Raw genomic sequence first — 56,871 nt, forward strand, 5'->3', positions numbered from 1 at the left:
CGGGCGTGGACGATGTGGGGTTGGTGCCGCACAAGACGACCACGACGGTGGCGATGGACTTCGGCCGGGTGTCGCTGGACCGGGATTTGATTTTGTATCTGTTCGGTACGCCGGGTCAGCATCGGTTCTGGTTCATGTGGGATGACCTGGTGCGGGGGGCGATCGGTGCGGTGGTGCTGGTCGACACCCGGCGGCTGGCCGACAGTTTCCCGGCGGTGGACTACTTCGAGGAGGCGCGCCTGCCTTTCGTCGTCGGCGTCAACGGCTTCGACGGGCAGTACACCCACGGGGAGGACGAACTGCGTGAGGCCCTGACGTTGTCGCCCCGAGTCCCGATCGTCCGCACCGACGCCCGCGACCGTGAATCGGTCAAGAGCACTCTGATCACCCTCGTCGAACACGCGCTGGCGTCCCACCTGGGCGCGGTCCGTTGAGACCCGGGAACGGACCGGACCGGCGATCTCGCCCCGGCGGCACGGGCGTGAAGGGCGTGCGGGCGGATAGTCTGGGGAGACTGATGATTCACCGACCCGTCCACTCGCTTCGAGGCTGGCCAAACACGTGTTCGAGACGCTTTCCGACCGGCTGACTTCGGTCTTCTCCTCCCTTCGGTCCAAAGGCAGGCTTTCCGACGCCGACATCGACGCGACCTGCCGCGAGATCCGCATCGCGCTGCTCGAGGCGGACGTCGCGCTGCCGGTCGTGAAGGACTTCGTGGCCCGGGTCAAGGAGCGGGCCCGCGGCGCCGAGGTCTCCCAGGCGCTCAATCCCGCGCAGCAGGTCGTGAAGATCGTCAACGACGAGCTCATCGAGGTGCTGGGCGGCGAGACGCGGCGGCTGCGCTACGCCAAGACCCCGCCGACCGTGATCATGCTGGCCGGTCTCCAGGGCTCCGGTAAGACGACCCTGGCCGGCAAGCTCGCCAAGTGGTTGCGCGAGCAGGGGCACGCCCCGCTGCTCGTCGCCTGCGACCTGCAGCGGCCCAACGCGGTGCAACAGCTCGCCGTCATGGCTGAGCGGGCCGGGGTGGCGGTCTACGCCCCGGAGCCGGGCAACGGCGTGGGCGACCCGGTCGCGGTGGCCCGGCAGTCGGTGGACCACGCGCGGCGCCAGCAGCACGACGTGGTCATCGTCGACACCGCCGGCCGCCTCGGCATCGACCAGGAGCTGATGAAGCAGGCTGCCGACATCCGCGACGCGGTCACCCCCGACGAGGTCCTGTTCGTGCTCGACGCCATGATCGGCCAGGACGCGGTGAGCACGGCTCGCGCGTTCATGGACGGCGTCGGCTTCGACGGCGTGGTGCTGACCAAGCTCGACGGCGACGCCCGGGGCGGCGCCGCCCTGTCGGTGCGCCACGTCACCGGCCGTCCGATCATGTTCGCCAGCACCGGTGAGAAGCTCGAGGACTTCGACGCCTTCCACCCCGACCGCATGGCGGGCCGGATCCTCGACATGGGTGACATCCTCACCCTGATCGAGCAGGCGCAGAAGACGTTCGACGAGCAGGAGGCCGCCAAGATGGCGGGCAAGCTCGTCTCCGGGGACGGCTTCACGCTGGAGGACTTCCTCGAGCAGATGATGATGGTGCGCCGCATGGGGCCCATCAAGAACCTGCTCGGCATGATGCCGGGCATGGGGCAGATGCGCGAGCAGCTCAACCAGGTCGACGACCGCGACCTGGACCGCATCGCGGCGATCATCCGCTCCATGACGCCCGGCGAGCGCCAGGACCCGAAGATCATCAACGGCTCGCGCCGGGCGCGCATCGCCAAGGGGTCGGGTGTCACGGTCACCGAGGTGAACAACCTGGTGGTCCGCTTCTTCGAGGCGCAGAAGATGATGAAGCGGATGACCCAGGGCATGGGCATCCCGGGCATGCCCGGCGGGCGCAAGCAGAAGGCGCAGAAGCCCAAGAAGGGCCGCCGGGTCAGCGGTGACCCGCGCAAGGCCGCCCTCGGCAAGGCCGGCGCGAACGCGTCGTCCACGGATGGCCCGAAGCTGCCCAAGGGCCTGCTCGGCAACGTCGGCGGCGGCCAGTTGCCCCCCGGCCTGGAGCTGCCGCCCGGCTTCGACCCGTCGAAGCTGAAGCTGCCCGGCCAGAACTGACGCACCGGACCGCCCGCCCGCCGGTTCCCGGCGGGCGGCTGGGTCTCAGGCTCGCCCTGTGTTGTCAGAGGCTCGCGCCTGGGGCCATCGGCCTGGCGTCGATCCTGCCGTCGTCGCACACCGTCGCGCTGAACGGGACCTCCAGGTGCGCCACCTCGTCCGGCGGAATGATCATCAGTCGCGCCGCGGTGGGGCACCGCGTCTCGTGCCCGCTCGGCACCACGGTCCAGTGGAGCCGGGCGTGGGCGCTCGCCCCGGGGCGTAGCGTGACCCGGTGCGGAGTGACGCTCTCGCGGCGGGTGCGCGTACGCAGCACGTCGCCCCGGCCGTCGATGAGGACGAGCCCGACGAAGCCGTACACCCAGCAGGTCTTCGCCGACATGTTGGTCAGCACGAGCGGGGCGTAGCGGTTGCCCGCCCCCGCGTCCTGCCGTCCCACGCGGGCCCGCAACCCGGTCGTACGGCACCGCTCGGGGGCGGCGCCCGTGCTTCGCGTGGCCGTGGTTCGCGCCGCGGCGCCGTACCGGAAGGACGCCGTGCCCGCCGCGACGGCCCGTCCCGTGTCCGCGGCGGGCGGGGTCGTCGTGTGCGGGGTCGTCGCCCTGGCCGGGAGAGCGGAGGCCGCGGAGGGCGCGGTGGTGGAGGGCATGGTGGTGGAGGGCATGGTGCTCGTGCCGCAGCCTGCGGCCAGCAGGGCGAGGGCCGCCGCTCCTGCTGTGAGGGTCCTGTTCGTAACTCGCATATCTGGTTGGACGGCCCACCCGCGCGATCAGTTCGCATGCCCGTTCCGGGGTCATGGGAGCATCTGTGCCGAAATCAGGGCGGCGGCGGAACCGTCCTTTGCGGAGCATGGGGAATCATCTGGCAGAATGTCAGGCTGGAACATCGTGACCAGGCGGGTGCCCTCTCACCCCCGCCGGTCGCGCCTGTCCCTCGGGCGGGCTCCCGTCGTGCCCCACTCGATGAGACACCGCTCACCCACGCTCTAATGCAGGAGAGACCACACCCGTGGCAGTCAAGATCAAGCTCAAGCGGCTCGGTATGATCCGCAACCCGCAGTACCGCATCGTCGTCGCCGACGCCCGGAGCAAGCGGGACGGCCGTGCCATCGAGGAGATCGGCCTGTACCACCCGAAGGAGAACCCCTCGCGCATCGAGGTGAACTCCGAGCGGGTGCAGTACTGGCTGGGCGTCGGCGCGCAGCCGACCGACCCGGTCCTGAAGATCTTCAAGCTGACCGGCGACTGGCAGCAGTTCAAGGGCGAGCCCGCCCCCGCCACGCCGCTCCAGGTCGCCGAGCCCAAGCCCGACCGGCACGCGGCGTACGAGGCCGCCGCCAAGGAGTCGCTGTCGGGTGACACCGGCGCCGCCGCCACCACGCCCAAGAAGGCCAAGAAGACCGTGAAGGCCGAAGAGACCGCCGAGGCCCCGGCCGCGGAGGAGAAGCCGGAAGGCGAGGCCTGAGGTGCTCGAGGAGGCCCTCGAGCACCTGGTCAAGGGCATCGTCGAGCATCCGGACGACGTCCGGGTCCGCGCGCGGCGCATCCGCACCGGGCGCGTTCTCGAGGTCCGGGTGCACCCCGACGACCTCGGCAAGGTCATCGGCCGCGGCGGCCGTACGGCGAAGGCGTTGCGTACCGTCGTCAACGCGTTGTCGAACGGTAAGTACGTGCGGATCGACCTGGTCGACCTGGAAGAGGCGCGCTGAGCCGAACGACGTGTCCGGGGGACCCCGCACCGGGGTCCCCCGGCGTGTTTTCGGCTTCGGACGGGTCTCTTCCGGGCGGCTTGCGGTGACAGTCCGGTTCGGGCGGTGACGTTCGAACCGTCGCGTTGAAGTCGCGTAGAGAAGTCGCGTTGAAGCGGTAGCGGAGGTAGGCGACAAGTGCAGCTAGTCGTGGGCAGGATCGGCCGCCCGCACGGCGTGCGGGGCGAGGTCACGGTCGAGGTGCGCACCGACGAGCCCGATCTGCGCTTCGCTCCGGGTGCGACGCTGGCCACCGACCCGGCGCCGGCCGGTCCGCTGACGGTGGAGCGGGCCCGGTGGCACAAGGGGATCCTGTTGCTGACGCTGGCCGGGGTGGAGGGCAGGGACGCCGCGGAGGCGCTGCGCGGCACGCTGCTCGTCGTGGACTCGGCGGACCTGCCGCCGATCGACGACCCCGACGAGTTCCACGACCACGAACTGATCGGCCTGACGGTGGTCACCACCGAGGGGGAGCGGGTCGGCGAGGTCAGCGACGTCCTCCACCACGGACAGGACCTGCTCGTGGTGGCCCGTCCCTCCCGTGACGAGGCGTACGTCCCGTTCGTCAAGGCGCTCGTGCCCGAGATCGACCTCGGCAAGGGCATCCTCGTCGTCGACGCCCCGCCCGGACTGCTCGACGCCCCAGAGGCGGAGTAGGGGCCGCAGATGCGCGTCGACATCATCTCGATCTTCCCCGAGTACTTCGCCCCGCTCGACGTCTCTCTCATGGGCAAGGCCCGCGAGCGCGGCATCCTCGACATCCACCTCCACCAGCTCCGCGACTGGACGCACGACGTCCACAAGAGCGTGGACGACACGCCGTACGGCGGGGGCCCCGGCATGGTGATGAAGCCGGAGGTCTGGGGCGAGGCCGTCGACGCGGTGATCGAGGACGGGCGCGCCGTCTTCGGGAAGGACGCGCTGCCCCGGCTGATCGTCCCCACGCCGAGCGGCCGGCCGTTCACCCAGAAAGTGGCGCTGGAGTACGCCGAGGAGCCGTGGCTGCTGTTCGCCCCGGCGCGCTACGAGGGCATCGACTCCCGCGTCGTCGCCGAGTACGGCGAACGTCTGCGCGCCGACGAGGTGAGCATCGGCGACTACGTCTTAGCCGGGGGAGAGGCGGCCGTCCTGGTGATGGTCGAGGCCGTGGGGAGGCTGCTGCCGGGGGTTCTCGGCAACGCGCGCTCCGTCGCCGACGACTCCTTCGCGCCGGGGGCCATGGCCAACCTGCTGGAAGGCCCCGTCTACACCAAGCCGCCCGTGTGGCGGGGGCACGAGGTGCCGGAGGTCCTGCTGTCGGGCCATCACGGCAGGATCGCCCGCTGGCGGCGCGACGAGGCGCTGCGCCGTACGCTGGCCAGGAGGCCGGAACTGGTCGCCCGGCTCGACCGGGACGGCCTCGACAAGCACGACCGGCGCGTCATCGAGGAGTTCGGGGAGCGCCGTGAGGAACGGCCTGAGGAACGCGCCGGGGAGCGTCCCGAAGAGCGCCGTTCCGCCGCCGCGTCTCGCACCTCGTTTCGCGCAGCGCCGGAAGATATGGCAGACTGAATCGCTGCTGCCTACTTCGGCATGGCCGGGTGCGCCCGGCCTGGATGTGGCAGACAAGACGTATCAAGCCAAGCACGCGTGTCCCCCTCGTCGCCGAGCCTCCGGGCCGGCCGGGTGGACCTCCGTGTGCCCATGTCAATGAGGAACCGCCGCCATGCACACGCAGATTCGAGAGATCGAGAAGGCTGCCCTTCGCAGCGACGTACCGGCTTTCCGCCCGGGTGACACGCTGGAGGTCCACGTCCGCGTCGTCGAGGGCAACCGGTCCCGCATCCAGGTGTTCAAGGGCTTCGTCCTGCGCCGCCAGGGCGGTGGCATCCGTGAGACGTTCACGGTCCGCAAGGTCAGCTACGGCGTCGGCGTCGAGCGCACCTTCCCGGTTCACAGCCCCGTGATCGAGAAGATCAACGTGGTGACCCGCGGCGACGTCCGCCGGGCCAAGCTGTACTACATGCGTGACCTGCGCGGAAAGGCCGCCCGCATCCGCGAGAAGCGCGAGGCGCAGCCGGCCGGCAAGTAAGGCTTTGGGATCGTGGTCCGTGCCTCAGGCGCGGGCCACTTTCTTTTTGCCGGTGATGCGGTGTCCCCGGCGCTCGCCGTCGTGGACATCATCTAGGCTCAGCAGCGATGGCTAGCGAGGGACAGGGGCCGGGCACGCGCCGCCCAGCCGAGGACGGGGTGGACGTGGTCGCCGAAGACGTCAAGCAGAACGCCGAGGACGGGAAGAAGAAAGGCTCGTTCTGGCGGGAGTTGCCCGTCCTGATCGTGGTCGCCCTCGCCCTGGCTCTGCTGATCAAGACCTTCGTGGTCCAGGCGTTCTACATCCCGTCCGCGTCGATGGAGAACACGCTCCTCATCAACGACCGGGTCCTGGTGAACAAGCTCGTTTACCACGTCCGCGACATCGAGCGCGGCGACATCGTCGTGTTTTCCGGCGTGGACTCCTGGGACTCCGAGGTGCAGTTCGAGGAGCCGTCCAACCCCGTCGCCGCGGGGCTGCGCTGGATCGGCACCGCGTTCGGGATGGTGCCGGGGGAGAAGGACTACATCAAGCGGGTCATCGGCGTGCCGGGCGACAAAGTCAAATGCTGCGACGCGCAGGGCCGGGTCACAGTGAACGGCGTGCCGCTGGACGAGAAGTCGTATCTGTACCCGGGGAACGCGCCGTCGGACCGGCCGTTCGAGGTTACGGTCCCGCCGAACCGTCTGTGGGTGATGGGCGACCACCGCTCGCTGTCCTGGGACTCTCGCCTCCACATGGGTGACCCGGGCGGCGGCACCATTCCCGCCGACAAGGTGATCGGCCGCGCGTTCGTCATCGTCTGGCCGTTCAACCGGGCCAAGATCCTGCCGATTCCGGAGACGTTCGCGCAGCCGGCGCTCCAGGCCGCCCTCGGGGCCGCGCCGTTCGTCGCGGGCTTCGCGGGGGCCGTGCCGCTGGTGGCCCTGCGTCGGCGGCTGGTGAGGCGACGATAGGACGTGACAGAGCCGGAGGAGGCAGCCGTGGGAGAGTCCGACGAGAGTCGCTTAGGCACCGCCGGGCCGGTCGGGTCCGCGGACGGCGTTCCGCAGGAACCGGCGGAGTCGCCGGCCGCGGGCGAGGATGAGCCGACCGGCGACGGGAAGGAGGACCGGCCCGCGAAGAAGAAGGGCTCCGGCCTGCTGGAGACCCTCATGTACGTGCTCGGTGGGGTCGTCGTCGCCCTGCTGGTCCACACCTTCCTGTTGCAGTCGTTCTACATCCCGTCCGAGTCGATGCAGAACACGCTCCTGGTCAACGACTACGTAGTGGTCAACAAGCTCGCGTACAAGCTCGGGCCGGTGGAGCGCGGCGACATCGTGGTCTTCAAGGGCTGGGACGGTGAGGACACGATCAAGCGGGTGATCGGCGTCGGCGGCGACCACGTGAAGTGCTGCGACGCCAAGCGCCGCATCACCGTGAACGGCACGCCGCTGGACGAGGAGGGCGAGTACCTCTACCCGGGGGCCAAGCCCTCCGACCGTGAGTTCGATGTGAAGGTCCCCAAGGGGCGGCTGTGGCTGATGGGCGACCACCGGAACGACTCGGCGGACTCGCGCTACAACATCAACGACGGACACGAGGGCACGGTTTCGGAGGACGACGTCATCGGGCGGGCGTTCCTGCGCTACTGGCCGCTGAACCGGATCTCGCTCCTGTCCCGGCCGAAGACTTTCTCCGCTGTCCAATGATCTCACCTGCGGCTTTGCCCTCGGCGGCGGTTCGGGTCGTATCGCCATGCCCGAATGAGGCGTAATCTACTTGTCGTCATGACAGCTGCCTACCGCCCGCGCCCGAGTGTCGTCCGACGGGACTCCGGACTCTACGGCTACGAGCGGGCCCTGGCCCGCCGGGGGTTCACGCCGGTCGCCGGGGTGGACGAGGCCGGTCGGGGCGCCTGTGCGGGGCCGCTGGTCGTCGCCGCGGTGGTGCTGGGGCGGGACATCGACGGGCTGAGCGATTCCAAGCTCCTGACCGAGGCCGTGCGCGAGCGCCTCTACGAGCGGATCATGGCGACCGCCCGGGCCGTGAGCGTGGTCGTGATCCCTCCTGAGGAGATCGACTCGCGCGGCCTGCACAAGTGCAACGTCGCGGGGATGCGGCGGGCCGTCGCCGGGCTGGGGCTCGTCCCCGCTTACGTCCTCGTGGACGGCTTCCCGGTGGCCGGGCTGCCCGCGCCGTCGCTGGCCGTGTGGAAGGGCGACCAGGTCGCCGCGTGCGTGGCGGCGGCCTCGATCGTGGCGAAGGTGACGAGGGACCGGCTGATGCACGGCCTCGACGAGGCCTACCCGCAGTACGGCTTCGCCCTGCACAAGGGCTACGTGACCCCTGGCCATCGGCGGGCCCTGGCCCGGCACGGGCCGAGCCCCCACCATCGGTTCTCGTTCGTGACGGTGGCCAGGGTGACTCGTGGGACAAGGATCCCGGCCGGGGGCCTGTGGACGGGGCAGGATGAGGACATGCGCGAGAATGAGGTTGGGACCGGTGTCGTCTGAACGGGTCGGCCTCGACAGTGGGATCCCGACGGGGAGCGGAAGAGGAGGACCGGGATGAGCGCGGAAGATCTCGAAAAGTACGAGACCGAGATGGAGCTGCAGCTCTACCGGGAGTACCGCGACGTGGTCGGCCTGTTCACCTACGTGGTCGAGACCGAGCGGCGCTTCTATCTCACCAATTCCGTCGATCTCGACGTCCGCACCGCCGAGAACGGCGATGTCTTCTTCGACGTGAAGATGCAGGACGCCTGGGTCTGGGACATGTATCGCCCGGCCCGCTTCGTGAAGAACGTGCGGGTCGTGACCTTCAAGGACGTCAACGTCGAGGAACTGGCCAAGCCCGACCTCGAGATGCCCAAGGAGGGCTTCTCGAGCTGATCGCTCCACAGCGGTCGAGGTTGTCCACAGAACGCGGTTCGGACGCGAGGTGACCGGTGTGACCGGTGCATCGTCGGGTCATGCGTCTCGCCGCGTACGTACTCATTCTCGTCGTGCTGGCCGTCGTCACATCGACGGCCGCAGCCTCGACCGATCTGTCTTCGGCCACCACGCGCCAGGCCGCCGGGCCGGTCAAGCTGCCTGCCGGGGAACGGAAGAGTGACGGCGGGAATTTCCGGGGCCGCCGGCCGGCGTGGGGCTGGCCGCTCGCCGAGCGGTCCCGGCCGCTCAGGCGATTCGATCCGCCGGCCCAGCGCTGGCTGGCTGGCCATCGCGGGGTGGACCTGGCCGTCTCGGCGGGCGAGGAGGTCCTGGCGGTGGGGCAGGGAACAGTCAGCCTGGCGGGCCGGGTGGCCGACCGGGATGTGGTCGTGATTGATCATTCGAACGGCCTGCGCACCACATACCTTCCGGTGCTTCCGCTGGTCCGGCCGGGTGAGTCCGTGACGGCCGGGCAGGTAATCGGGACGATCGAGGAAGCAGGTGCGCACTGCCGGGTCCCCTGCCTGCACTGGGGTCTGCTTCGCGGGAACTTCTATCTCGACCCGCTTCTTCTGTTCGGCCATGGTGAGGTCCGTCTCCTCCCTATGTGGTCGGAGCGCCGGCGGTTGATCCTTTACGGGATGGGCGAGGTGGAGGCGTACAAGCAGGTCGATATCGGCCGCAAGTCCGGATATCGCTGGCGGGCGGAGAACGGCGGACTCCCACCGGCGCGCTTGGCAGAATCGGCACACTCGGATCGCTATCCACTGGGGCGCCGGCACATCTCCACCTTGCGGGGACAGGGCCTGGGCGTGCGCGCGTCCGCTCGGCCGGGTGCGTGTCGCCGCTGGTGGCCAAGTTGATGTCCCCGTGCTGTCGAAGTTGGCTATTTCTTGGTGATGCATCCGCCTGTCTGGGTTCGTGCCTGTTTCATGCGGAAGGACTCACCTTCGGTGACCACAACGATGCTGTGGTGCAGGAGCCGGTCCAGCAGGCTGACGGCGGTGGTGTGCTCAGGTAGGAAGCGCCCCCACTGGTCGAAGGGCCAGCGCGAGGCGATGCCGAGCGCGCGGCGTTCGTAGGCTGCGGCCACGAACCGGAACAGCAGCTGGGCGCCGGTGTCGTCGAGCGAGGCGAAGCCTACCTCGTCGGTGATGACCAGGTCGGCGCGTAGCAGGTTGTCGATGACGCGGCCGACGGAGTTGTCGGCCAGACCGCGATAGAGCGTCTCGACGAGTTCCGCGGCGGTGGAGTAGCGCACCTTGTAGCCGGCGCTGATGGCGGCGACGCCGAGGGCGATGAGGCTGTGGCTCTTGCCGGTGCCGGCCGGGCCGACCGCGCAGTAGTTCTCCGGCGCGGATCCATTCCAGCGAGGCCAGGTAGTCGAACGTCGCCCGCGGGATGGCAGAGGCCATGAGGTCGAACTCCTCGATCGTTTGATTACGGGGAGGGCTGCGGCCTTCATCCGGGTGCGGGCGTTGGATTCATCGCGGGCGGCCAGTTCGGCGTCGATGAGGGTCCGCAGGAACTCTTCGGGATTCCACCGCTGGGTGCGTGCGGTGACCAGCAGCTCGGGAGACAGACGGCATATCGCGGCGAGCTTGAGGCGGCGCAGGGCGGCATCGAGGTCGGCGGGCAACGGCGGAGCGGCGGGCGCGGTCATGACACCTGCCCGATCGTGTCGCTGAGTTTGCCGAGGGTGTACGGGGCGCGGGGCGGGGGCCGCGGTAATGCTCGAACCGGAAACGGGACCAAGCCAGTACTGCGCAGAACACATGCAGCCCTCCATCCGCGTCGCCCCAGTCGATGACCAGCGTCTGGCCCGGGGTCCACACCGCCGGGTGCCGCCCGCGCCTGGGCGACCAGGCGGCGGAAGTTCCGCGCCGACCCCGCATGCCCGGCAGCCTGGGCCAGCGGCAGCAGCCGCTTGGCCGAGATCTTCCCGTGCGTCGCGCGGACCTTCTCGGCCACCAGGCCGGCGACCTGGTCGTAGTTGTGCTCGCGCTGCTTGCGGCCCGGCGCCTTGTCCCCGCACCCTCCCCACGACACGCGAACACGCACGAAGACGAGTGGGGACTTCAAACTGGCCACCAGCGGTGACCTCAACCCGGCCACCTGCGGCTACTTCTACACAGCCACGGACAGTCGCCCGGCTTCCAGGACTCTGGGCACCAACTTCTAAGACCCCCGATCAACCTGAGTGCGAGCACTCACGTCCGCCGGTTCGAAGTCCTGGGCTACCGCGCCATCCTTGAGTCCCGTCGCTGATCAATACCTGCGTTCTGACCCCGACCGGCCATCACCGGCCGGGTTCGCTCCCACCTGCCTGCGCATCGCTCGGTGTTAAAAGCGCCCACGCATATCCGATTTTCGGATTAGTCGTAATCGGCCGGGGGTTCGCTCCTGGCTGCCTGTGCACCGTCCAATTTCCGGATTATGGCCTTCGCTTGTCCAAATAAAGGAGGGCAATTCGGACTAAATGGTACGAATCTTCATGAGAGTAATCATTTGACTACTAGATTGGACTTGTGTGATAAGTAAGAGTCAGTGCTAGATTAAATAACGCTCGAAGATCTTCAGCACAAAGGTACCTGTTCGCCGACCTCCCGTTTCCCTGATAAGGAGCTCACGTATGCGTAGAATCGCCGCCTTCGCTGCAGCGGTCTTGGGTGCCGCCGCTATCGCCGTCACTTCCACGCCCGCCAACGCAGTCACCTGGATTGGCATCGACCGTGTCGGCTCATACGGCTGCACCACCTGGCTGGGCACCTCGGGCAACTATAGGCAGCTTCACGTGTCGTGCTCTGGTAAGTCCGTCGCCGTAAGGGTGAGGTGTGCTGGAGGCGCCCTGCACGAGACGGGGTTCCGCTCCGGGTACAACCACGCTGATTGCAACCTCGTCACCGAAGGTGGAGTCGACGCCGGGTGGTTCGCCGTGCAGTAGAAGTGCCACTAGACAGCGCTGACAGAGAAGGAGCTCACGTATGCGTAGAATCGCAGCCCTCGCTGTAGCAGTGTTGGGTGCCGCCGCTATCGCCGTCACTTCCACGCCCGCCAACGCAGCCACTGGCTGGATTGACTTCGGCGATGCCGGCTCATACGGCTGCACCACCTGGCTGGGCCGCTCGGGCAACTATAGTCAGCTTCACGTGTCGTGCTCTGGTAAGTCCGTCGCCGTTAGGGTGAGGTGTACTGGAGGTGCCCTGCATGAGACGGGGTACCGCTCCGGGTACAACCACGCTGATTGCTACATCCCCAGCGAGGGTGGAGTCGACTCAGGCTGGTTCAGCCTGAAGTAGAAGTGCCACTAGACAGCGCTGACAGATGAGGAAGCGCCAGAGCGGCAGCCTCGTCACTCGACACGAGGCTGCCGCTCTGCCTCGCTTTGCACAACGAGACATCTCGTAAAACCTAACGAGTTTGATGCGTGATGTCGGGTGCATGGGTGGCGAATTGGGCGAGTGTTAGGCGGTAAGGCCAGGCAATCGTCGAGAATGTCAGGGCCACGTTATAGAACCCCAGAGCGTGTTTGAGAAGTGGTGATACGGGATGTCAGCGGTCGGTCTGTCGTTCGGGTCGCGCAGCGTGAAGATCGTCAGCATGGTCCGCTGCCACGCGAACGTCGCTACCCCTTGAGCTGACCGACGTGCAGTGGGCGCTGATCGAGCCACTACTCTCCCGCGCCGAACACCGGCGGGCGGCCGGAGAAGCATCAACGCCGGGACATTGTCGATGCGTCGTCTACGTGGTGGGTACCGGCCGCGTGGGGGGGCAACTGCTGTTTCGACCTCCCGCCCTGGCAGACCATGTACCGGTACTTCCTCCGCAGGGGAGAAGACAAGGTCAACGAGCAGGTGTTCGCCGTACTGCGGGAGCCTTCGAGCAGTGCAGGGGGCGGGCCGCAGAATCAACAGCGAAGACTGCCCTGCTCAGCATGTACCCGGTCACGCCGGTTCGGGGTGTGTCGGCGACGTCGGCGCCGGCTTCGTCGGATGCTGGTGGGCTGGACACGGCGCGTCCTGACCACTGTGCGGCGCATCGTCTGGAGGTCCGCGCCGGATGGGGCTCACCGTGATCGAACCATGGTGGGGCAGCCCTTCGCAGGCACGCTTTCGCATCCAACTAATTTCCGCCCCCGGCATATTATGCACCCTGTATGGTGGAAGTCTGAATGTGACACCGAGTGTAGCCGATTAGCTCTTTTTATTAGATTGCCTTATGAATAAGGTTATAGTAACTCGGGAAGTGTCACGGACAACGCGGCAACGCCTGGCATGGCTTGACGCTCTACGCGGCATCGCTGCCTTGGCAGTAGTGTTTGAGCACGCACTCAAGCCGCTTTTGTCCGAAGCGCGGTCGCCGATCAAGGCGATCTTTGAACCCGGTTCATACGGGGTGATGCTCTTCTTCCTGGTCAGCGGCTATATTGTACCCGCCTCATTGGAGCATCGAGGTAGCTTGCGCGCCTTTTGGGTATCCCGAGTTTTTCGGCTTTATCCGCTGTTTGGAGTTGGTGCGGTTGGCATGGTCGGTCTCGTGGCGCTGGGCTGGGATGCTCCTCATATTTGGTGGAGTACACGGCAAGCCTCCCTGGTGCTAGGTCATCTGACGATGCTGCAGAACCTGCTCTGTATGCCTAACCTGATCAACGTCCTGTGGACACTTTCATACGAGATGGCGTTCTATTTGCTCCTCACCGCGCTATTCACTTTCGGCATGAACCGAGCAAGCACCACGATCGCGCTTGGCTTCACTTCTTTGTCGATGCTGGGTGCGAGTATTCTGCCGGTCGGGTTGCTCTCGGTGGGGGGATCGGGACGCATGCTCACAGTCGCTCTGCTGGTGACCGCGTTGGTGGCGGTAGGTCTGATCTCCGTACTCGTCGGAAGTGGCACGGTCCGCAGGGCAGGGGCGGTCGTTGTCGGAGTCACTGTGTTGGCGCTCTTGGCGGTCAACCAAAGCTATCCCGGCCCGTGGCAGGGCATGCTGATCATGGCCACCATGTTTTCAGGAACAGTGCTGAATCGAGTCGACCGGGGCGAAATATCCTGGAAGCGAGCCGGATGGGCTGCTGTGGTTCCGTTGGCTGGGATATGGCTGGCACGGGATGAGTTTGGTTTTCAAGTGGCGATAGCCGCTGCTTGGATCACCTTCGGCCTAGGAATGGCATTGAGAAACCGTAGAATGCCACGAGTCCTCGTCTGGCTAGGGTTGGTAAGTTACTCAATTTACATTCTTCACCCACTTCTTCTGGAAACCGTTGAATGGTTCTGGCCTGAGCCGTCGGCCGTACCGCTAAGCCTGCGATTACTGGCTCTGGTGTTGGTGATTGGACTACTACTCGGGCTAAGTATGCTCACATGGCGTCTTGTGGAGGCTCCGTCGCAACAACTCGGCAAGCGGCTGGTATCAACTCGCAGTTGGATCCGGAAGGATTGCTCAGAGATTGTATAGAGTTCCAGATTGGAGCTCATTCCTGCTTGGATTTTATGGTTTCGTGCGCATGGTTTTGAGGGCGTCGAGTTCTCCCGTCGGAGGAACAAGAACCGTCGGCCTGGCAGCGGAGTGGGTCGCCGGCCGCGGGATCGTCACGATCAACCATCAAGCGCGCCAGGCGCCAGGATGGTTACGGTCAGGCCCGGGGATGGGCCTGGCGGTAGGCGGCCCGGAGCCGCTCGATGGACACGTGCGTGTAGATCTGTGTGGTGGCCAGGGAGGCGTGCCCGAGCATCTCCTGCACGGATCGCAGGTCGGCCCCGCCTTCGAGCAGATGGGTGGCGGCGGTATGGCGCAGCCCGTGCGGGCCCATGTCGGGGGTTCCCTCGACCTGCGCCAGACGGGCGTGCACGACACGCCGGACGGTGCCCTGGTCGATCCGGCCTCCTCGGACGCCGAGGAAGAGCGCGGGGCCGCTTCCCTCGCGAATCCACAGAGGCCTGCCCCGCACACACCACGCGTCCAGGGCGTGCAGGGCGGGCAGCCCGAAGGGAACCGTCCGCTCCTTGCGTCCCTTGCCCAGCACGCGGACCGTCCGGCGCTCCCGGTCCACGTCGTCCACGTCGAGGCCGCACAACTCGCTCACCCGCATGCCGGTGGCGTACAGCAGCTCCAGCATCGCCCGATCACGCAGGTCCCTGACGTCGCCCGGCCCCTGCGTGGACAGGACGGCCTCGGCCTCGATCTGGTCGAGCACCTTCGGCAACCGGCGTTCGGCCTTCGCCGTGCCGAGGAGCAACCCGGGGTCACTCGCCAGCCATCCCCGCCGGTGGCAGAAGGCGGTGAAGACCCGGGCGCAGGCGGAACGGCGGGCCAGCGTCGCCCTCGACCGTCCGGCCTGATGCTGGCCCCCCAGCCAGTCGCGCAGAACGGTGACGTCAAGAGCGGACACGTCGTCGTGCCCGGCGGCCCTCATATGCGCGAACAGCGAGGAGATATCACCGAGATACGCCCTCAGCGTGTGCGGTGACAGGTCCCGTTCAAGACGCAGATGCCGCTCGAACTGCTCCAGGACGGCGTCGAACTCCCCGAGTCCCTGCCCTTCGCCCGCTGCCACGACCTCGTCCTTCCCATCGCTTCGGGCTCGATGCGGTGCGACCCGCACCGCCCTCCGGGCGAGCCGCAGCCCGGGAATCTTCTAGCCGCAGTCACACGACGACGCGGTCCGGTTGTTGTGTCCCATCGCGCCGTGTCACTGCCCCTTCGACGGCGTCCGATGCGCGCTGAGCGCGTCCGCCCCGGCGAGCCCGAAAGGGGGAGGGGGAAGGAGACACGACCACGATCCGCATGCTATCCACCGGTCTCATTCCAGGACGCCGACCGCGCCGGCGAGTGCGGCGCCCGCGCAACGGCGCGCGCCCGCGTTCACCGGCGCGCGGCAGGGCGCACCCGCCACCCTCGGTCCACGTTCTCGACGAACCCCGCGGCGGCCAGAGCGCCCAGGCAGGCGAGGGCTGTCCCGATGTCCACACCGGCGGCGACCGCGATCGCGGCGGGACCCGCGGCGCCGCGTGCGGGGATCGCTTCGAGCACACGCCTGGTCTCGTCGTTCAGCCCGTCACGAGGCCGCACGGGCCCGCGTTGCTCCGGTGCGAGGTCGTCACCAATGGAGCCGACCAACTCGATGATCTCCTCCGCCGAAGTAACGCAGACGGCCTTGCCCTGACGAATCAGGACATGGCAGCCCGTGGAGACGTCCGTGGTGATGGGACCGGGCACGGCCATCAACTGCCGGTTCAAGCCCCAGGCATGAGTGGCCGTGTTGAGCGCACCGCTGCGCGCGGCCGCCTGCACGACGACGGTTCCCCGGGACAGGGCGGCGATCACCCGGTTGCGGATGAGGAACCGCAGCCGGGTGGGGTGCGCGCTCGGCGGCCACTCACTGATCACCGCGCCCTGTTGCCGCACGGCACGGAACAGGTCCTCGTGCGCGCTGGGATAACAGACGTCCGTCCCACAGGCGAGCACGACGACCGTCGGCGTCCCGGAGGCCAGCGCGCCCCGGTGGGCGGCCCCGTCGATCCCGTAGGCGCCGCCACTGATCACCGTCCACCCGCGCCCGCCGAGACTCATGGCGAACTCGGCCGCCACGGTCGTGCCGTACGCGGTCGCGGCCCTGGCTCCGACGACGGAGACCGAGCGCAGGCAGGAGAACCGCAGGTTCGCCCGTCCGTCCACCCACAGCCCGAACGGCCGTGCGTCTCCGAGGTCGTCGAGCTGGGTGGGCCATTCGACGTCACCCGGAACGACGAGCCGCGCCCCGCGCTGCATGCCTTGCGCCAGGTCGCCTGCCGGGTCCGTGTAGCGGGCCGCCCAGGCGGCCGCATGCCGGCCGACATCCAGGTGGCGCCTGGAAGCCTCGGCGCGGTCCTTCTCATCACGCGCGAAGCCAGGGTCGAGCACGCCGCGTTTCGCCTGCTGCATGGCGCCCACCGGACCATAACGGGCGATCAACCGGCCCATGACCGCGTCGCCCGCCTCGGCCATCCGCATGATCGCCACGCGGGCCAGCCGTTCCACCCGTCCCTGACCGGCCGCGCCGCCGGCGTCCCCGGCAGGGCCGGAGGCGCCCGCTGCCTGTGGGATGACATCACCGGCCGGCGCGTCACCGGCTGTGGAGAACTCCATCGCATCCATCAATCCACTCCGAGCCACAGTGCGAGGGCCGCCGACGTCTCGGTCTGGCCCGGACGGTCCTTGCCCGCGAGATCCGCGAGCGTCCAAGAGACGCGAAGCACGCGATCCAGGCCGCGTGCGCTGAGCGTGCCCACGTCGAGGCCCCGATGAAGCGGGGCCATCGCGGCGTCGGGCAGGCGGAAGTCACGGTGCAACGCGGATGAGGACACCTCCGCGTTGGTACGCCAGGGGGTGCCGGCCAACCGCCTGGCGGCCCGCTCGCGCGCCAGCCTCACCCGCTCGGCCACGGTCGCGCTGGTCTCCACGAAGTGCCGGTCCGCGAGCAACTCGGCGCGCGTGGCCCGGCCGATCTTCACCTTCACGTCGACGCGGTCCAGCAGCGGCCCGGAGAGCCGGTCGAGATAGCGGCGCCGGCCCGTGGGGGTGCACCTGCAGGGGTGTCCGACCGTTCCCTGCAGGCCGCACGGACACGGATTGGCCGCCAGGACCAGCATGAACCGGGCGGGGAACGTGACCGCGCCGACAGCCCGTGCGATGGTGACCGTTCCCGACTCGAGGGGTTGCCGCAGGGAGTCGAGCACGGTCGTCGCGAATTCCGGTGCCTCGTCGAGGAAGAGCACGCCTCGGTGCGCGAGCGACACCGCTCCGGGCCGCACGACGCCTCCGCTCCCACCGCCCACGACGGCCGCCACCGTGGCGCTGTGATGCGGAGCCATGAAGGGCGGTCTGGTGAGTAGCGGACGCCCCGGCGGCAGCGTTCCCGCCACCGAGTGGATGGCCGACACCTCCAGGGCCTTCTCCTGGTCGAGCGGCGGCAGGAGGGTCGGCAGGCGCTCGGCGAGCATGGTCTTGCCGCTCCCCGGCGGGCCCAGCATCCAGAGGTTGTGCCCGCCGGCCGCGCACACCTCCAGTGCCTTGCGGCCCATCGGCTGCCCGGCCACGTCGCACAGGTCCGGCCCCGGGATGCTCCGGTCGCAGCCGTCCGGTCCTGTCGGACGCGGCGCGTGCTCGGCCTGCCTGACGTGCTCGCCGTGCCTGACGTGCTCGCCGTCCTCGACGTGGTCAGCGTCCTCGCTGTGCTGGATGTGCTCGGCGTGGCCGACGTGCTCGGCGTCCTGCGAGAGCGAGGCGGCGTCCGCCACCACCGGAAGCCGGTGCAGGTCGCCCGAGCGCAGCCACCCCACCAGTTCGCCGAGCGTGGTGACGGGAACCACGGTGAGATCGGGCACGAGAGCGGCCTCGGCGGCGTTGAGCGCGGGCACCACGACCGTGCGCACCCCCGCCGCCGCGGCGGCGAGCGCGGCCGGCAGCACGCCTCTGATCGGCCGGACCCGCCCGTCGAGGCCGAGCTCGCCGAGGAACATCGGCGCTGCGATCCGCTGCGCGGGCACGGCGCCGGCCGCGCCGAGCACCGCGATCGCGATGGCCAGGTCGAAGATCGAGCCTCGCTTGGGCAACGTGGCCGGGAACAGGCTCACGGTGACCCGCGCGTCGGGCCAGGCGAACCTGCTGTTGATCAGTGCGGACCTCACGCGGCCCCGGGCTTCGCTGATCGCGGTGTCGAGTAGTCCGATGAAGTGTGTTCCGGCGATGCCGGGACCCACATCGGCCTCGACCTCCACGAGGCGTCCGGTGACGCCCACGAGGCCGACGCAGTGTGTCCGGGCGACGGGCATCTCAGACCACCCCGCGTTCGTGCCTGAGCGAGAAGTCGCCGGCGAATCGCTCGATCGCGATCACGTCGACCCTGATCGTGTCGAAACGCTCCGTGTGCATGGAGAGCCATCTGACTGCCAGCGTCCGCAGGCGCAGCAGTTTCTCCCCGGTCACCGCCTCGAAGGCGGTGCCGTGGCTGCGCCCGGAGCGGGTCTTCACCTCCACGATCACCAGCGCGTCGCCGTCACGGGCGACGATGTCGACCTCGCCCTCCGCGCAGCGCCAGTTGCGGTCGAGTATGTGCATGCCCTTCGCCGTCAGAAAGGTCACGGCGAGTTGTTCGCCCTGCCTGCCCAGCCGATCCTTCGCCGCCATGGGACCACCTCCGGCGCAGACAATCGCCCAAGCGGCCCCCGGCTCGGGGCACCGAACCACTTTCTGTGGAAAAGCCCATCCCGCGAATCGGCCGCTGTGGACGGGCGGAGGAAACCGCAGGTGGGCATGGTGAGAACGCTCTCGTCGTCCACAGCCTGGGCCAGGAGCGGAAGCGGGAGGGTGACCGCGGGGCAGACTGCGACCGGCATGGATACTTGCCCCGGTTCCGGGAGGCGGGTGACGGCTCTGCCCTTATGGAGCACGCCGTCGGTCATCGGGCGCCACAGGGCATCGGCAGTGAGGAGTCGGCAGTGACCGCGAAACTGATCAGGGAATTGGGCGAGGGTGCCGGGGTCGCCCTGCCCGAGGTCCGGGTCACCGGCGAGGACCCCGTCCTGCCGTCCGTCTTCCCCCTCGGCACGATGGCCGCGGCCTCGGCGGGCGCCCTGACCGCCGCCGTCGCGGCGTACGCCGCCCGCACCGGGGAGAACGGCGCGGAAGGGCCCGGCGGCCGGCAATGGTCTCGGGGCGCGCACGGCGATCCGGACGTCACGATCGATGTCCGCCACGCCGCCGTGGCCTTCCAGAGCGAGAGGCATTTCCGCGCCGACGGGAAGGCCATGGACGTCTGGGCCGCGCTCTCTGGGGACTACCGCACCTCGGACGGCTGGGTCCGGCTCCATTGCAATTTCGACCACCACCGTGATGCCGCCCTACGCGCGCTTGGACTGCCGCCCGGCTCGAGCAGCGCCGCGACCTGCAAAGAGGACGTCGGCAGGGCGTGTGCCGACCGTACGGCGGTGGAAATCGAGGAGGCGGTGATCCGCGAGGGCGGCTGTGCGGCGGCGATGCGGAGCAGGGCCGAGTGGCTCGCGCACCCCCAGGCGCGGGCGCTGGCCGACCTTCCTCTCGTCGGCGTGTCCCGGCTGCCTGACGGGGCCGGTCAGGCGAGCGGCAACGGGCTCCCGGCCGGGACGGAGCGGCCGCTCGGCGGTGTGCGGGTGCTCGACCTGACCCGCGTGATCGCCGGGCCGGTGGCCGCGCGGGCGCTCGCGGCATACGGCGCGGACGTGCTGCGTGTGGGTGCCGCGCACCTGCCAGAGGTGCCGGGGCTCGTGGTGGAGACGGCGTTCGGCAAGCGGTCGTGCCACATCGACCTGCGTTCCGAGGCGGACAAGCTGCGGGAGTTGGTTCGTCAGGCCGACGTGATCATCCAGGCCTACCGGCCCGGGGCCTTGCGGGCCAGGGGCTTCGGGCCGGACGATCTCGCCGCCCTGAGGCCCGGCATCGTCTGCGTCGACATCTCCGCGTACGGCACGCGCGGGCCGTGGGCTTCAAGAAGGGGGTTCGACAGCCTCGTCCAGATGGCATGCGGGATCGCCCACGAGAACGGCGACGGCCTGCGGCCGAGCCCGCTGCCCGCGCAGGCTCTCGATCACGGCGCCGGCCACCTGGCCGCGTTCGGCGCGGTCGCCGCACTGCTCCGGCGGGCGACCGAGGGCGGCTCCTGGCAGGTCGAGGTGTCGTTGGCGAGGACCGCGGCGTGGCTCGACGATCTCGGCAGGATCGACACGGCGGGGACGCGGCGGCCCCGGGTGGAACATCTGCTGGCGACGATGGACAGCCCCTTCGGCACGCTCACCTATGTGACCCCACCCGGCGCCATCGACGGGGTGCGTCCGCACTGGACGAGCCCACCGCCCCGCGAGGGAGAGCACCCCGCGGCGTGGTGGCCTCCGGCCTCCTGACGACAGCCGATGCCCTCCTCGCGACAGCCGATGCCCGCCAGGCCCCGCGCCCATCCCTGGCCGACGCTCGCTTCGAATGGGCACGGCCGGCGAGCCATGTGCGAGGTGGTCCTGGGAGACCGTGGCGTGGCCGGCGAGGCGTGTGGTGGTCTGGGGGCGTGCTGATCTCGCAAGGGTCAACTGAAGGGGCGGATCCGGGTAGACTGTTCGACGGCCTGCTAGGCGGGCCGAATTCGCACGCCCACTCACGAGCCGCCTTCTCGGTCCGGACCGCGTCCGGTGAAAGCGGCCCGGGGCGTCAGGGCGCGGGCAAGACGCCCGCGTGACCAACCGAGACCGTGCCCAAGGGCACACGACCATGGAGGACCATCACCATGGCCCCTGTCGTCACCATGCGGCAGCTGCTGGAGAGCGGCGTCCACTTCGGCCACCAGACCCGCCGGTGGAACCCGAAGATGAAGCGCTTCATCTTCACCGAGCGCAACGGCATCTACATCATCGACCTGCAGAAGTCGCTGTCGTTCATCGACCGTGCCTACGACTTCGTGAAGGAGACCGTCGCGCACGGCGGCACCATCATGTTCATCGGCACCAAGAAGCAGGCGCAGGAGTCGATCGTCGAGCAGGCGTCGCGCGTCGGCATGCCGTACGTGAACCAGCGCTGGCTGGGCGGCATGCTCACCAACTTCTCCACCGTGCACAAGAGGCTCCAGCGGCTGAAGGAGCTCGAGGAGCTCGACTTCGACAACGTGGCCGGCTCCGGGCTCACCAAGAAGGAGCTCCTGATGCGCCGCCGCGAGAAGGAGAAGCTGGAGCGCACCCTCGGCGGTATCCGTGACATGGCCCGCGTCCCGAGCGCGGTCTGGGTCGTGGACACCAAGAAGGAGCACATCGCGATCAACGAGGCCAAGAAGCTCGGCATCCCGGTCGTCGCGATCCTGGACACCAACTGCGACCCGGACGAGGTCGACTACCCGATCCCGGGCAACGACGACGCCATCCGCGCCGTCAGCCTCCTCACTCGCGTGATCGCCGACGCCGTCGCCGACGGCCTCATGACCCGTGCGGGCGCCGGCCGCGGTGACGAGAAGCCCGCGGGCGTCGCCGCCGCCGAGCCGCTGGCCGAGTGGGAGCGCGAGCTCCTCGAGGGCGGCGAGGCCGCCCCGGCCGCGGAGGCTCCGGCTGCCGAGACCGCCGAGGCTCCGGCCGCCGAGCAGCCCGCGCAGGGCGAGCAGGCCTGACGAACCACCACGGGTCCCCGCCGGGCGCGACGCCTCCGGCCGGCCGCGGCGGCGGGGATCTCCCAGGGAACGACCTGGTTCCGGTGCGGTAGGGCGACGCCCGCCGCGCTGAGGGCTTCACCGGGTGGGCGCCCGGCACGGGTGCCCACCCCCCAGACGATTCGCATCCGGGTCCCGAAGAGGAAATTGGACAATGGCTTCCGTAAACATGGCCGACGTCAAGCGGCTTCGCGAGCTGACCGCCGCCGGCATGATGGACTGCAAGAAGGCGCTCGAGGAGTCCGAGGGCGACTTCGACAAGGCCGTCGACATCCTGCGCCTGAAGGGCGCCAAGGACGTCGGCAAGCGCGAGGCCCGCACCGCGTCGAACGGTCTGGTCGCCGTCAAGCACGAGGGCGACTCCCTCGCGGCGCTGCTTGAGCTCAACTGCGAGACCGACTTCGTCGCCAAGAACGAGCGTTTCCAGGAGCTCGCCGCCGACATCGTCGCGCACATCGTCGCGACCAAGCCCGCCGACGTGCCGACCCTGCTCGAGTCCGAGCTGAACGGCAAGACCGTCAAGGAGCTGCTCGACGAGGCCAACGCGGCGCTCGGCGAGAAGATCGAGATTCGCCGGTTCGCGCTGCTGGAGGGTGGTTTCATCACCTCCTACATGCACAAGACCGACCCGCAGCTCCCGCCGGCCGTGGGCGTGCTCGTGCAGCTCGACACGCCGAACGCCGAGGTGGCCAAGGACATCGCCCAGCACACCGCCGCGATGGCGCCGAAGTACCTCAGCCCCGCCGAGGTGCCCGCCGAGGTCATCGAGAAGGAGCGGTCGCTGTTCGAGCAGATGACCCGCGAGGAGGGCAAGCCCGAGGCCGCCATCCCGAAGATCGTCGACGGCCGGGTCAACGGCTGGTACAAGGACTTCACCCTGCTGGAGCAGGCGTTCGTGAAGGACAACAAGAAGACGATCGCGAAGTTCGCGGACGAGGCCGGCGTCAAGGTCCTGGCCTTCACCCGCTACAAGGTCGGCCAGGCTTAGGCTTACTGCCAGGAGCTTTTCGACCCGCGCTACATCCGAGGAGGCCGCCGCCGTGCAGGAGAACACCAGACCCGCCACGCCGGCGGCTTCGTCGTACGACGGGCCGCTGCGCTGGAAGCGGGTGATGCTGAAGCTGTCGGGTGAGGCGTTCGCGGGGGGCGAGTCCCTCGGGATCGACCCGCGCGTCGTCGCCCAGCTGGCGGACTCGGTCGCCGAAGCGGTCCGTGAGGGCGTGCAGGTGGCGGTCGTCGTCGGCGGCGGCAACATGTTCCGCGGCGCCGCCCTGTCGCAGGGCGGCATGGACCGCGCCCGGGCCGACTACATGGGCATGCTCGGGACCGTCATCAACTGTCTCGCCCTGCAGGACTTCCTGGAGAAGCGCGGCATCGACACCCGCGTGCAGACCGCGATCACGATGCAGCAGGTGGCCGAGCCGTTCCTGCCGCGCCGCGCGATCCGTCACCTGGAGAAGGGCCGCGTGGTCATCTTCGGCGCCGGGCTCGGCTCGCCGTTCTTCTCCACCGACACCTGCGCGGCGCAGCGCGCGCTGGAGATCGGGGCCGAGGCGTTGCTCAAGGGCACCCAGGTCGACGGCGTGTACGACTCGGACCCGCGCAAGAACCCCGACGCGGTCCGGTTCGACCAGCTTGATTACGGTGAGGTGCTGACGCGGGGCCTCGGGGTCATGGATGCCACCGCGATCAGCCTGTGCATGGACAACGGCCTGCCCATCGTGGTCTTCGATCTCATGGGCGAGGGCAACATCCTCCGGGCGGTCCGTGGTGAGAAGATCGGCACGCTGGTGAGTCCGGCAGGGAAGTAGGGAGCCGCAGTGATCGACGAAACCCTCCTCGAGGCCGAGGAGAAGATGGACAAGGCGGTGACGGTCGCCAAGGACGACTTCGCGAGCATCCGCACCGGTCGTGTGACGCCCTCGATGTTCAACAAGATCAATGTTGACTACTACGGGTCGCCGACACCGATCCAGCAGCTCGCGTCGTTCCACGTCCCCGAGGCGCGCATGGTGCTCGTGCAGCCGTACGACAAGGGCTCGCTGAACGCGGTCGAGAGGGCCATCCGCGACAGCGACCTCGGCGTCAACCCGAGCAACGACGGCACCGTGATCCGCGTGGTGTTCCCCGAGCTGTCGGAGGAGCGCCGCAAGGAGTACATCAAGGTCGCCCGCAACAAGGCGGAGCACGGCCGGGTGTCCGTACGGAACATCCGCCGGCACGCCAAGGAGATCCTCGACAAGCTCGTCAAGGACGGCGAGGCCGGCGAGGACGAGGTCCATCGCGCGGTCAAGGAGCTCGACGACCTCACCCAGAAGCACGTCGCGAAGATCGACGAGCTGCTGAAGCACAAGGAAGCCGAGCTGCTCGAGGTCTGACGTCGCGGCCCCGCACGTGGGCCGTACGGCACGACCGTGATCCTTGTGCCGCACCGCGAGAGCGGGGCGGCACAAGGATCACGCGTATATAGAGAGTGGGACGCTGTGGACGGAACTGCTGCCGCAGGCGACCGGAACCCGGCGGGGGGCCCTGCGGGCCCCTCCGGCGCCGGACACGGTCCCGAGGCGGGTGGTCGCACCGGTGCCGGTCCTGGTGCCGGCCAGGCTTCCGCGTCGAGCGGTCTCGCGGGCGTCGGCGCGGCTTCCGGCGCTGCGCAGAACGGCGTCACCGATTCCGGCGCCGGCCGCGCCGCCACACCGGACAACCTCGCGGACCCGGCGGACACCGGCGTCCCGAACGGCACGTCCGGCGACGCCGCCAAGCAGCCCTCCGGCCGTACGGGCCGCAACCTCCCGGCCGCGGTGGGCGTCGGCGTCGCGCTGGGCGCGGTGGTCATCGGCTCGCTCTACTTTGTCAAGGTCGCCTTCCTCGTCGTCGTCCTGGTGGCCATCGGCGTCGGGATACACGAGATCGTCAAGGCGTTCGGCGGATTCGGCATCCGGGTGCCGCTGCCGCCCCTGCTGGCCGGCATGGCGGCCATGGTGCTCGGACCTTATTGGGGCGGCACGACGTTCCTGGTCGGCGCGTTCGCCGTGACCGTGATGGTGCTGCTGGCCTGGCGCATGCTCCAGGGCGCGGAAGGCTTCGTCAAGGACGCGACCGCCGCGGTGTTCGTCGCCGTCTACCCGGCGCTGCTCGCGGGGTTCGTGCCGTTGCTGCTGGCTCCCGAGGACGGGCCGGACCGCGTGATCGTGTTCGTCGCGGTCACCGTGTGCAGCGACATCGGGGGATACTTCGCCGGGATCTTCTTCGGCAAGCACCGGATGTCGCCGCTCATCAGCCCGAAGAAGACCTGGGAGGGCTTCGCCGGGTCCACCCTCGCCTGTGTCGTGGGCGGCGCGTTACTGGTCCACTTCCTGCTGCAGGGCGAGTACTGGGAAGGCGCCGTCGTCGGCCTGGCGGGAGTCGTGTGCGCGACGCTCGGCGACCTCGTCGAGTCGGTGATCAAGCGTGACATCGGCATCAAGGACATGGGCACGCTGCTGCCGGGCCACGGCGGGGCCATGGACCGCCTCGACTCGCTGCTGTTCACGCTCGTTCCCGTGTGGCTGCTGCTCACGATCCTGGTCCCGGTCGCCTGAACAGCCCACGTCGAGTCCCGGCCCGGCACGCGTCAGATCCGGCTGGTCATCGCCAGCCGCTCGCTGATCGCCCGATGGCCGTGATCGGCCACGAGGCGCAGTTCTGACTCGGTGAGCGGGAGTAACCACAGCCACCGTACGGCGTCGCCGCCAAACACGAATCCAGACATGTCCGGTAGTCCGGGCGGGTCCATCAGCATGAGCACCCCCTGGTGCCCGCCGTCCAACGGGAACGTGACAGGGTTCTGGAACCAGCGGGCCGTGTGCCCGTGCCCCAGCCACGTCACCGACCGCCACGGATACTGCCCGAGCCAGGCGAACAGCCGTGCGGCGACCTTCGGATCCTTCCTGGTCGCCAGCGCGAGTTCCACCCGGCACGCCGTGTCGTACATCTCCGCGGCGGGCATCCGCTGGCAGCTCATGCCGACCGTGGACAGCACCGTGTAGTCCCGCGTGAACGTGGGCGGGCGCTCGCTGACGCCCACCAGGGGGAACCGGTCGCCGCCGACGTCCCAGTAACGGCCGGGCGGCCCGAGCCTGCCGTCGAGGTGGCCCAGCACGAACTGCTGGTAGGTGGCCCAGCTGCCCTCCGCCTGCCGCCACTGCCAGTACGCGCGGGCCTTGGCCACCCGGGGGGACAGCCCCTCCAGCGCCTCGCCGAGCGGCCAGGCGAACGGCGACTCCCCGACGGCGTCCCGCGCGTACCCGGGCATGCCGCGCTCCATGTCGGCCCACGCCGGAATGACCGCCAGGAGCGTGTCGTTCTCGTACAGGGCGACGCCGTCGCCCTCCTCGAACCACAGCACCGACAGCGACTCCGCGTCCAGGGGCGGCCGGCTGGAGGGATGCGCGGTGTGCGCCTCGGGCATCAGCGGCGGCAGCCCGGCGTCGGCCCGGCCGAGATCGGCCTCGGCGGGCGCGGGGACGTGGTTGGCCAGCCAGACCGCTCCGTGGACGATCCCCTTCGCGTCACGAAGGTAAGCTACGGAGGAGGTCCGGTCGGCTTCGATCGTCAGTGTGCGGCTCCCGTAGGGGTTGGTGCTGGTGAGCACGACAGTGGTGTCCACACCTCACCTCTCGTACGCCTCCGGGATTCGACCGCCAGACAGAATGTAAAGCCGCGTGCGTCAGTCGTTAAGACCACGGCCGCGGATGATGGAAAGGGTTTTGCGTGAGCGAGCAGCCGAAGACCGGGCAGCTGACCTTCGTGGCGCCCCGCAGGGCCAAGCCGCAGCGCCACCTCGCCGACCTGACCATGGCGGAACGCAGGGCCGCGGTGGCGGAGCTGGGGGAGAAGCCGTTCCGCGCCGACCAGCTCTCCCGCCACTACTTCACCCGGCTGACCGGCTCTCCCGAGCAGATGACCGACCTGCCGGGCGCGCTGCGCGAGCGGCTGATCGAGCAGCTCATGCCTCCGCTGCTGACGTCCGTACGCGAGATCACCTGTGACGGCGGCATGACGCGCAAGACGCTGTGGAAGCTGTTCGACGGCTCGCTGGTCGAGTCGGTTCTGATGCGCTACCCCGACCGCGTCACCATGTGCGTCTCCTCCCAGGCCGGATGCGGCATGAACTGCCCGTTCTGCGCGACAGGCCAGGCCGGGCTCACCCGCAACATGTCCACGGCAGAGATCGTCGAGCAGGTCGTCGCGGGGGCGCGGGCGCTGGCGCGCGGCGAGGTCCCGGGCGGGCCTGGCCGGGTGACCAACGTGGTCTTCATGGGCATGGGCGAGCCGATGGCCAACTACAAGGCCGTCATCGGCGCCGTACGCCGCCTGGTCGACCCCGCGCCGGAGGGCCTCGGCATCTCGGCGCGCGGCGTCACGGTCTCGACGGTCGGCCTGGTGCCGGCGATCGGCAAGCTCGCCGACGAGGGCCTGCCGGTGACGCTCGCCGTCTCCCTGCACGCGCCGGACGACGAGCTCAGGGACACGCTCGTGCCGATCAACACGCGGTGGAAGGTCGCCGAGGTGCTCGACGCGGCCTGGAGCTACGCGGCCAAGACCAAGCGGCGCGTGTCCATCGAGTACGCCCTGATCAAGGACATCAACGACCAGGAGTGGCGGGCCGACCTGCTCGGCCGCCTGCTCAAGGGCAAGCTCGTGCACGTCAACCTGATCCCGCTCAACCCCACGCCCGGCTCGAAGTGGACCGCCTCCCGCCCCGAGGACGAGCGGGCGTTCGTACGCCGCCTGGAGTCCCACGGCGTCGCCGTGACCGTACGGGACACCCGGGGGCGGGAGATCGACGGGGCGTGCGGACAGCTCGCCGCCGCGCCCCAATAACCCGCGGCCCCAATAACCGGCGGCCCAATCACCCGCGCCTCCATAACCCAGCGCAGTAGTGACCTAGGGTCGCGTGCGGCGCAGCCACGCGTAGGCCGCCAGGCCGATCGCGGGCCACAGCAGGGACTGCACTGTGATCAGGGGCAGCCCGGACAGCAGCACATTGTGGTGGGCGTCCCGCATCCAGGCCATGACCGGCACGGTGAGCCAGCGGGCCCCGGCCATGCTGATCACCAGCATCGACAGGTAGCCGAGGATCAGGGCGATCGTGGAGACCGCCGGGGAGGGCAGGATCGGGCGGCTCGTCAGCGCCCCGAGCGCGAGCCCCGCCGTCGCGGACAGCAGGTGCAGCCACACCCCGGTCAGGAGCACGGTGGGGGTGGGGGAGGCGGCGAGGCGGAAGAGCAGCGCGGCCTCGGCGATCGCGGCCAGCGCGAGCAGCGACGCGAACGCCGCGAGGAGGCCGCTCACCAGCTCCCTCGGCCCCACCGCGGACAGGGCGACGCTGCGCTGCTCGTCGGGTTCGGTGTCGAGCAGGCCGCGCGCGGCCCAGGCGAGCACCGGCACGAGCATGGCGGCCGAGTCCGCGGTGGCCCCGATCTCCTGACCGGCGGGGACGGGGCCGGCGTAGAGGACCGCCAGCAGCGCCAGCAGCGCGATCAGCGGTTGCAGCGCCCGGTGTGAGGCGACGTATCCGGTGAGGCGGAACCTCGCCAGCGCGAGCACGACTGTCATCCGGCGGCCTCCCGGGCGACGCGGCCCGTGATGTTCACGGTGCAGCCCTCGGCACGCAGGCGGTCGGCCAGGTCCGACGCCCTCGACGCGGCCACCGCCACCTCCAGCACGGTCAGGGCCGTCTCACCGGCCTCCTCGACCGGCTCGAGTTCGCGTACGGCCCGGTCGCGGACCTCGCAGCGGCGCAGGCCGGGAAAGGCGCGCAGATCACCCTGGTGGTCGCTCACCACCACGATCCCGCCGCGCGCGCTGATCTCCCCGATGATCCTGGGGAGTTCGGCGCGGGTGGCGGCGTCGAGACCGGCGAAGGGCTCGTCGAGCACGAGCAGCCCCGGCTCGGCGAGCAGCGCCTGCGCGAGGCCCACCTTGTGCGCGCTGCCCTTGGACAGATCGGGCAGGCGCTGCCCGAGCAGGTGGTCCATGCCGAGCCGCTCGCTCCACCGGCCGATCGACTCCGTGCTCACCCTCCGGACCGCCGCCATGTGCCGCAGGTAGGACGCCACGGTGAACGGCTGGTCGGCGGGGAATCGCTCGGGGGCGTACCCGACGACCCGGGGGCGGTCCTCGACGCTTCCGCGTACGGGCCTGAGCAGCCCGGCGACCAATCGCAGGAGGGTCGACTTGCCGGTGCCGTTGGGTCCGGTGACCTCGATCACGTCCCCCGGATCGAGGACCAGGCCGGCGTCGGACAGGACCCAGGGGTCTCGCCGTCCGTACCGGAAGGAGAGGCTGGCGATCCGCATAGTTTTCCGAGCCTATCGGGATGTTCCTCCCGGCGTACGAACATCGGGCGATCTTTGGGTCTCGCCTTTCTGTTGGGACTCCCGTCAAAATGGACGGGCGTCAGCAACGGGCAGGGAGGTGTGGTGTGAACCGCTTTCCCCGCGTCATGGCGGTGCGCCTGGGCTATGACCCCGAACAGGTCGACGACTTCGTGCGCAGGATCGAGCGGACGCTCGGGCTCGGCCCGCTCGACGGGCCGCCGGTGACCGCCGACGAGATCAGGAACGCGAAGTTCGCCGTCAAGCTCGGGGGCTACAACGAGACGGCGGTGGACTTCGCGCTCGACGCGTTCATCGTCGCGGTCGAGGCCAGAGGCGGTCAGGACGCCGCGTCGCCGCCGCCGCCCGCCTCGGAGTCCGTCGCCGAACAGCCCGCCGTCGAACAGCCCGTTGCCGAAGAGCCCCAGCCCGCCGTCTCGGAGCCCGCCGCCGAACAGTCCGCCGCCGAACAGGCCCCGGCGGCTCCGTCCCGCCGTACGCGTGCCGAGAAGCGCACGCGTCCGCAAACGGTCCCCGCGCAGGCCTCCGGACGTGGGGAGAAGACCGGCACGCCCCCTCCTGAGCCGGGCACGCCGTCCTGGCTGGAGACGCAGGCGGCCCGGGTGGAGCGCGTGGCCTTCCGCCCTGGGCGGCTCGGGATGGGCTACCGCGAGGAGGAGGTCGACGCGTTCCTCGACCGGGTGGTGGCGACGCTGCGCGGGACGGCGGCCGAGCCGTTGACGCCGGAGCAGGTCAGGAAGGCGACGTTCGCGACTGTCGTGTTCCGGCCCGGCTACGCGATCCATGAGGTGGACGGCTTCCTGGCAGAGATGGCGGGCGTGCTGGAGCGCTTCCCCTGCGGCGATCCGCAAAACTCATAAATTGCAATTTTCGTGGAGCAATGCACCACGATAGGGGTCATGCTGCGCAGATCATCCCCCCTGGCGGCGCTCGTCGCCGCCGGTCTCACATTGGCCGTCCCCCTGCAGGCCGTGCCGGCGGCCCAGGCGAGCACCGGCTCCGGCGCCTACGTCCCCGGCTCGGCCGGTCTCGGCGACCCGTACTTCCCCCATGCGGGCAACGGCGGATACGACGCCGGCCACTACACGATCCGGCTGCGGTTCACGCCGAAGACCCGGCACCTCAGCGCCACGACGACGATCACGGCGACGGCGAAGAAGAACCTTTCCCGGTTCGACCTCGACTTCTCCGGGCCGAAGATCAGCAAGGTGGTCGTGAACGGCGAGCGGGCCTCGTACGCCCGGAAGGGCCAGGAGCTCGTCGTCACGCCCCGGCACGGGCTGCCGTCGGGGAAGACGTTCACCGTCGAGGTGTCCTACGCCGGCCGGCCGAAGGCGATCAAGGACAAGGTGCTGGGCGTCACCGGCTGGATCGACACCAAGGACGGCGCCGTCGTGCTGGCCGAGCCGGACGGCGCCCGCAGCTGGTTCCCGGTCAACGACAACCCGCGGGACAAGGCCACCTACACCTTCGAGGTCACCGTGCCCGAGGGGCTGACGGCCCTGGCCAACGGCGAGCCGGGGAACTCCGGCGTCGCCGGCCCGCGCGGCGGCTACAGGACCTCGAAGTGGGAGATGCGGCATCCCATGGCGTCGTACCTCGCCATGGTCGCGATCGGGAAGTTCAAGGTCACCCAGGGCGTCGTCGACGGCATGCCCAACATCACGGCGTACGACCCCTCACTGGCCAAGGAGTTCAAGCGCCTGCACGGCACCACCGCCAAGGCGATCGCCTGGGAGTCGAAGATCTTCGGCGACTACCCGTTCTCCTCCACGGGCGGCATCGCCGACCGGCTCGGCGTCTACTATGCGCTGGAGACGCAGGGCAGGCCGGTGTACGACACGGGCATGTCGGACGAGCCGACGATCGTGCACGAACTGGCCCACCAGTGGTTCGGCGACAGCGTCGGCCTGCGCAGCTGGAAGGACATCTGGCTGAACGAGGGCTTCGCGTCGTACGCCGAGTGGCTGTACCAGGAGCAGCACGGCGGCCCCTCCGCCGAGAAGACCTTCGCCGAGCACTACAAGCACAAGGCAGGCAGCGCCTTCTGGAAGCTCAAGACCGGTGACCCGGGCCGCAACGGGCTCTTCGACTGGAACGCGATCTACGTCCGCGGCGCCATGACCGTGCACGCGCTGCGCCAGAAGATCGGCGATGAGACGTTCTTCACGTTGCTGCGCACGTGGACGAAGGAGAACCGGCACTCCACCGTCACCACCGAGGACCTCATCGCCCTGGCGGAACGGCTGTCCGGTCAGAACCTGGACGACCTGTTCGACGCGTGGCTGTACAAGGCGGCCAAGCCGAAGCTCTGACCGGCCAGGTCGCGGCCGGCGGCGAGACGGGCGGCCGATGACACGGCCGCCCGCCCTCCGGCACCGCCGCACCGGTGCCGCCGCACTGCCGCCGCACCGCCGCCGCACCGCCGCCGCACGGTGCCGCCGCAGCCTGTCAGCGGCCGTCCGGCGCGGGAGCCGGTTCGAACCCCGCCGTGCGATAGCGCTCGACCTCCGACCACGCGGCGGACATCCCGGTCAGGCATCGGTCGAACACCTCCGCCTGCCGGACGTACGCCTCGCGGGCGGGGCCGGGGCGGACGCACAGGTCGTCGGTGTCGCTGACCGACCACGGCACGTCGCTGTGCCCGAGCGCGGCGGGCAGCAGCGAGGCGACCCCGCGTGCGCCGAGTTCGCTGGTGAGCTGACGGCGGACGGGGCGGCCGAGCACGTCGGCGAAGATCTGTGCCCACACCTCCGACCGCGCGCCGCCCCCGGCCAGCCGCCAGGGGCGGTCGCCCACGTCGGCACCGCTGGCCAGGACCCGGTCGAGCTGCACCCGGTGATACTGGGCGACCCCCTCGATGACCGCACGGGTGAGATGCCCGCGACGGTGCACGGCGGAGATGCCGAGGAAGGTCCCGGAGGCCGCCGGATGCTCGGGGGCGCCGTTGACGAACGGCAGGAACAGCAGCCCGTCCGCGCCCGGCGCCACCGCCGCCGCCTCGGCCAGCAGGTCCGCCGCCGGAACGCCGGCGGTCGCCCGGTGCGGCACCGACGCGGTGCTCAGCCAGTCGAGGTTGGCGGCCGACGTGGGGGCGACCTCCATGGCGAGCATCGTCCCCGAGTCCGGCATCAGCGCGCTGAGCGTGACCTCGGGCGCGGGAGTGGCGGCGGGGACGACGACGCCGTTGATGGCCCAGGTGCCCACGATGATCGTCACGTCGCCCGGCGCTCGGCCGCCCGCACCCAGCGTGGCGGCCACGCAGTCCATGCAGCCCGCGATCACGGGCAGCCCCTCCGGCAGCCCGGTCAGCTCCGCGACCCGCGCGCCGAGCCCGGCCACGACTTGCCCGGACTCGCGCAGCGGCGGGAAGCGGTCGAGGTCGCCGGCCGGAAGCCCCACCAGTTCGAGCGCCGTCGGGGTGTACTCGCGGGTGTCCAGCGCCACCATGCCGAACGCGCTCGCGTCGCTGTAGTCGGCGCTTGGCACGCCGGTGAGCTGCGAGGTCACCCAGTCCTTGCACGACAGCGCCCACCGAGTCGCGGCGTACGCCTCGGGCTCGGCGTCGTGCAGCCAGCGCAGGAGCACCGACGGCTGGGCCGCCCACGGGATGGAGCCGGTCTCGGCGCCCAGGCGGCGGGCCGCCTCCGGCTCGATCGCGTCCACGATGTGCTGGGCCCGGCTGTCCGACGACGCGATGGCCGGCCCGACCGGCCGCAGCGACGCGTCGACGGGGTAGAGCCCGTTGCCGTGGGCGGCCACGCCGATGCCGGCCGGCGTGTAGCCGTCGGCCGCGAGCTTGCCCGCGAGGTCGCCGAGCAGCGACACGACGGTGCCGGCCAGCCCGGTCATGTCCACGTCGTGCCGGTGGGCGGTCACGCTGGTCCGCGGGGTGCGGGCGTGCACCACACCCACCTCGCGTCCCTCCGCGTCGAAGGCCGCGGCCTTCGACGCGGTCAGGCCGACGTCGACCCCGATGTAACACGTGGCCAGGTTCGTCATGCTGTCCTCCCGTCGCTGCCCCGGCTCGCCGCCGCGGCCAGCGCCCGGGGACGGTGGCGCCGCAGCTCGTTCTCATAGGCGGCCACCTCGGCGCGGGCGCGCCCCTCGTCCCAGCCGAGGTGTCGTACGGCGACGTCCGCGCAGGTCGCGGCGCTGGAAAGGCCCATGTCGCCGTTGAGCCCGACAAGGATACGCCGCAGCATGACGTCGGCCAGCGTGACCGCGCCCTCCTCGCGTACGGCCATGACGACCTCGGCGGCCAGGGCGCCGGTTTCCTTGTCGACGACCTCGGCGAGCGAGGGGTCCCCGGCGGCGAGGTCGAGCACCCGGCGGGCGCGCACGCCGTACAGCTGCAGCAGCCGGCGGGAGGACGCGCCGTCCAGCGGCGACTCACGCAGGAAGTCGCGCACGAACTCCGGCCAGTCCGAGGTGTCCGCGCCGGGGAACGGCCGGGTCCGGGTGACGCACGGGCGGGGCCGCCTGCCGAGCACGCGCAGCGCCTCGTCGGTCACGTCCTCCGCGAGGGCCCGGTGGGTCGTGAGCTTGCCGCCGATGACCGTCAGCAGGCCCCGGTAGGCGGGCGCGTGGTTGAGCACGGTGTGTCCACGGCTGATCTTGGCGTTGTTCGACACCCCGGCCGTGTACGGCAGGGGCCGGATTCCGGCGACGCTCCACAGCACGTCGTCGCGCGTCAACCGCGCCTGGGGGAAGATCCGGTTGGTCTCCGTGAGCAGGTAGTCGATCTCGGCGTCGCTGGCCACGACCTCGTCCAGGTCGCCCTCGTAGGTGAGGTCGGTGCTGCCGAGCACGTAGCGGCCCTGCCAGGGGAAGACGAAGATGGGCCGGCCGTCGGCCGCCGCCTCGAAGAAGATGCAGGTGTCGGGGGCTCCGGGGAACGGGTCGAGGACGACGTGGCTGCCCTTGGTGCCCCCGTTGAGCCGCCGGCTCTCGACCTGGCCGTCGAGGATCCGGTCGATCCACGGCCCCGCGGCGTTGACGGTGACGGCGGCCCGGATCTCCCCGCGCTCCCGGGTCCGTACGTCCTCGGTGTGAAGACCGGCGACCCGGTCGCCCTCGACGATCAGGCCGGTGACGGAGGTGTAGGTGAGGACGCGCGCGCCCAGACGGCGGGCGTCGAGGAGCAGTTCGACGCAGAGCCGCTCCGCCCACGGCACCTGCGCGTCGTGGAACAGCGCCGCCCCGCGCAGGCCCTCGCGCGACAGCGTGGGCCACCGCCGGGCCACCGTGCGGACCGGCACGCCCCGGCTGAGCCCGCGTCCCCGGCCCAGGGCCATCGTGTCGAACGCCAGCAGGCCGAGCCGGATGAGCGCTCCCGGCCGGGTGTTCCCCTTGTAGAAGGGGATCAGCATCGGGTAGTCGCGGATGAGGTGAGGAGCGGTGCGGAACAGCAGATGCCGCTCCCGGATGGATTCGTGCACGAGCGTGAAGTCGTAGCGCTCGAGGTACTTGAGGCCGCCGTGGATCAGCCGGCTGGAGGTGCTCGACGTGCCCGAGCCCACGTCGGCGCGGTCGACGACGACGACGCGCAGGCCGCGGGCGGCGGCGTCCCGGGCGATGGCGAGCCCGTTGATACCGGCTCCGATGACGGCGAGGTCGACGACGTCGTTCTCGCCGAAGGGGACGTGATGCGACATGGGAGGCTCCCGGAGGGTGACGGGCGCGGGTCCGCGGGCGGCGGACCCGCGCCGGAGAAGAACTGGACTAGGCTGCGGAGCCCGCCGCCTTCTCCTTGTAGATCTCGTACGCCTCCTCGGGCTTGAGCCCGTCGTGCACGACCGCGCGGACCGCGGCGAGCATGCCGGCGGGGCTGTCGCTCTGGAAGATGTTGCGGCCCATGTCGACGCCGGCGGCGCCCTCCTGGATCGACCGGTAGGCCATCGTCAGGGCGTCGATCTCGGGCAGCTTCTTGCCGCCCGCGACGATGATCGGCACCGGGCAGCTCGCGGTGACGGTCTCGAAGCCCTCCTCGACGTAGTACGTCTTGACGATGTGGGCGCCCATCTCGGCGCTGATCCGGGTGGCGAGGCGGAAGTAGCGGGCGTCGCGGACCATGTCCTTGCCGACCGCGGTGACGCCGAGCACGGCGACGCCGTGCCGCTGGCCGGCGTCCACGAGCGTGGCCAGGTTGGCCACCGACCGAGACTCGTGCTCGCCGCCGATGAACACCTGGATGGCCACGGCCGCGGCGTTGAGGCGCAGCGCGTCCTCCATGTCGAGCGCGATGTGCTCGTCGGACAGCTCGCGCAGGATGCTCGGGCCGCCGCTGGCGCGCAGCACGATGCCGGCGTCGGTGGTCGCGGGGATGCTGGTGCGCAGCGCGCCGCGGGTCATCATGATCGCGTCGGCGTCCGGGACGAGCGGGGCGATCCGGGTGTCGAGGCGCTCCAGGCCGGCCATCGGGCCGACGAAGTAGCCGTGGTCGAACGCCAGCATGACCGTGCGTCCGGTGTCCGGCCGGAAGATGCGCGACAGACGGTTGCGCAGGCCCCAGTCCTGCCCGTGCGCGCCCTTGACGTGGAAGCCGCTCGCCGCGGGCCCGGCGGACGTCCCGAAGTCGCGGGCGTCGAGCAGGCCGTCGGTGTCAGCCATCAGTGTCGTCTCCTGTGCTAGTGGTGGTGGCGGTCGCGGTGCGCGATCGCCGTCTGAACAGAGATGCCGTACGGTCGCCTCCGCCGGCGAGGAAGAGGACGAAGAGCACCAGGCCGCCCTTGAGCAGGTTCTGCGCCGCGGTGCTCCAGCCGACGAGGTTGACCAGTCCGTCGAGCAGGATGAAGAAGAGAGCCGCGCCCCACACGCCCACCGGGACCGCGCGGCCGCCGGAGATGAGCGTGCCGCCGATGACCACGACGGCCACGGAGTCGAGCAGGTAGCGGGTGCCGAGATCGGCCGAGGGCGCGATGTAGGCGGCGAGCAGCGCGCCGGTCAGGCCGGCCAGCGCCCCGCTCAGCAGGTACGTCGACCCGATGATCCGGGCGACCGGGATGCCGGCCCGCTCGGCGGCCCGGCGGCTCTGGCCCACCGCGATCAGCGACCGGCCGTAGACCGTACGGCGCAGCAGCGCGACGACGAGCACGGTCAGCACCGCGATCGCCAGCGCGAGGAGCGGCACGCCGGCCGGGCGCAGGTTGAGCGCCGAGCGCAGGCCGGGGTCGGGTACGGCGGTGAAGCCGTTGGCCATCGACAGCGTGATCGACGAGGCGACGAGCCCCGCGGCCAGCGTGGCGATGATCGGGGGGACGGACAGACCGAGGATGGCCACGGCGCTGACCGCCGCGACGAGGACGCCGACGCCGATCCCCGCGAGGATCCCCACGGCCGCCGAGCCGGTCGCGGAGGCCGCCGCCACCGAGACGAACCCGGCGAGCGAGATGACCGACCCGACCGACACGTCGATGTTGCCGGGGCCCGCGGTGATCACCAGCATCTGCCCGAGCCCGACGATGACGAGGTACGGCGCGAGCGACAGGGCGAGGGAGACGGTCTGCCCGCCGCCCTGGCCCGAGATTGCCAGGATCACCAGCCACACGAGCGCGGCGGCGGCGAAACCCCAAATCCAGGGGCCGCTCCAGGGGCCGCTCCAGCGACGTGAACCGGTCACGCGGATGTTCATCGCAGCACCTTCCCCACGACGACGCGGCCGGCGAGCACGGCCAGGACGATCACGCCTTGCACGGCCGACTGCATGTCGGACCGCACGTCGAGCAGGCTGAGAACCACGCTGACCAGCCCCAGCGTCACCCCGCCGATCGCGGTGCCCCACGGCACGGCGTTGCCGCCGGAGAAGGAGCCCCCGCCGAGGATCACCGCGGCCACGGTCATGAGCGTGTAGCTGGAGGCCGACGACACGTCTCCGCCGCCGGTCTGGGAGGCCAGGACGAGGCCGGACAGCACGCCGAGCGAGCCCGCCGTCGCGTAGGCGATGACGCGGGACGTGAGCGGCCGCAGGCCGGCCCGCCGCAGCGCGACCGGGTTGCTGCCCAGACCCCGCATCCGCACGCCTGCGGCGCCGCGCGCGGTGAGCAGGTAGACCACCAGCGCGACGACCAGGATGGGCAGCAGCGGCGCCGGGAAGCCCGCGGGCTGCCACGCGCCGAACGACGCCAGCCACCCGGGGGTCGTGCCGCCCGGCGTCGGCAGCAGGAACAGGCCGAGCCCGAGCCAGACGAACGAGGCGCCGAGGGTCGCGATCAGCGCCGGCACCTCGCGCAGGTGGATGAGCAGGCCGAGCACGGCGTACGCCGCGACCAGCCCGGCCAGGACGAGCGCGCCGACGAGGGGGGACGACACCAGCAGGGTCGCGGAGACCACCGTGACCAGGCCGACGAAGTTGCCGATCCCGAGGTCGATGTCGCCGACGGCCATGAGCGTCATCTGCGCCTGCGCGGCGATCACCAGCGGCACGGTGGCGGACAGGACCAGCGTGAGGCCCTCCACGGTCAGCACGCCCGGCTGGAGCGACGAGCAGACGCCGATCATCGCGATCAGGGCGACGGCGCTGACCGCGGCCGGGGCGGAGCGGCGCATCCGCGCGCGGTCGGGCAGTGCCGGGGCGAGAAGCTGGGCCATCAGTCGTTTCCTCCGTCCTCGTTGAAGGAGACGGCGATGATGCGTTCCTCGGAGATCTCCTCGCCGGTCAGTTCGGCCACGATCCGGCCGGCACGGAAGACGTAGACCCGGTCGCAGTGGGCCATCTCGGCGTTCTCGCTGGAGTACCAGACGATGCTCCGGCCCTTCGCCGCCTCCTCCCTGATGAGGCGGTACAGATCGGTCTTGGTGTGCACGTCCACGCCCCGGAAGGGGTCGTCGAGCAGCACGAGCCCGGCGGGGGAGGCGAACGCGCGGGCGACGATGACCTTCTGCTGGTTGCCGCCGCTCAGCTCGGTGATCCCGGCCTCCGCGCCACCCCTGATGGCCAGGCGCTTCACCCAGTCGCCGACGATCGCGCGCTCCTCGGCCGGGCGGCGCAGCCCGCGGCGGGCGATGCCGCGCAGCGCGGTCACGATCAGGTTGTCGCCCACGCTCCACAGGGGCAGGACGCCAGAGCGCTGCCGGTCGCCCGGCACGTACGCCCGCGTCACTTTCACCGTGGTGTCGCGCCGGACGGGCCGCCACAGACGTTCGAGCACCTCCTGCTGGCCCTGGCCGGCCAGCCCGGCGAGGCCCACGACCTCGCCCTTGCCGACCCGCAGGGTGACCTCGCGCAGGCCGGGGCCGGTGGCGCCGCGCAGCTCGGCCACCGTCTCCCGCGCGGCGGCCCCGCCGGCGGCCGTCCGCGTTCCGGTCGCCGCCGGAGCGGCGACGTGGGCTCCCATCAGCTCCAGGACGTCCGGCTCGCCGAGTCCGGCGGCGGGCCGTTCGGCGGTGACCGCGCCGTCGCGCAGCACGGCCACCCGGTCGGCAACCGAGAGGACCTCGCGGATGCGGTGCGAGATGAGCAGCACGGCGGTGCCGGTCTCGGTCAGCCTGCGCACGTAGGCGTACAGCGACCGGGCGGCGTCCGGGCCGAGCGACTCGGTGGGCTCGTCGAGGATCAGCAGGTCGAGCCGGTCCACGAGGCAGGCCCGGGCGATCTCCACCATCTGACGGCGGGCGAGCGACAGGTCCTCCACCCGGTCGCGCGGGGAGACGCCGTGGCCGGGGAACATCTCGTCGAGGCGGCGGCGCACCGCGTCGCTCGCCGCCCGCCGCCACCCCAGGCGGGGCAGGCAGTGCCGCGAGGACACCCACATGTTCTCCGCCACGGTGAGGTCGGGGCACAGCGACGTCTCCTGGTAGGCCATCCGCACCGACCGGAAGTCCTCGGCGGACGCCTTGCTCCCGTGCACGAGGACCGTGCCCGTGTCGCAGGCCTCAAGCCCGGCGAGCACGCGCATGAGCGTGCTCTTGCCCGCGCCGTTGTGACCGACCAGCCCGAGCACCTCGCCCGCGCGGACCTCCAGGTCCACGCCCGTCAGGGCCCGGGTGCGCCCGTACGCCTTGGTCACGCCCCTGGCGGTGACGACGGGCGGCCGGGCGGCCGGTCCGGTGTCCCTCTCCGGCGGCGCCGTGCCGCCGGCCGGGAGATTGTCGACGTGCATGCCCGGTCTCCTCCGTCTCCTCCGTGCCGTGATCGATGTGAAGCCGAGTCAGCTCGCGGCCGACGGGATCGGCGGCTGGACCGGCTTGCCGCCGGTCTTGACGGCCTCGACCTGCTGGCGGAACAGCTCCTGGGTCCACGGCCAGGCGGCGTACTCGTCGGGCTTGAGCACCGAGGCCCAGGCGTCGCGGTCCTTCTGCTCGATCAGGACGATCGGGAAGGTCATCTGCTTGGGCACGTCCTTGCCGTCGAGCAGGTCCAGGGCCTCCCAGAGGGCGGCGACCGACTGGCCGGGGTCGGACATGACCGCGACGGAGCCGTTGTCGATCTTGTTGTCCCGCCAGTAGCTCAGCGCGCGGCCGTTGGTCTCGAAGTCGACCGCCGGCACGGGCTTGCCCGCCGTGGCGAAGGCCTGGGCCACGCCGTAGCCGTCCCCGCAGCCGATGACGCCGTCCACCTTCGGCACGCTGGACAGCACGCCGAGCACGGCCTTCTGCGCGGTGGCGCCGTCGCACATGCCGGTGACCGTCGCCACGGTCTTCACCCCGGGGTAGTCCGCGAGGATCTTCTTGGTGGTGTCGAGCATCTCGGCCTCGGGCTGGGAGCCGACCACGCCCCGGCTCACGATGACCGAGCCCTTGCCGCCGATGCCCTCCAGCAGCGGCTTGGCGGCGTACGTCGCCCAGTCGACGAAGCTGTTCTGCAGCACGTGGGCGCAGGGCGCGTCGATGGCGGAGTCGAAGACCACGACCTTGACGCCGGCCGTACAGGCCTGCTGGATCACCGGCCGCAGCGCGGTCGGCGAGGCGGGGTCGATGAGCAGCGCGTCGGGCTTCTGCAGCAGCAGGCTCTTGATCTGGGCGACCTGCTCGGTCGCCGAGTTCTCGCCCGGCGCGTTCACGACCTTGTACTTGCCGATCAGCCCGTCGGTCTTGGCCTGCTCGGCGGCGGCCTCGAACTTGGCGATCATCGTCTGGCGCCAGCCGTTGCCGATGAAGCCGTTGCTCAGCGCGATGAAGGGCTTGTCACCGCCGCCGCCCGCGGAGCCGCCGGCGGCGTCCGCGGTGGCACTACCGGAGCCGCCGGAGCCGCAGCCCGCGGCCAGTACGGCGAGAGCGGAGATCGCCGCGGCGGAGGCGGCGCGCCAGGACCGGCGTGTGGGACGCATGTGCATGGTGTCTCCAGACAGAGCGGGTTCGCGAGGGGGAGAGTCGGCGTGAAGGCTTCGCCCGAATCGACCTGTCATTACAGGCCTGTAGTGACAAGCAAACTAAGCGGGCGTTACGAGCGTGTCAAGAGCCTGTTTTCGGTCATCTCGGACTGCCGCCGACGGATAATCTTGGTTACAGCCGGGCCCACTTGTAGTTACAGGTATGAGTGGGGCATCCTGCTGCGGTGCCGCCGAGGAGGTTCCCGTGACGATGACCTATCCGCCTCTCAACCGCGACGGGGCGGAACCGCTGTGGATGCAGCTCATGCGGGCGTTGCGCGCGGAGATCGAGAGCGGTGTGCGCGGGCCGGACCAGCCGCTGCCGTCCGAGGCCGAGCTGAGCGACCTTTTCGGGGTCTCCCGCACGGTCGTCAGGGAGGCGCTGCGCGAGCTGGTCCAGCAACGCCTGATCTACAAGGTAAAGGGCAAGGGAGCCTTCGTCGCACCCCGTAAGACCGAGCTGAGGTTCGTCGGGTCGATGTCCGGGTCCGCCGACGACCTGCGGGAGTCGGGGCGCCGGGTGACCACGCAGACCGTCCGTCAGGCGCTCGGTGAGGCCGACGAGCGGGAGGCCGCGCTCCTGCGGATACCGCTGGGAGAGCAGGTCGTCCGGCTGCGCAGGCTCCGCCGGGTCGACGGCCAGCCGTGGCTGCTCGTCGACACCGCCCTGCCCGCCCGGCTCGTCCCCGGGCTCGAACGCGCCATCCTGGAGAACCAGTCGCTGTACGACGTGCTGCGCCGCCGGTACGGCATCGAGCCCGCGGCGGCCGACCGCTGGATCGAGGCGGTCTTCCCCAACCGGGAGGACGCGGCCCTGCTGGAGGTGTCCACCTCGACGCCGCTGCTCGGCATCGAGTCGGTCGCGTGGCTGGAGGACAACACCAGGTTCGAGGCGTACTACGCCCTCCACCGCAGCGACCAGACGCGCTTCTACGTCGGCATCCGCTGAACCGGGCGAGGGCACCGGCGGGGTCCGTCGGTCGCGGTCACCGACCGGGGAGCCGCTTGTGAACCCGTGGCCGGCAACAGGTTGAGACCAGTTTCCGGTCGCCCGCTGATATCGCCTGATCTGACGGCGATGCTGGTGCCGTGGCGCACCGGTTCAAGAACCTCGCGAGGTCGAAGGCGCTCAGAAGGCTGAAGAGCCCGTGGGTGCTGGGCGTGGGGGCCGGCATCGGCGCGGGGGTGCCGCCCCTGGTGGTTCCGGCGGGGTGGCCGCTGGTGTGGCGGGCGCTGATCGCGGCAGTGGTAGCCGCTCTGGCTGGGGCCAGCGGATCCTATTTCGGCGTGGTCCTGACCCGGGCCGAGAGCGCGGCGGCGGCGATCGACGCACTGCACGCGTTTCTCGACCCGTTGAGACCGCCGCGGCCCGCAATCTCTTGGCGGCGTTGGGCCGGGTGGGCGAGCACCGCGAGGAGATGGAGGTGGCGCGGGAAGCGGTCGCGTTGTACCGGGAACTCGCCGCCCACGATCCCGTACTGTTCCGGCAGGCCTACATCGACAACCGCGCGACCTTACGGCGACTACTCCCTCAACACGGCGACGAAGACGACATCACCTTCGGCCTGTGAACGACGCTCCCGCCGACTCACAGGCCGCCGAGCTGCGCCGCCGCGCGGATGGCGAGCCACACCTCGGCGAAGTCGCCGGTCGCCGACAGGTCGCGCCCGGTCAGGGCGCCGAAGCGGCGCAGCCGATACGACAGCGTGTTGGGGTGCACGTGCAGGGCCCGCGCGGCGTCGTCGACGCGGCGGTCGCGCTCCATCCACGTCCGCACCGATGCGATCAGGTCCGATCCGTGTTCGGCGTCGTAGCGCAGGACGTCGCCGAGCACATGTTCGACCAGGGCGGCCAGCACGCCCACGTCGTCAGGCAGCCACCGGCCCGTGGTGTCCTCGCCGTAGGCGACCAGCGGCCTGCCCGCCTCGGCGGCGCGGGAGGCCGCCCACAGCGCCTCGCGCTGGGCGACGCGCAGCGACGATCCGGGCGGCAGGGGACGGCTGACGCCGGCCGCGATGCCGGGCACCGCCTCCAGCTCCGCGGAGGCGGCGGCCGCCGCCGTCAGCACGTAGAGGTCCCGGTGGCGGCGGAGCATGAGGTGCGGGTGCTCGCCGAGGGCCTGCACGACGGCGTCGTCGGCGGCGTCGCGCACCACGAGCAGCACGACGTCGCGCTCGGGCGGCAGGCCCATCAGGGCGAGCCTGCGCCGGGCGGTCTCCGGGTCGAGCACGTCCTGCAGCAGTTCGGCGAGCGTCTCCGCGCCCTGGCGGCGCAGCGTCTCGCGCTCGCTGCGCACCATCGCCACTCGCAGGGCGGCGACCGTCGCGATGTGCTGGACCACGGCGAGCCCGGCCGGGCGGGCGCCCTCCCGCTCGAAGGCGACCAGGAACCCGGCCGGCCCGCCCGGCGCGGGAACCGGGAGCGCGAACCCGCCCGGGATCGTCGGCGGGGCGTCCGCCGAGGCGGGCAGCCGTACGGACGGCGGGGGCGCCGGCACGCCCGGCAGCAGCGGGCGGCCCTGCGGCGTGCTCAGGTAGATCTCGTAGCCCGACAGCCGTTCGAGCCGCCGGAACAGCCCGGCCGTGTCCAGTCCCTCGGAGGCGAGCCAGCGCAGCGCGCCGAACACCTGGAGCTGCGCCCCCAGCCGCTGGCGGGCGTCCTCCTGGACGGCCGCCGCGACCTCCTGCGCGATCGCGATGAACGGCACGGCCAGCGGCACCTCAAGCACGGGAAACCCCCGCTCCTCGGCGGCGTCGAGGAAGGCCCGGCGCAGCGGGGGGACGTGCAGCCCCGCGCTGAGCGCGAGCGCGGCCACCCCCGCGTCGTCGAGCCGCTCCAGGTACGCGCGCTGGGCGGCCGCGCTCTTCGGCACCCCGATGCCGGTCGTCATGATCACTTCGGCCCCGAGCAGCCAGGGTGTGGGGTCCTCCAGCTCGCTCACGTGGGCCCAGGAGACCGATCTGCCGAGGCCGCGCTCGCCCGCCAGCACCCTCAGTTGCAGCGCAGGGGAGCGCAGCAGGTCCTCCACGGTGTTGTGCGCGTCCACGACGGCCAGCGTATTTCCCCTGATAGCGCTACTTGTCCTGATTCGGGAGGTCGGGCACACTCGAGCGATCTCCCCCTCACCTGGAGGAACGTATGAGTCCGAGCGCCGGGCCGGGCGATGGCGTGGCTGTGACGCGGGTCGCCGTTGCGCAGCTTCCGCTGCGCGTGGGCGAGCCGGAGGCGAACCGCGCCGCCGCCGCGCAGGCCGTCGCCGAGGCCGCCGCGGCCGGGGCCCGCCTGGTCGTGCTGCCCGAGCTGGTCAACAGCGGATACGTCTTCGCCGACGCCGAGGAGGCCAGGGGCCTGGCCGAGCCGGCCGAAGGCCCGACCGTCACGGAGTGGGGGCGGCTGGCCAAGGACCACGACCTGGTCGTCGTGGGAGGGTTCTGCGAACTGGCGGACGGCCTCGTGCGCAACAGCCAGGTCATGGTCGACCCCACCGGGACCAGGGCCGTCTACCGCAAGGCCCACCTGTGGCACGACGAGCAGGACGTGTTCGCGCCCGGCGACGCCGCCGCTCCCGTGGTGGACACCGCGCTCGGCCGGATCGGCATGATGGTCTGCTACGACCTGGAGTTCCCCGAGTGGGTGCGGGCGGTGGGCCTGGCCGGGGCCGACCTGCTCGCCGTCTCCACCAACTGGCCCGTCTCGCCCGTCCCGGCCGGGGAGCGGCCTGTGCTGGTCGCCTACGCCCAGGTGGCCGCCGCCGCCAACCGGATGTTCGTCGCCGTGGCCGACCGCTGCGCCGCCGAGCGCGAGGTGGGCTGGGTATGCGGCACTTCGGTCATCGGGCCGGACGGTTATCCGCTGGCGGGACCCGTGCTCAGGGACGGGCCCGTCGTGCTGGTGGCCGACTGCGACCTGGCCGCGGCCAGGGACAAGGCCACCGGCCCGCGCAACGACGTCCACCGCGACCGGCGGACGGATCTGTACGAGATCTCGCGGACGCGCTGAACCCTTCTCGACAGACTGGGGCCTCGACAGACTGGGGCTCGCTTTCCTCGTGGCCTACGATCTGATCGGCCGCTCGCACTCGGAAAGGCCTGACACCAGGGGAGAAGCGATGATCGTCGACCTGTCGGTGCCCGTCGTGAGCGGCATGCCCGTCTACCCCGGAGACCCGGAGGTGGAGATCGCCCCCGCGCTGACCGTGGCGGCCGAGGGCGTGAACGTCCTCGGCCTGCACTTGGGGTCGCAGTCCGGCACGCACGTGGACGCGCCCTACCACATCGACGACGCGCTGCCCACGCTCGACGCCGTGCCGCTCGAGCGGTTCCTCGGCCCGGCGGCGGTCCTCGACGCCCGGGGCCTGCCCCCGCGCGCGCCGATCACCCCTGGGATGCTCGCCCCGCTGACCGGGCGGCTGGGCCCGGGGACCGTCCTGCTGGTCGCGACGGGCTGGGACGAGCACTGGGGCACGCCCGACTATCTGGCCCACCCCTCCATGGAAGCGGAGACCGCCCGCCGGATCGTCGCCGCAGGCGTGCGGACCGTGGGCGTCGACGCGCTCAGCGTGGACCCCACCCCGGCTCCCGCCGACCTGCCGGCGCATCGCGTGTTGTGCGGCGCGCACGCCGTCATCGCCGAGAACCTGCGCGGCCTCGGCCCGCTCCTGGAGGCCCAGGCAGCCGGCCGTCCGATCGAGGTCTCCCTGCTGCCGCTGCGTCTCCACGCCGCCGACGGGTCCCCCGTACGCGCCGTCGCCCGGATCGGCTGAGGGAGGCCGGGGCCCGTCGTCAGTGGGTGCCCCAGGAGTAGGTCTGCTTGTGCAGCTTGAGGTAGACGAACGTCTCGGTCGCGCGGACGCTGGAGATCGCCCGGATCTTCCCCAGGATCTCCAGAAGATGGGTGTCGCCCTCGCAGACCACCTCGACCATGATGTCGACCGAGCCGGCCGTGAGCACCACGTAGTCGATCTCGGGGATCTGCGACAGTTCGTCGGCGACCTGCTCCAGGTCGCCCTCGCACTTGATGCCGATCATGGCCTGGCGGGGGAAACCCAGGGTGAGCGGGTCGGTGACGGCGACGATCTGCATGACGCCGAGGTCGAGCAGGCGCTGCACGCGCTGGCGCACCGCGGCCTCCGACAGCCCCACCGCCTTGCCGATGGCGGCGTACGGCTTTCGCCCGTCCATCTGAAGCTGCTCGATGATCTGCTTGGAGATCTCGTCGAGCACCACCGGCCCACCCTTCGCGGCAGCCGCGCGAGCCTTTGGCGGAGTCGTCATCCTCGGGGGGTGTCCTCTCTTGGCGGGCTTGGGCCGCCGTAGCGACCTGGTGTTACAGCACCGTTTTTGACATGTTGCGATCGTGGTCTGACATGTTGTCAGCTCCATCGCTCACGTCAAGCGATTTCGTAGCAATTTGGTATCTTAGCGACGAAATCCCTTGTCGTAGGCTCTTTCCTCTGCCAGAGTCGCGACAACTCAGCCACCACCAGGAGGTCAACGGTGACCACCCGTCTCCAGAACTTCGTGAACGGGAAGTTCGTCGACGCCGCGAGCGGCCGTTTCTCCGACGTCGTAGACCCTACGACGGGGGAGGTATACGCCCAGGCACCGGTGTCGGGTCAGGAGGACGTCGACGCCGCGTACGCCGCCGCGACGGCCGCCTTCGAGACGTGGGGCCAGACGACGCCGGGCGAGCGCGCGGCGCTGCTGCTGAAGGTCGCCGACGCGATCGAGGCCCGCGCCGACGAGATCAACGAGGCCGAGTGCCGCAACACCGGCAAGCCCCGCGCGCGCATGGCCGAGGACGAGACCCCGGTCGCCGCCGACCACTTCCGGTTCTTCGCCGGCGCGGCCCGCACCCTTGAGGGTCCCACCGCCGGGGAGTTCCTCGCCGACCACACCTCGGTGATCCGGCACGAGCCGATCGGCGTCATCGGCCAGGTCACGCCGTGGAACTACCCGATGATGATGGCGGTGTGGAAGATCGCCCCCGCTCTCGCGGCCGGCAACACGATCGTGCTCAAGCCGTCCGACACCACCCCGGTCTCCACGCTGAAGCTGGCCGAGATCCTCGGTGACGTCCTGCCTGCCGGCGTGTTCAACGTCGTGACCGGCGACCGGGAGACCGGCTCGCTGGTCGTCGGCCACCCGGCCGCGAGCATGGTCGCGATCACCGGCTCGGTTGGCGCGGGCATGTCGGTCGCCAGGACCGCCGCCGAGGACCTCAAGCGCGTCCACCTGGAGCTGGGCGGCAAGGCCCCGGTCGTGGTCTTCGAGGACGTCAAGGACATCAAGGCCGTCGCCGAGGCGATCGCCGGGGCGGGCCTCTACAACGCCGGCCAGGACTGCACCGCCGCCTGCCGCGTGCTCGTGCAGGAGAGCATCCACGACGAGTTCGCCGCGGCGCTGGCCGAGGCCGCGGCCGCCACCAAGCTGGGCGGCCTCGACGTGGAGGACGCCTACTTCGGGCCGGTGAACAACGCCAACCAGCTCGCCCGGGTCGAGGGCTTCTTCCAGCGGCTCCCCGAGCACGCGAAGGTCCTCACCGGCGGCACCCGCGTCGGCGACAAGGGCTTCTTCTTCGCCCCGACCGTCGTGGACGGGCTGAAGCAGGACGACGAGATGGTGCAGGACGAGATCTTCGGCCCCGTCATGACCATCCAGACGTTCACCGACGAGGCCGACGCGCTGGCCAAGGCCAACGGGGTCCGCTACGGCCTGTCCGGCTCGGTGTGGACCTCCGACCACGGCCGCGCGATGCGGATGTCCAAGCGGCTCGACTTCGGCGTGGTCTGGGTCAACACCCACATCCCGTTCGTGTCCGAGATGCCGCACGGCGGCTTCAAGCACTCGGGCTACGGCAAGGACCTGTCCGTCTTCGGCCTGCACGACTACACCCGCGTCAAGCACGTCATGCACTACATCGGCGAATAGGTACGCCCGGCTCCGGCCGGACACCTATCGAAAAAGAGGGATAAGCCTGGAATGACAGAGATCCAGGCGGGCCCGGGGGCAGCCGTCGCGGCTGCCCCCGTATCAGGAGACGTGCCCGCCATCGAACTCGACAACGTGGTCAAGGAGTACGTCTCGCACGGCGAGGTCGTACGGGCGGTCAAGGGCGTGAGCCTCGCCATCGCGGAGGGGGAGTTCTTCTCCCTCCTCGGCCCCTCAGGCTGCGGCAAGACCACCAGCATGCGAATGATCGCCGGGTTCGAGGACCCCACACAGGGGGTCGTCAGGCTCCACGGTGACGACGTCACGAACGTCCCGCCGAACAAGCGTGACATCAACATGGTGTTCCAGTCCTACGCGCTGTTCCCGCACATGAACGTCTGGGACAACGTCGCGTTCGGGCTCAAGCGCAAGAAGGTCCCCGACGCGGAGATCAAGCGCCGTGTCGGCGAGATCCTGGAGGTCGTGGACCTGGTCGGCCGCGAGAAGCGCCGGCCGAAGGAGATGTCGGGAGGCCAGCAGCAGCGCGTCGCGCTCGCCCGCGCCCTGGTCAACCGGCCCCGCGCGCTCCTGCTCGACGAGCCGCTCGGCGCGCTCGACCTCAAGCTCCGCCAGGCCATGCAGATCGAGCTCAAGCGCATCCAGCGCGAGGTCGGCATCACGTTCGTCTACGTGACGCACGACCAGAGCGAGGCGCTGACGATGAGCGACCGCATCGCGGTCATGAACGACGGCCTCGTGGAGCAGCTCGCGGACCCCCGCGAGATCTACGAGCGGCCCGCCAGCAAGTTCGTGGCCGGGTTCATCGGCACCTCCAACCTGCTGAGCGGCACCGTCCAGCAGGTCGCCGGCGACACGGCCGTGCTCGCGCTCGGCGCGAGCGACCGGATCCTCGTCCCCGCCGACGGCGAGCTCTCGGCCGGTGCCACGGTCGACCTCACGGTCCGCCCCGAGAAGATCAAGATCGCGAAGGACCAGCCGGAAGGCGACCTCAGCGTCGTACGGGGAACCGTGTCCGAGGTCGTCTACCTCGGCACCTACAACAGCTACGTCGTGGTGCTCGGCGACGGCGCCGAGATCACGGTGTTCGAGCAGAACGCCCACGACAGCACGATCACCGCCGAGCGAGGCGACACGGTCTGGCTCTCCTGGCAGCCCTGGCACTCCTACGCGCTGCGGTAAATCCCGGCGTCGAATCCCACGTCGAATTTCCCGCGACGAATCCCCGAACCCCGGTACAGCGAACCCGGAGCACGAACCCCTATGAACGACCCATACAGGCAGGACGCCGCCCTCCTCCGCGGCATGACCCAGCGCCGGCTCGGCAGACGCGACGCCTTCCGGCTCGCGGGCCTGTCGGCCGCCGGGCTCGCCCTCGCGGCCTGCGGCGTGCAGGGCAAGGGCACGGCCAGGCCCACCTCCTCCGCACAGGCCCAGTCCGAGGTGGAGAAGTACTGGTCGGGCAAGACGAAGAACGGCCACGTGGACTTCGCCAACTGGCCGCTCTACATGGATCCCAAGCAGCCCGAGCTCAAGCAGTTCACCAAGCAGACCGGGATCACGGTGACCTACAAGGAGGTCATCCAGGACAATCCGAGCTGGTTCGCCAAGATCCAGCCGCAGCTCGCGGCCGGGCAGTCGATCGGTTACGACCTGATGGTCGTCACCAACGGCCTGCACTTCACTCAGCTGGTCCAGCTCGGCTACCTCGTCCCGCTCGACCACTCGAAGCTGCCGAACTTCGCGGCCAACGCGGGCGCACGGTACAAGAACGAGTCGTTCGACCCCGGCAACGTCTACAGCATTCCGTGGGCCTCCGGCATGACCGGCATCGCCTACAACCCGAAGTACGTCGACACCCCGCCGACCAGCATGGCCGACCTGTGGAACCCCAAGTACAAGGGCAAGGTCGGCATGATGTCCGACTCCCAGGAGATCGCCAACTTCGGCTTGTTCGCGCTCGGCATCGATCCGGACAAGTCGACCGAGGCGGACTGGGAGAAGGCCGCGGCCAAGCTCCAGGAGCAGCGCGACGCCGGCATCGTGCGCAAGTACTACGACCAGGCGTACATCGATCCGCTGGCCAAGGGTGACATCTGGCTCACGATGGCGTGGTCGGGCGACGTCTTCCAGAAGAACGTCTCCGACGGCACGGACCTGAAGTTCGTGATCCCGCAGGAGGGCGCGACCATCTGGACGGACAACATGATGATCCCGAAGACCGCGACGAACCCGGTCGACGCGATCATGCTGATGGACTTCTTCTACGACGTGAACGTGGCGGCGCACCTCGCGGAGTACATCAACTACGTCACCCCGGTCCCCGCCGCCAAGGAGATCATCGCCGCCGACGCCGCCAAGGCCACCGGTGAGGACAAGAAGCTCCTCGACATGGTGGCGGGCAGCGAGCTGGTGTTCCCGACCGAAGAGGACTACGCCAAGCTCCGCAGCTACAAGAACTTCAAGACGCCGCAGGAGCAGAAGAAGTTCGAGTCCATCTTCCAGGCGATCACGACGGCATGAGCAGGCTCAGGGCTTCGCTGACGCCGTACGCGCTGCTGTTCCCCGGCACACTCTGGCTGGCGATCTTCTTCGTCATCCCGACGGTCGTCATGCTGTCGCTGTCGCTGCAGTCCGGCGACGTCGTCAACGGTTACGCGTTCACGTTCAACTGGCACAGCTACGTCGACGGGATCAGCACTTACCACGACCAGATCGTCCGGTCGCTCGTGTACGGCCTGGCCTCGACGCTGATCCAGATCGTCATCGGGTTCCCCGTGGCCTACTGGATCGCCTTCAAGGGCGGCAACCGCAAGTCGTTCTACCTCTTCCTGCTGCTGCTGCCCTTCCTCGTGTCGTTCGTGCTGCGCACCATCTCCTGGCAGTTCTTCCTGTCCGACAACGGCATGCTGCTCGGGCCGCTGAAGTCGATGGGCCTGGTGCCGCAGGACTTCCACATCCTGGCCACGAGCGCGGCGGTGATCGGCGGTCTGGCCTACAACTTCCTGCCGTTCATGATCCTGCCGATGTACGTGGCGCTGGAGCGTATCGACCCGCGCGTCCTGGAGGCGGCGCAGGACCTGTACGCCAGCAAGACGCAGACCTTCCTGCGCGTCGTGCTGCCGCTGTCGCTGCCCGGGGTGTTCGCCGGCGTGCTGATGACGTTCGTCCCGGCCACGTCCGACTACGTCAACGCCTCGGTGCTCGGCGGCACCAGCAACACCATGATCGGCAACGTCATCCAGAACCAGTTCCTGATCAACCAGGACTACCCGACCGCCTCGGCGCTGTCGTTCACGCTGATGGCCCTGCTGCTCGTGGGCATCTTCGCGTACGCCAGGGCGCTCGGCACCGAGGACGTGCTGGAGGTGGCGGCCCGATGAGGGATGGCCTGCTGCGGGGCCGCGGCCTGCAGATCTACACCTGGCTCGTGATCGCCTGGCTCGTGCTGCCGATCGCCGTCATGATCCTGTTCGGCTTCAACGACACCCACGGCCGGTTCAACACGACCTGGCAGGGCTTCACGCTCAAGTGGTACGGCAAGCTGTTCGAGATCGACGACCTCACCAAGGCGCTGGTGAACTCGCTGGTCATCGCCGTGCTGACGATGCTGATCGCCGGGGTGCTCGGGTCGCTGATCGGGCTGGCGCTGGGCCGCTACCGCTTCCGCGGGGCCGGGGCGATGAACCTCGTCATGTTCGCGGCGATCTCCTGCGCCGAGATCGTGATGGGCGCGTCGCTGCTGTCGCTGTTCGTCACGCTCGCCGTGCCGCTCGGGTTCTGGACGATCGTGATCTCGCACGTCATGTTCTCGATCTCGTTCGTGGCCGTGACCGTGCGGGCCCGGGTGATGACGCTGGACGCCTCGCTGGAGGAGGCCGCGCGCGACCTCGGTGCGGGACCGTGGACGACGTTCCGTCTGGTCACGCTTCCGATGATCTTCCCCGGAGTGCTGGCGGGCTCGATGCTGGCCTTCGCGCTGTCGATCGACGACTTCGTCATCACCAACTTCAACTCCGGCGGCACCGTGACGTTCCCGCTGTGGATCTGGGGCGCCACCCGCGTGGGCATCCCGCCCCAGGTCAACGTCATGGGCACGCTGATCTTCGCGGCCGGTGTGCTGATCGCCGTGGTCAACGCCCTGGTGGCCCGCCGCCGCAATTGATGTAGGACCCTGTGAGAACCTGTGAGGTCCCCCCGGGGATCTCGAGGGGAAGTGAAATGTGTGAGTCCGCTGAAAGCTCTCGCTGACGCGGAGCGCAAACCGTACTGGCTGGACCGGCCGATCGCGCCCGAGCCGCTGCCCCCGCTGAGGGGAGACCTCACGGCGGACCTGGCGGTGGTCGGCGGCGGCTTCACCGGTCTGTGGACCGCCCTGATGGCCAAGGAGCGCGACCCCTCGCTCGACGTGGTCCTCCTGGAGGGCCGCGCGGTCGGGTGGGCCGCCTCCGGCCGCAACGGCGGGTTCTGCGCCGCGAGCCTGACCCACGGGCTCGGCAACGGGCAGGACCGCTGGCCCGCGGAGATCGAGACGCTGGAACGGCTCGGCCGGGAGAACCTCGACGAGATCGAGCACACCCTCGCCCGGTATGGCGTCGAGTGCTCCTTCGAACGGACCGGCGAGCTGCGGGTGGCCACCGAGGACTGGCAGCTCGCCGGGCTCGACGAGGACGTGAGCGGGGCGGCCTCGCTCGGCCTGCGGCTGGAGCGGCTCGACCGCGAGCAGGTGCGGGCCGAAGTGGACTCCCCGACGTACCTCGGCGGCGTGTGGGACCGCGAAGGCGTCGCCATGGTCGACCCCGCGCGGCTGGCGTGGGGGCTGCGCGACGTCTGCGTGCGGCTCGGCGTGCGCGTCTTCGAGCACACGCCGGTGCGCTCCCTGCACGACGACGGCGTCGCGCTCGAACTGGAGACGCCGAAGGGGCGGGTCAGGGCCGGGCGGGTGGCGCTCGGCACCGGCGCCTTCCCTCCGCTGCTGCGCCGGCTCAGGCACTTCCTCGTGCCGGTGTACGACTACGCGCTGATGACCGAGCCGGTGCCGGACGACCTGCTGGCGGAGATCGGATGGCGGAACCGCCAGGGCATCGGCGACTCGGCCAACCAGTTCCACTACTACCGGCTGACCGACGACAACCGGATCCTGTGGGGCGGTTACGACGCCGTCTATCACAACGGCGGCCTGGTCAAGCCGGAGTACGACCAGCGCGACGCCACCTTCGAGAAGCTCGCCACGCACTTCTTCGAGACGTTCCCGCAGCTCCACGGCCTGCGCTTCACGCACAGGTGGGGCGGGGTCATCGACACCTGCAGCCGGTTCAGCGCCTTCTTCGGCACCGCGTACGGCTCGCGCCTCGCCTACGCCGCCGGATACACCGGCCTCGGCGTGGGCGCCACCCGGTTCGGCGCCAACGTGATGCTCGACCTGCTGCAGGGCCGGGTGACCGAGCGTACCGACCTGCGCATGGTGCGGCAGAAGCCGATGCCCTTCCCGCCGGAGCCGGTGCGGTCGGGCGTCATCCAGCTCACCCGCTGGGCCATCGCCCGTGCCGACGAGCACGAGGGCCGCCGCAACGCCTGGCTGCGCACCCTCGACGCCTTCGGCGTCGGTTTCGACTCCTAGACGTGTGAGACACCGGGCCGTCCGTCCCGGTGTCTCACACTCCCAGTGCTCCGTCGATGCGTTCGCGGAGGAGGTCGGCGTGGCCGTTGTGCCGGGCATACTCCTCGATCAGGTGGATGAGCACCCAGCGCAGCGACACCCTGCCACGCCAGGCGTCGTGGCCCTCGACGTCCAGATGGGGCGCCTCGGCGACATAGGCGTCGGCGAACGCCACCTCCTCGCGCCAGGCCTCCCAGGCGCCGGCCACGACGGCGGGGTCGGGCACGGCCCCGTCGAAGTCCCCGTCGGGGTCCTCCTGCGAGGAGAAACGGTCGGGCGCTTCCTGCCCGGCCAGCACCCGGCGGAACCAGCGGCGCTCCACGTCGGCGAGGTGGCGGACCAGTCCGAGCAGCGACAGCGTGGAGGGCTCGACGGATCGCCTGGCCTGCTCGACGGTCAGGCCCGCGCACTTCAACTCCAGCGTCGCCCGCTGCGCCGCCAGGACGTTGACGAGCATGGCCCGCTCGTCTCCGGTGGCGGGAAAGCCGAACCTGCGCGGGTCCTCGCCCCCGAGGATCGCGCCCCTTCTCCGGCGGCCCCTGTCGTTCGTGATCGGCTGCCGCCCCTTCTTGACGGCCGTGAGGAGCCGCATGCCGCGTGGGCCGGCCTCGTCGCGCTCCACAGTCAGCCCGGCAGCCGAGCACTGCCCGACCAGCCAGTCCGCGCCGATGCGAAGCTTCGGATAGCTGCCGACCTGCTGCGTCCAGGCGGCCCCGGAGCGCCGGTGCAGGACGTCATGGACCATCACCGTCTCCTCGTCGACGTACTCCAGGAAGCAGGTGAGGACCTGATCCGGGGTGCTGCGGACAGGGAGGAACCGGTCGGTCCCGTGCAGTGGCCGGGTCAGGTCGCGGTAGGTGACGACGAGCCTGCCGTCCTGGGCCAGGGCCGCGGCGCAGTCGACGAGAAGGGCGGTCACGCCGGCCTTGCGGGGCAGGTGGGTCAGCGTGTCTCCCATGCAGACGATCGCGGCCGCGCTCGCCGGCTCGGTGATCTCCGGGAGGACGACGCGGATGTCGGCGTGGACGGGCAGGATCGCCGGGTTCCCCTCCGCGTGCGAGGTGAGCTCGTCGAGCAGCGCCTTGCTGGTGTCCACGGCGAACACGGTGTCGTAACCGAGCGCGGCCAGGGCCAGCGTCTGGTTCCCCGGCCCGCAACCGAGATCGACGGCGGTCTCGCCGGGGCCGCGCGGTTCGACGCCGAGGTCACGCAGCAGCCGGGTCTGCTCGGCGACGAGGGCCGTCAGGTCGCCGCCGAGCATCCAGGTGTAGTGCCGAGCGAGCAGCTGATCGTAATGGCGCGAGACGGTGTCCATCGAACCTCTCGAGGTGATCGATCGTGCCGGGAAACCGGCCGATCGGAGTGCGGGCGGGGTGATCGCGGTCGCCGCGAATCGGCGTGTGGGCACACTATGCCGCAGAAGCTTGCTTGTACAACTAAGATGATTCTCGTGATGGACACAACGCCGGGCAGCGACGGGACACCCGCCCCCGCCGACGATGCGCAGGACGAACGCTGGTGCATGGCCGTGCGCCTGCTCGCCCGCGTGGAGAAGGAGCTGGACGACGCCCTGCGGCGGCACCACGGCCTGCCGCTGTCGGACTATCGCGCCATGTGCGCGTTGAGCCGCCCGGATGCCGGTCCCGGCCTGCGCATGGGGGAACTGGCGGACCGGATCGGGCTGAAGGACAGCAGCGTCACCCGCCTGGTGGGACGGCTCGAACATCTCGGGCTGGCACAGCGGGCCTCTGCCGCCGGTGACGGACGTTCGGTCGCCGCGAGCATCACACCCGCCGGTCGGCGGCGCCACGGGGAGGCCACCCCGACCTACCGGGCGGTCCTCGGCGCCGCCCTGGAGGGGGCTCTGGCGAACATCTACCTCGCCGACCTGGCCTCCTGGGTTCTGACCGGCGAGTCGGCGGTTGACGTCCCGGTCGCATCCGCGGGGATCACGGCCGGGGGAGGAAGTCCAGCAGGGCCTCGGTGAGGAGATCGGGTGCTTCCTCCATCATGTGATGGCCGGTGTCGAGGGCGTGACCGGACAGGTCGGTGGCCCACGGTCGCCACACGCCCAGAACGTCGTGGTCGTACAGTTCCGCCACGTCGTCCTCGGCTCCCCACAGGACCAGCAGGGGGCTGGTGATCCGGCGGCCGGCCGCCCGGTCCGCGTCGTCGGCGGCGCGGTCCACGCCCAGCCCGGCACGGTAGTCCTCGCACATCGCGTGCCGCACCCCGGGGTCGGCCACCGCCTCGGCCACGTCCGCGTGGTTCTCCCGGCCCATCCGCGCCGGATCGAGCGCGTACCAGGCGTCCAGGTCGGCGGCGATCAACCGCTCGGGCAGCGGCGCGGGCTGGCCCATGAAGAACCAGTGATACCAGGCGTGGGCGAATCTGGCGTCGCAGCGGGCCAGCGCCTCACCGATCGGCACGTCGCCGAGGATGACGACGTGGTCCACGGCATGCGGATGGTCCAGGGCGAGGCGCTGGACGACATAGCCGCCGCGGTCGTGGCCCACGGCGTGGAACCGCTCGTGGCCGAGTTCCCGCATCAACGCGATCAGGTCGCCGGCCATGGCGCGCTTGCCGGCCTGGGAATGGTCGGGCTCGTCGGGAGGCGCCGTGGACCGGCCGTAGCCCCGCAGGTCCGGGCAGACCACGGTGTATCCGGCGGCGGCGAGAGCGGGCGCGACCAGGTGCCATGTGGTGTGGGTCCGCGGGTGCCCGTGGACCAGCAGCACCGCCGGTCCCTCGCCTCCGTGCCGCACCCGGAGCCGCGCATTTCCGACCTCGACGTAGCTGAGTTCGAATCCGGCGAACATGACCATGCCTCTGCCCGCCGCGCCCCCGGGATATCGCAGTCGAGATCTGGGCGGTGACGTCAGGCGGTGAGCCAGCGGAGCGGGTTCTCGTGGGTGATGAGACGCAGGGTGTCGTCGTCCACGCCGGCCTCCCGCAGGGCCGGGAGGACCGACGAGAACAGCCGGCCGTAGCCCTGCCCGCCGTAGCCGGCCAGGTGCTCCCGCAGGCGTACGCCGCTGCTGAGCAGGACGCGCTCGGCGTGCCCGCCGTCGAGGAGGGTGAGGACGTCCTCGGCGTCGTCCACGCTCACGTACGCTCCGGTCTCGGCGATCTTGCGCTGGACCAGCGGGTCGCCGGTGCGGGCGCTGAGCCGCCGGGCGGGGACGTTCTGCGAGAGCAGGAGTTCCAGCAGTTCCAGGCCGCCCGTCGCCACCGGGAGGTCGGTGCGCAGCGAGGCGCGGGCGGCGGCGGTGACGGCCCGCTCCTCGGCGGGAGTGGGCGTCTCGTCCCACGCGGCGGCGACGATGACGCCCGGCCGTGCGCCCGTCCCGTCGAGTCCGGCGCCGATCTCGTGCAGCAGGTCGGCGGTCAGGTCCTCCACGCCGTACCGCGTGACGGCCTCACCCGCGAACGGCTGCGCGGCGAAGCCGGTGGCGGCCACGATCGGGACCCGCGCGGCCATCGAGATCCGGGCGAGCGCCACGGGGTCGCGGGCCATCCCGATGCAGCTGTGCTCCACGA

54 protein-coding genes (1 of these 54 only partly in view) are annotated in these 56,871 nt (G+C 70.2%); 33 read left to right on the forward strand and 21 right to left on the reverse strand.

The genetic code is table 11. The features are described from left to right. Nucleotides 1-434, forward strand: a 434-nt coding sequence (locus IL992_RS40405; protein ID WP_193208581.1) for a GTP-binding protein, incomplete at its 5' end; no start/stop codon positions are given. Nucleotides 435-561: 127 nt separating this feature from the next. Beyond that, nucleotides 562-2,109: a signal recognition particle protein gene (gene ffh, locus IL992_RS40410; protein WP_193208582.1), complete on the forward strand. Its 1,548-nt coding sequence runs from the start codon at nt 562-564 to the stop codon at nt 2,107-2,109. 64 nt (nt 2,110-2,173) lie between these two features. Here the strand turns inward: ffh and IL992_RS40415 are convergent, their stop codons facing one another. Further along, a complete protein-coding gene (locus tag IL992_RS40415; RefSeq protein ID WP_193208583.1) occupies nt 2,174-2,851 on the reverse strand; it encodes a DUF4232 domain-containing protein in 678 nt (225 codons plus the stop codon). A gap of 266 nt (nt 2,852-3,117) precedes the next feature. On the opposite strand from IL992_RS40415, the gene rpsP reads away from it, so the two are divergent. The 10 genes from rpsP (at nt 3,118) to IL992_RS40465 (ending at nt 9,705) form a co-directional block, all read left to right on the forward strand. Then, nucleotides 3,118-3,573 carry a 30S ribosomal protein S16 gene (rpsP, locus tag IL992_RS40420; protein ID WP_193208584.1) on the forward strand — a complete coding sequence of 152 codons (456 nt, stop codon included), beginning with the start codon at nt 3,118-3,120 and terminating at the stop codon, nt 3,571-3,573. 1 nt (nt 3,574) lies between these two features. After that, nucleotides 3,575-3,817, forward strand: a complete 243-nt coding sequence (locus IL992_RS40425; protein ID WP_079320659.1) for an RNA-binding protein — start codon at nt 3,575-3,577, stop codon at nt 3,815-3,817. A gap of 177 nt (nt 3,818-3,994) precedes the next feature. Continuing rightward, nucleotides 3,995-4,513: a ribosome maturation factor RimM gene (rimM, locus tag IL992_RS40430; protein WP_193208585.1), complete on the forward strand. Its 519-nt coding sequence runs from the start codon at nt 3,995-3,997 to the stop codon at nt 4,511-4,513. 9 nt (nt 4,514-4,522) lie between these two features. Then, nucleotides 4,523-5,407 (forward strand): tRNA (guanosine(37)-N1)-methyltransferase TrmD, encoded by an 885-nt coding sequence (gene trmD / locus IL992_RS40435; RefSeq protein WP_193208586.1) that lies wholly within the window; start codon nt 4,523-4,525, stop codon nt 5,405-5,407. Nucleotides 5,408-5,561: 154 nt separating this feature from the next. Further along, on the forward strand, nt 5,562-5,927 hold the full coding sequence (rplS, locus tag IL992_RS40440) for a 50S ribosomal protein L19 (protein ID WP_079320662.1): 366 nt from the start codon (nt 5,562-5,564) through the stop codon (nt 5,925-5,927). A gap of 107 nt (nt 5,928-6,034) precedes the next feature. Beyond that, nucleotides 6,035-6,883: a signal peptidase I gene (lepB, locus tag IL992_RS40445; protein WP_193208587.1), complete on the forward strand. Its 849-nt coding sequence runs from the start codon at nt 6,035-6,037 to the stop codon at nt 6,881-6,883. Between the two features lie 27 nt (nt 6,884-6,910). After that, entirely contained in the window at nt 6,911-7,618 is a 708-nt protein-coding gene (gene lepB, locus IL992_RS40450; protein WP_319019138.1) for a signal peptidase I, read from the forward strand. A gap of 78 nt (nt 7,619-7,696) precedes the next feature. After that, complete coding sequence (locus IL992_RS40455; RefSeq protein ID WP_193208588.1) at nt 7,697-8,422, forward strand: ribonuclease HII; 726 nt, start codon at nt 7,697-7,699, stop codon at nt 8,420-8,422. A 54-nt stretch (nt 8,423-8,476) separates the two neighbouring features. After that, complete coding sequence (locus IL992_RS40460) at nt 8,477-8,800, forward strand: DUF2469 domain-containing protein (protein WP_030511723.1); 324 nt, start codon at nt 8,477-8,479, stop codon at nt 8,798-8,800. A gap of 80 nt (nt 8,801-8,880) precedes the next feature. After that, nucleotides 8,881-9,705 (forward strand): M23 family metallopeptidase, encoded by an 825-nt coding sequence (locus IL992_RS40465; protein WP_193208589.1) that lies wholly within the window; start codon nt 8,881-8,883, stop codon nt 9,703-9,705. A 23-nt stretch (nt 9,706-9,728) separates the two neighbouring features. On the opposite strand, the gene IL992_RS40470 is transcribed toward IL992_RS40465, so the two are convergent. Then, the gene (locus IL992_RS40470) at nt 9,729-10,505 is read right to left on the reverse strand and encodes an ATP-binding protein (RefSeq protein ID WP_226874684.1); all 777 of its coding nucleotides are present in this window, start codon (nt 10,503-10,505) and stop codon (nt 9,729-9,731) included. 2,651 nt (nt 10,506-13,156) lie between these two features. Between IL992_RS40470 and IL992_RS40475 the strand changes: the two genes are divergently transcribed. After that, nucleotides 13,157-14,296, forward strand: a complete 1,140-nt coding sequence (locus IL992_RS40475) for an acyltransferase family protein (RefSeq protein ID WP_449843676.1) — start codon at nt 13,157-13,159, stop codon at nt 14,294-14,296. A gap of 178 nt (nt 14,297-14,474) precedes the next feature. Here IL992_RS40475 and IL992_RS40480 read toward each other — a convergent pair whose 3' ends face one another. The 4 genes from IL992_RS40480 to IL992_RS40495 form a co-directional block, all read right to left on the reverse strand. Further along, entirely contained in the window at nt 14,475-15,395 is a 921-nt protein-coding gene (locus IL992_RS40480) for a tyrosine recombinase XerC (protein WP_319019139.1), read from the reverse strand. A 308-nt stretch (nt 15,396-15,703) separates the two neighbouring features. Then, nucleotides 15,704-16,966 carry a DNA-processing protein DprA gene (dprA, locus tag IL992_RS40485; RefSeq protein WP_193208592.1) on the reverse strand — a complete coding sequence of 421 codons (1,263 nt, stop codon included), beginning with the start codon at nt 16,964-16,966 and terminating at the stop codon, nt 15,704-15,706. Nucleotides 16,967-16,974: 8 nt separating this feature from the next. Then, nucleotides 16,975-18,651, reverse strand: a complete 1,677-nt coding sequence (locus IL992_RS40490; RefSeq protein ID WP_193208593.1) for a YifB family Mg chelatase-like AAA ATPase — start codon at nt 18,649-18,651, stop codon at nt 16,975-16,977. Nucleotide 18,652: 1 nt separating this feature from the next. Beyond that, nucleotides 18,653-19,006: a YraN family protein gene (locus IL992_RS40495; RefSeq protein WP_193208594.1), complete on the reverse strand. Its 354-nt coding sequence runs from the start codon at nt 19,004-19,006 to the stop codon at nt 18,653-18,655. Between the two features lie 311 nt (nt 19,007-19,317). Here IL992_RS40495 and IL992_RS40500 point away from each other — a divergent pair, with 311 nt between their 5' ends. From IL992_RS40500 to IL992_RS40525, 6 genes are all read left to right on the forward strand, one after another. Continuing rightward, nucleotides 19,318-20,754: a CoA transferase gene (locus tag IL992_RS40500; protein ID WP_193208595.1), complete on the forward strand. Its 1,437-nt coding sequence runs from the start codon at nt 19,318-19,320 to the stop codon at nt 20,752-20,754. 374 nt (nt 20,755-21,128) lie between these two features. Beyond that, complete coding sequence (gene rpsB, locus IL992_RS40505; RefSeq protein WP_193208596.1) at nt 21,129-21,995, forward strand: 30S ribosomal protein S2; 867 nt, start codon at nt 21,129-21,131, stop codon at nt 21,993-21,995. 193 nt (nt 21,996-22,188) lie between these two features. Then, nucleotides 22,189-23,022, forward strand: coding sequence for a translation elongation factor Ts (gene tsf, locus IL992_RS40510; protein ID WP_193208597.1), 834 nt, complete (start codon nt 22,189-22,191; stop codon nt 23,020-23,022). A 52-nt stretch (nt 23,023-23,074) separates the two neighbouring features. Next, on the forward strand, nt 23,075-23,845 hold the full coding sequence (gene pyrH / locus IL992_RS40515) for a UMP kinase (RefSeq protein WP_030511713.1): 771 nt from the start codon (nt 23,075-23,077) through the stop codon (nt 23,843-23,845). Nucleotides 23,846-23,854: 9 nt separating this feature from the next. Then, the gene (gene frr / locus IL992_RS40520; RefSeq protein WP_079320643.1) at nt 23,855-24,412 is read left to right on the forward strand and encodes a ribosome recycling factor; all 558 of its coding nucleotides are present in this window, start codon (nt 23,855-23,857) and stop codon (nt 24,410-24,412) included. Between the two features lie 105 nt (nt 24,413-24,517). Beyond that, nucleotides 24,518-25,615, forward strand: coding sequence for a phosphatidate cytidylyltransferase (locus tag IL992_RS40525; protein WP_319019140.1), 1,098 nt, complete (start codon nt 24,518-24,520; stop codon nt 25,613-25,615). Nucleotides 25,616-25,647: 32 nt separating this feature from the next. On the opposite strand, the gene IL992_RS40530 is transcribed toward IL992_RS40525, so the two are convergent. Then, entirely contained in the window at nt 25,648-26,682 is a 1,035-nt protein-coding gene (locus tag IL992_RS40530) for a suppressor of fused domain protein (protein WP_193208598.1), read from the reverse strand. Between the two features lie 104 nt (nt 26,683-26,786). Between IL992_RS40530 and rlmN the strand changes: the two genes are divergently transcribed. Beyond that, a complete protein-coding gene (gene rlmN, locus IL992_RS40535; RefSeq protein ID WP_193208599.1) occupies nt 26,787-27,899 on the forward strand; it encodes a 23S rRNA (adenine(2503)-C(2))-methyltransferase RlmN in 1,113 nt (370 codons plus the stop codon). A 63-nt stretch (nt 27,900-27,962) separates the two neighbouring features. Here the strand turns inward: rlmN and IL992_RS40540 are convergent, their stop codons facing one another. Together IL992_RS40540 and IL992_RS40545 are read right to left on the reverse strand one after the other, a co-directional pair. After that, nucleotides 27,963-28,634 carry a hypothetical protein gene (locus IL992_RS40540; RefSeq protein WP_226874686.1) on the reverse strand — a complete coding sequence of 224 codons (672 nt, stop codon included), beginning with the start codon at nt 28,632-28,634 and terminating at the stop codon, nt 27,963-27,965. After that, complete coding sequence (locus tag IL992_RS40545; protein ID WP_193208600.1) at nt 28,631-29,377, reverse strand: ABC transporter ATP-binding protein; 747 nt, start codon at nt 29,375-29,377, stop codon at nt 28,631-28,633. The genes IL992_RS40540 and IL992_RS40545 overlap by 4 nt, the downstream gene beginning before the upstream one ends. A gap of 125 nt (nt 29,378-29,502) precedes the next feature. On the opposite strand from IL992_RS40545, the gene IL992_RS40550 reads away from it, so the two are divergent. Together IL992_RS40550 and IL992_RS40555 are read left to right on the forward strand one after the other, a co-directional pair. After that, entirely contained in the window at nt 29,503-30,276 is a 774-nt protein-coding gene (locus tag IL992_RS40550) for a DivIVA domain-containing protein (protein WP_193208601.1), read from the forward strand. Between the two features lie 39 nt (nt 30,277-30,315). Further along, a complete protein-coding gene (locus IL992_RS40555; RefSeq protein WP_193208602.1) occupies nt 30,316-31,731 on the forward strand; it encodes a M1 family metallopeptidase in 1,416 nt (471 codons plus the stop codon). Nucleotides 31,732-31,867: 136 nt separating this feature from the next. Here the strand turns inward: IL992_RS40555 and IL992_RS40560 are convergent, their stop codons facing one another. The 7 genes from IL992_RS40560 to IL992_RS40590 form a co-directional block, all read right to left on the reverse strand. Beyond that, nucleotides 31,868-33,418: an FGGY-family carbohydrate kinase gene (locus IL992_RS40560; RefSeq protein WP_193208603.1), complete on the reverse strand. Its 1,551-nt coding sequence runs from the start codon at nt 33,416-33,418 to the stop codon at nt 31,868-31,870. Beyond that, a complete protein-coding gene (locus tag IL992_RS40565) occupies nt 33,415-35,073 on the reverse strand; it encodes a glycerol-3-phosphate dehydrogenase/oxidase (RefSeq protein ID WP_193208604.1) in 1,659 nt (552 codons plus the stop codon). The genes IL992_RS40560 and IL992_RS40565 overlap by 4 nt, the downstream gene beginning before the upstream one ends. A 67-nt stretch (nt 35,074-35,140) precedes the next feature. After that, nucleotides 35,141-36,028, reverse strand: a complete 888-nt coding sequence (lsrF, locus tag IL992_RS40570) for a 3-hydroxy-5-phosphonooxypentane-2,4-dione thiolase (protein WP_193208605.1) — start codon at nt 36,026-36,028, stop codon at nt 35,141-35,143. Then, nucleotides 36,021-37,049: an ABC transporter permease gene (locus tag IL992_RS40575; protein ID WP_193208606.1), complete on the reverse strand. Its 1,029-nt coding sequence runs from the start codon at nt 37,047-37,049 to the stop codon at nt 36,021-36,023. Before IL992_RS40575 ends, lsrF begins: the two co-directional genes overlap by 8 nt. Then, nucleotides 37,046-38,005, reverse strand: coding sequence for an ABC transporter permease (locus IL992_RS40580; RefSeq protein WP_193208607.1), 960 nt, complete (start codon nt 38,003-38,005; stop codon nt 37,046-37,048). Before IL992_RS40580 ends, IL992_RS40575 begins: the two co-directional genes overlap by 4 nt. Then, the gene (locus IL992_RS40585) at nt 38,005-39,516 is read right to left on the reverse strand and encodes a sugar ABC transporter ATP-binding protein (RefSeq protein WP_193208608.1); all 1,512 of its coding nucleotides are present in this window, start codon (nt 39,514-39,516) and stop codon (nt 38,005-38,007) included. Before IL992_RS40585 ends, IL992_RS40580 begins: the two co-directional genes overlap by 1 nt. Nucleotides 39,517-39,564: 48 nt before the next feature. Next, entirely contained in the window at nt 39,565-40,689 is a 1,125-nt protein-coding gene (locus IL992_RS40590) for an ABC transporter substrate-binding protein (RefSeq protein WP_193208609.1), read from the reverse strand. A gap of 247 nt (nt 40,690-40,936) precedes the next feature. Between IL992_RS40590 and IL992_RS40595 the strand changes: the two genes are divergently transcribed. Both IL992_RS40595 and IL992_RS40600 read left to right on the forward strand, forming a co-directional pair. Further along, nucleotides 40,937-41,674 (forward strand): GntR family transcriptional regulator, encoded by a 738-nt coding sequence (locus IL992_RS40595; RefSeq protein ID WP_079319797.1) that lies wholly within the window; start codon nt 40,937-40,939, stop codon nt 41,672-41,674. A 448-nt stretch (nt 41,675-42,122) separates the two neighbouring features. After that, entirely contained in the window at nt 42,123-42,296 is a 174-nt protein-coding gene (locus IL992_RS40600; protein ID WP_193208610.1) for a hypothetical protein, read from the forward strand. 17 nt (nt 42,297-42,313) lie between these two features. Here IL992_RS40600 and IL992_RS40605 read toward each other — a convergent pair whose 3' ends face one another. Next, nucleotides 42,314-43,771 (reverse strand): PucR family transcriptional regulator, encoded by a 1,458-nt coding sequence (locus IL992_RS40605; RefSeq protein ID WP_319019142.1) that lies wholly within the window; start codon nt 43,769-43,771, stop codon nt 42,314-42,316. Between the two features lie 122 nt (nt 43,772-43,893). On the opposite strand from IL992_RS40605, the gene IL992_RS40610 reads away from it, so the two are divergent. Next, nucleotides 43,894-44,724, forward strand: coding sequence for a nitrilase-related carbon-nitrogen hydrolase (locus IL992_RS40610; protein WP_319019143.1), 831 nt, complete (start codon nt 43,894-43,896; stop codon nt 44,722-44,724). A gap of 109 nt (nt 44,725-44,833) precedes the next feature. Beyond that, nucleotides 44,834-45,487 carry a cyclase family protein gene (locus IL992_RS40615; protein WP_193208612.1) on the forward strand — a complete coding sequence of 218 codons (654 nt, stop codon included), beginning with the start codon at nt 44,834-44,836 and terminating at the stop codon, nt 45,485-45,487. A 19-nt stretch (nt 45,488-45,506) separates the two neighbouring features. On the opposite strand, the gene IL992_RS40620 is transcribed toward IL992_RS40615, so the two are convergent. Continuing rightward, complete coding sequence (locus tag IL992_RS40620; RefSeq protein ID WP_030511698.1) at nt 45,507-45,998, reverse strand: Lrp/AsnC family transcriptional regulator; 492 nt, start codon at nt 45,996-45,998, stop codon at nt 45,507-45,509. A gap of 222 nt (nt 45,999-46,220) precedes the next feature. Here IL992_RS40620 and IL992_RS40625 point away from each other — a divergent pair, with 222 nt between their 5' ends. The 6 genes from IL992_RS40625 to IL992_RS40650 all read left to right on the forward strand — a co-directional run bounded on the left by IL992_RS40625 (nt 46,221) and on the right by IL992_RS40650 (nt 53,292). Further along, entirely contained in the window at nt 46,221-47,654 is a 1,434-nt protein-coding gene (locus tag IL992_RS40625; protein WP_193208613.1) for a gamma-aminobutyraldehyde dehydrogenase, read from the forward strand. Nucleotides 47,655-47,705: 51 nt separating this feature from the next. Next, nucleotides 47,706-48,854, forward strand: coding sequence for an ABC transporter ATP-binding protein (locus IL992_RS40630; RefSeq protein WP_193208614.1), 1,149 nt, complete (start codon nt 47,706-47,708; stop codon nt 48,852-48,854). Between the two features lie 81 nt (nt 48,855-48,935). After that, nucleotides 48,936-50,195, forward strand: a complete 1,260-nt coding sequence (locus IL992_RS40635) for a polyamine ABC transporter substrate-binding protein (RefSeq protein WP_226874687.1) — start codon at nt 48,936-48,938, stop codon at nt 50,193-50,195. Next, nucleotides 50,192-51,055 carry an ABC transporter permease gene (locus tag IL992_RS40640; RefSeq protein ID WP_193208615.1) on the forward strand — a complete coding sequence of 288 codons (864 nt, stop codon included), beginning with the start codon at nt 50,192-50,194 and terminating at the stop codon, nt 51,053-51,055. Before IL992_RS40635 ends, IL992_RS40640 begins: the two co-directional genes overlap by 4 nt. Further along, entirely contained in the window at nt 51,052-51,837 is a 786-nt protein-coding gene (locus IL992_RS40645; protein ID WP_193208616.1) for an ABC transporter permease, read from the forward strand. The genes IL992_RS40640 and IL992_RS40645 overlap by 4 nt, the downstream gene beginning before the upstream one ends. Before the next feature lie 60 nt (nt 51,838-51,897). Then, nucleotides 51,898-53,292 (forward strand): NAD(P)/FAD-dependent oxidoreductase, encoded by a 1,395-nt coding sequence (locus IL992_RS40650; protein WP_193208617.1) that lies wholly within the window; start codon nt 51,898-51,900, stop codon nt 53,290-53,292. Nucleotides 53,293-53,326: 34 nt separating this feature from the next. Here the strand turns inward: IL992_RS40650 and IL992_RS48760 are convergent, their stop codons facing one another. Next, nucleotides 53,327-54,646, reverse strand: coding sequence for a mycothiol transferase (locus IL992_RS48760; protein ID WP_319019144.1), 1,320 nt, complete (start codon nt 54,644-54,646; stop codon nt 53,327-53,329). A gap of 138 nt (nt 54,647-54,784) precedes the next feature. Here IL992_RS48760 and IL992_RS40665 point away from each other — a divergent pair, with 138 nt between their 5' ends. Further along, entirely contained in the window at nt 54,785-55,318 is a 534-nt protein-coding gene (locus tag IL992_RS40665; RefSeq protein ID WP_226874709.1) for a MarR family winged helix-turn-helix transcriptional regulator, read from the forward strand. Here IL992_RS40665 and IL992_RS40670 read toward each other — a convergent pair. After that, nucleotides 55,281-56,150 carry an alpha/beta fold hydrolase gene (locus IL992_RS40670; protein WP_193208618.1) on the reverse strand — a complete coding sequence of 290 codons (870 nt, stop codon included), beginning with the start codon at nt 56,148-56,150 and terminating at the stop codon, nt 55,281-55,283. The genes IL992_RS40665 and IL992_RS40670 overlap by 38 nt on opposite strands. A 59-nt stretch (nt 56,151-56,209) precedes the next feature. Further along, nucleotides 56,210-56,871 carry the 3' portion of a phosphotriesterase gene (locus IL992_RS40675; RefSeq protein ID WP_193208619.1) on the reverse strand. It continues 211 nt past the right edge of the window, so 662 of the gene's 873 nt are visible here — the last part of the coding sequence; its start codon lies off the right edge, out of view — the gene reads right to left on this strand; the stop codon is at nt 56,210-56,212.

The organism is Microbispora sitophila (assembly GCF_014892245.1).
Lineage (GTDB): Bacteria > Actinomycetota > Actinomycetes > Streptosporangiales > Streptosporangiaceae > Microbispora > Microbispora siamensis.

What these genes read in the sequence shown, in the direction of transcription:
- IL992_RS40415 (WP_193208583.1), bottom strand. Translation starts at nt 2,851, where the DNA reads ATGCGAGTTACGAACAGGACCCTCACAGCAGGAGCGGCGGCCCTCGCC.
- trmD (WP_193208586.1), top strand. Translation starts at nt 4,523, where the DNA reads ATGCGCGTCGACATCATCTCGATCTTCCCCGAGTACTTCGCCCCGCTC.
- rplS (WP_079320662.1), top strand. Translation starts at nt 5,562, where the DNA reads ATGCACACGCAGATTCGAGAGATCGAGAAGGCTGCCCTTCGCAGCGAC.
- lepB (WP_193208587.1), top strand. Translation starts at nt 6,035, where the DNA reads ATGGCTAGCGAGGGACAGGGGCCGGGCACGCGCCGCCCAGCCGAGGAC.
- IL992_RS40455 (WP_193208588.1), top strand. Translation starts at nt 7,697, where the DNA reads ATGACAGCTGCCTACCGCCCGCGCCCGAGTGTCGTCCGACGGGACTCC.
- IL992_RS40460 (WP_030511723.1), top strand. Translation starts at nt 8,477, where the DNA reads ATGAGCGCGGAAGATCTCGAAAAGTACGAGACCGAGATGGAGCTGCAG.
- IL992_RS40465 (WP_193208589.1), top strand. Translation starts at nt 8,881, where the DNA reads ATGCGTCTCGCCGCGTACGTACTCATTCTCGTCGTGCTGGCCGTCGTC.
- IL992_RS40470 (WP_226874684.1), bottom strand. Translation starts at nt 10,505, where the DNA reads ATGACCGCGCCCGCCGCTCCGCCGTTGCCCGCCGACCTCGATGCCGCC.
- dprA (WP_193208592.1), bottom strand. Translation starts at nt 16,966, where the DNA reads ATGGAGTTCTCCACAGCCGGTGACGCGCCGGCCGGTGATGTCATCCCA.
- IL992_RS40490 (WP_193208593.1), bottom strand. Translation starts at nt 18,651, where the DNA reads ATGCCCGTCGCCCGGACACACTGCGTCGGCCTCGTGGGCGTCACCGGA.
- IL992_RS40495 (WP_193208594.1), bottom strand. Translation starts at nt 19,006, where the DNA reads ATGGCGGCGAAGGATCGGCTGGGCAGGCAGGGCGAACAACTCGCCGTG.
- rpsB (WP_193208596.1), top strand. Translation starts at nt 21,129, where the DNA reads ATGGCCCCTGTCGTCACCATGCGGCAGCTGCTGGAGAGCGGCGTCCAC.
- tsf (WP_193208597.1), top strand. Translation starts at nt 22,189, where the DNA reads ATGGCTTCCGTAAACATGGCCGACGTCAAGCGGCTTCGCGAGCTGACC.
- IL992_RS40540 (WP_226874686.1), bottom strand. Translation starts at nt 28,634, where the DNA reads ATGACAGTCGTGCTCGCGCTGGCGAGGTTCCGCCTCACCGGATACGTC.
- IL992_RS40545 (WP_193208600.1), bottom strand. Translation starts at nt 29,377, where the DNA reads ATGCGGATCGCCAGCCTCTCCTTCCGGTACGGACGGCGAGACCCCTGG.
- IL992_RS40555 (WP_193208602.1), top strand. Translation starts at nt 30,316, where the DNA reads ATGCTGCGCAGATCATCCCCCCTGGCGGCGCTCGTCGCCGCCGGTCTC.
- IL992_RS40560 (WP_193208603.1), bottom strand. Translation starts at nt 33,418, where the DNA reads ATGACGAACCTGGCCACGTGTTACATCGGGGTCGACGTCGGCCTGACC.
- IL992_RS40565 (WP_193208604.1), bottom strand. Translation starts at nt 35,073, where the DNA reads ATGTCGCATCACGTCCCCTTCGGCGAGAACGACGTCGTCGACCTCGCC.
- lsrF (WP_193208605.1), bottom strand. Translation starts at nt 36,028, where the DNA reads ATGGCTGACACCGACGGCCTGCTCGACGCCCGCGACTTCGGGACGTCC.
- IL992_RS40575 (WP_193208606.1), bottom strand. Translation starts at nt 37,049, where the DNA reads ATGAACATCCGCGTGACCGGTTCACGTCGCTGGAGCGGCCCCTGGAGC.
- IL992_RS40580 (WP_193208607.1), bottom strand. Translation starts at nt 38,005, where the DNA reads ATGGCCCAGCTTCTCGCCCCGGCACTGCCCGACCGCGCGCGGATGCGC.
- IL992_RS40585 (WP_193208608.1), bottom strand. Translation starts at nt 39,516, where the DNA reads ATGCACGTCGACAATCTCCCGGCCGGCGGCACGGCGCCGCCGGAGAGG.
- IL992_RS40590 (WP_193208609.1), bottom strand. Translation starts at nt 40,689, where the DNA reads ATGCACATGCGTCCCACACGCCGGTCCTGGCGCGCCGCCTCCGCCGCG.
- IL992_RS40595 (WP_079319797.1), top strand. Translation starts at nt 40,937, where the DNA reads ATGACCTATCCGCCTCTCAACCGCGACGGGGCGGAACCGCTGTGGATG.
- IL992_RS40615 (WP_193208612.1), top strand. Translation starts at nt 44,834, where the DNA reads ATGATCGTCGACCTGTCGGTGCCCGTCGTGAGCGGCATGCCCGTCTAC.
- IL992_RS40620 (WP_030511698.1), bottom strand. Translation starts at nt 45,998, where the DNA reads ATGACGACTCCGCCAAAGGCTCGCGCGGCTGCCGCGAAGGGTGGGCCG.
- IL992_RS40630 (WP_193208614.1), top strand. Translation starts at nt 47,706, where the DNA reads ATGACAGAGATCCAGGCGGGCCCGGGGGCAGCCGTCGCGGCTGCCCCC.
- IL992_RS40635 (WP_226874687.1), top strand. Translation starts at nt 48,936, where the DNA reads ATGAACGACCCATACAGGCAGGACGCCGCCCTCCTCCGCGGCATGACC.
- IL992_RS40640 (WP_193208615.1), top strand. Translation starts at nt 50,192, where the DNA reads ATGAGCAGGCTCAGGGCTTCGCTGACGCCGTACGCGCTGCTGTTCCCC.
- IL992_RS40645 (WP_193208616.1), top strand. Translation starts at nt 51,052, where the DNA reads ATGAGGGATGGCCTGCTGCGGGGCCGCGGCCTGCAGATCTACACCTGG.
- IL992_RS48760 (WP_319019144.1), bottom strand. Translation starts at nt 54,646, where the DNA reads ATGGACACCGTCTCGCGCCATTACGATCAGCTGCTCGCTCGGCACTAC.
- IL992_RS40665 (WP_226874709.1), top strand. Translation starts at nt 54,785, where the DNA reads ATGGACACAACGCCGGGCAGCGACGGGACACCCGCCCCCGCCGACGAT.
- IL992_RS40670 (WP_193208618.1), bottom strand. Translation starts at nt 56,150, where the DNA reads ATGTTCGCCGGATTCGAACTCAGCTACGTCGAGGTCGGAAATGCGCGG.